Consider the following 57671-nt stretch of genomic DNA (forward strand, 5'->3'; position numbering starts at 1 on the left):
GAAAGCAATTTCAGTAGCCAGATATTGTTGTGGGGCGCTTTTGTTTATGAGCGCTCAATACTTGAAGCTAACATTGAACAAAGTTGCCTAGCTATGGCGTTGGTTTTGCATTATTTATCTTAATACACCGATTTAAATGCTGTAGAATTACGCTGCTTACAGTTCTTCCTGTCCTAATTTATGTTGCTACAACAAGGTAGCCATGTCGAAACTACTAACTTCTAAATCACTGTCTTCTAAGCTTAGGACCTCTAAGCTCAAGCCCTCTAAACGCGCTGCTACTAATAAGCACAAGGCGGGCCAGGCTTTTATCGCTAAATCAGTGCTCACACTGATTGCGGTATTCATGCTTATTCCTATCGTCATCGTTTTACTGTCATGGTTGCAGCCGCTGGCGGATATTTGGCCGCATATGCGCGAATATGTGCTGCCCGAGGTGCTAAAAAATACAGCGGTTTTATTAACCATGGTGATTGTGATTGCCGGCGGGTTGGGGACAGCATTGGCCTGGTTGACGAGTATGTATCGCTTTCCTGGGCAGCGCTTTTTCGCTTGGGCTTTGATGCTACCGTTAGCGATGCCAGCGTACGTATTGGCCTTCGTGAGTGCCGGTATCATTGATTATAGTGGCCCTTTACAGACCACGTTACGAGCCTTTGGGGTAGCGACAGGCATCCCCTCGATTCGTAATGTTTGGGGTGCGGGGATTATCCTATCCTTGGCCTTTTACCCTTACGTCTATTTGCTAACTCGGCAGGCTTTTTTGTCACAAGGTCGCCGCGCTATTGAAGCCGGTCAGATGCTCGGGCTGAGTCGGTTGCAAGTACTGTTTAGACTGTCACTACCACAAGCGCTGCCGTGGATAGTGGGCGGTTTGCTGCTAGCATGTATGGAGACCTTGGCTGACTTTGGCGCGGTCTCGGTGTTCAACGTGGACACCTTTACTACTGCTATTTATAAGGCTTGGTTTGGCTTTTTTAGTCTGGTGACTGCTGCGCAATTGGCTGCCCTTTTAATTGGCGTAGTCTTTGTGATTATGCTCTTTGAGCAATTTTGGGAGGCGCGGCGTACTAATGGGGTGACCCAAGGTGATAACCGCCGTTTTGAGACTTCTACCGGCGCACGGCTACTGATGAGTCTGTTTTGTGCGCTGATATTCTCGATTGCTTTTTTAGTGCCTTTTTTGCAGCTGCTGTACTGGACCGCACAAAATTACCAGCAAGATTTTGATGAGCGTTACATTGGTTTTGTCACCAATAGCTTGATGATTGCCTCAATGACCACAGCTTTCATCGCCGTGCTGGCCATTATCGTGGCATGGATTAAGCGCCAATATCCTGATAAGGTAACTAAGTTATTGGCAACGTTTGCAAATTTAGGCTATGTCGTCCCCGGAACTGTGTTGGCGGTAGGGGTGTTTATCCCCATCGCTTGGTTAGACAATCAGCTGATTGGTTTTGGCGTTATCGAAAAGCAAATATTTTCCGGCAGCGTCTTGGTGATGCTATTGGCGTTATCCACCCGCTTTATGACCGTGAGCTTCCAGCCGATAGACCGACAGTTGCAACGCTTAACCGTCAACCAAGAGTCGGCTGCTGAGCTCTTGTCAGACAGCAAGCTGCAACGCTGGCGACAAGTCATTCTGCCCGTATTACAGCCAGGCGTACTCACGGCCTTGTTAATGGGCTTTGTCGAAGTCATGAAAGAGATGCCGATTACGCTTATGACCCGCCGGCAAGGCTGGGATACGCTAGCGGTGCGGGTGTTTGAGATGACCAGCGAAGGCATGTGGGGCAGAGCCGCCTTACCGAGCCTGCTTATTGTCTTGGTGGGTCTGATACCGGTGTGGATTCTGCTGCGCCAAAGTGATAAAAACAGCTAACAATCTTTGAGTGGCCGTCCTGATGACTTAGTTTTATTTATTAAAAGTTGCCGGTATTAGCAGCGCCATTTATTGGCCACAAAATTTATTAACAGCCCCATCTATCTGTATAGAGTAGATACGCCTTATGTCCAGACAGCTTTCCCCAACCCCAGATTCGCAAGACTTCACTAGCTTTAAAAACAGTGAAGAGCGCGCGCCTATTAAGGCCAATACGTCAGTCCTGCACGCTGAGGAGCGTGGCGTGACGCCAGCCGCTAGTACGCCGCCTTATTTTACGGTGACAGATATGGCGGTAGGCTATAGAGAGGTGACGGTCGTCGATGGCATGAGCTTTACCTTAGAGCAGGGTGAGATTGGCTGTTTCTTGGGCTATAGCGGCTGTGGCAAGACCACGGCGCTACGAGCTATTGCTGGGTTGGAGCCGATACGCCGCGGTAGGATTGAGCTAAACAACCGCTGCTTAACGTCGCAAAGCGCGCAGAAGTCCTATACGGTGATGCCTGCCAAGCGCGGTATGGGCATGGTCTTCCAAGATTATGCATTGTTTGGTCACTTGAGCGTCGCCAAAAATATAGCTTTTGGGATTCATCGGGCGCCAAAAGCGGAACAAAAAGCGCGAGTTGCTGAAATGCTGGCCTTGGTTGGCTTGACGGAACATGCAAATAAGCGACCCAATGAGCTATCCGGTGGTCAGCAGCAGCGCGTGGCTCTAGCCCGTGCTTTAGCGCCAAAACCCAAGTTACTGCTGCTTGATGAGCCATTCTCTAACTTGGATGTGGTGTTGCGCGAGTCTTTAGCGACCAACGTGCGCGATATTTTAAAACGTACTAATACCACGGCGATATTGGTCACGCATGATCAAAACGAAGCTTTTGCTTTGGCTGATAAAATTGGCGTGATGCAGGGAGGGCGTCTGATCCAGTGGGCCGCGCCAAGTATGCTGTATCATGAGCCTGCCACCCCCTTTGTCGCTGACTTTATCGGCGAGGGCACTATGATCGATGGCATCATGCGCAGCGACCATATCGAGTCGGTGCTAGGCCCGATTTCGATGGATCCGACACTAGACCCTTATCAATGTATTGAGGATGTGTCAGCCGCGCCGCCCAAAGTGTTCCCGACAGGGGCGACCGTCAAGGTCTTGGTGCGTCCCGATGATATCGTCCACGATGATGATAGTGCTATGACCGCACTGGTCGTCGGCCGGGTATTCCGCGGCGCCAACTATCTGTATCAATTACAATTGGCCGATGGTCAGCAGGTGTTATCGTTAGTGCCCAGTCATCACGATCATGCGGTGGGTATGCATATTGGTATCCGACCTTTGCTCAAACATTTAGTGCTCTTTGAAGAGTCGCAGGTCACCCAAGCCGCTGACCACTCAGGGCGGTCGGTGGCGCATTCTGCTTAGCCAGTGACCGTTACAACCCCTTATTAGCCGTCGTCTATCAAGCTTATCAATCCTGCTGTGCTGGCGAGGCCAAATAATGCAAATAGCGGCCCATCCATTTATACGGGTCTAAGCTGGAATAGCGCAGCTCCATCTCAATGACCGCTTCGGGATGATTGTGCCCGCCACGCTTTAGTGGTGAGTAGTCATGGAAAACCCGCAGTCCTGATACTCCTAACACCTTATAATCATGAGCCTCAAGCCATGCCGTGACCTCTTCTTTAGGTACCGGATTATTAGGCGTGAGCGTCTTTTTATTGTCCGATTGGTAATTGCTATTATTCAGCAGATTAAAATTGCCCATAATAAGATTGCGATAATCAAAGCTCACCGGATTATAAAAACATAAAGACAATACCCCATCTTTCGCCAGCCACTTGTCAAAAAAGTCCATGATTTCATGCGGCTGGGCCAACCATTCCAGCAGCGCATGGCATAAAATCAAGTCATACTGGCCCGTTAATTGCTCTTCTAGCGCTTGATAGGGGCACACTAACCATTGGGTTCTCATTAGCCAATCAGGCGTCGCTAGCGTTTCTGCAGCGCTATCCGTTGCTCCTAGCGCAATAGCCTTGGCCTTGCTTAGCATATTATTAGAGATGTCGTTGATCGTCACCTCGTGGCCTTGCTGTGCCAATTCGATAGACAGTTGCGCAAGTCCTGCCCCGACATCCAAAATTCTTAATGGTCGCTCTAGCTTTGCGCTTAATCGCTGAACTTGCTCGCCCAAATCCCGGCGCAAGACCGCCAGACGAATCGCGCCCTTGAGGCCGCCATAAACTTTCTTTTCAAAGTGGTCGGCGATACCTTCAAAGCTGCGGTCCTCTAGGATTGCCATCTCTAGGTTATCCGCTGTGCTGGAGGTGCCAGTTTTAAGCGCAGAGTTGGAGATTGGGGCCGTTTTTTGGGCATTTGAATTATTGGTGGTCATAGCAGTGTCAGTCACAAATGGTTGTAGATTATGAGCCATTATAAAGCACTTAGGGTTAGGTTCTGGGTCAAAGTCGCTATCGTTTTGGTGAATACGGTTTTAATGCAAGCTTTGGCCTGATTTTCAGCCATATTTCAGCCATTATTTCTCATGGATTACTTACAGGCAGAGCTTAGGTAAAAAACATCGCAATAGTGTGCTGATTCCGTAGAGGAATCCGAGGGTTTATGCCCTTTTGAGCGCAAAACTGTGGTAAAATAACGACTTTTGAAAACCAACCAATTTCCCTAATAATTACTAAGTTTAGCATGGGTTATTTCAGCATTAGCCCCCTCATTTACGAGCGGGTTTTGCCGCTTTTTTATTGCGAATTTCTTTAAAGTTCTGTAAAAAAGTAGCGAAGTTGAGATAACCGTGGCGAGTGCGTTTGATGCCCATAAAAACAGGCGATAAAATGCCTTATTACAGCGGGTTAAAAGCTCTCGTAGCATAGATTTGGTAAGCGTTTGGAGAATGACAGTGAAGGAGTGTATATGAGCGATTCGGTCAGTCCTATTGCCATCGTCGATGAAATGAAGCAATCCTATTTGGATTATGCGATGAGTGTGATCGTCTCGCGGGCATTGCCTGACGTGCGTGATGGCCTAAAACCGGTCCATCGTCGCGTGATGTACGCGATGCATGTGCTGTCAAACGATTATAACAAGCCGTATAAAAAGTCGGCGCGTGTGGTCGGTGACGTCATTGGTAAATATCACCCGCATGGTGACAGTGCCGTATACGACGCGATTGTGCGTATGGCGCAGGACTTTAGTTTGCGCTATACCATGATTGACGGCCAAGGTAACTTTGGCTCTATCGATGATGATCCACCGGCAGCCATGCGTTATACCGAAGTGCGTATGACCAAGCTGACGCATCAGCTGTTAGGCGATTTGGATAAAGACACCGTCGATTGGGAAGACAACTACGACGGCTCTGAGCGGATGCCAAGTGTGCTACCAGCGCGTTTTCCTAACTTACTGGTTAACGGTGCGACTGGTATTGCGGTGGGTATGGCGACCAATATGGCGCCGCACAACTTAACCGAAGTGGTCAATGCTTGCCTGGCTTATGCGGAAAACGCGCAAATTTCAGGCGAAGAGTTGATGACTTATATCTCCGGTCCTGACTTTCCTACTGGCGGTATTATTTATGGCCGCGCCGGTATCCAAGACGCGTACCGTACCGGTAAAGGTCGCCTGCACATTCGTGGCCGTTATCACATCGAGCCGTTGAGCGATACTGGTCCTAACCGCGATCGTGAGCGTATTGTCTTTACCGAAGTGCCTTATCAAACCAATAAAGCCAAGCTGATTGAACGTATTGCTGAATTAGTACGTGATAAAAAAATCGAAGGGATTTCTGAGATTCGTGACGAGTCGGATAAAGATGGCATGCGTATCGCCATTGACTTGCGTCGCGGGGAAGTCGCTGAAGTTATCGTGAATAACCTATTCTTGCAGACCCCGCTTGAGTCTAGCTTTAGTATTAATATGGTCGCGCTCGATAACGGCCAGCCCAAACTATTGACCCTGCGCCAACTGATTGCAGCGTTTGTGCGTCACCGTCAAGAAGTGGTGACCCGTCGTACCATTTATGAGCTCAATAAAGCCAAAGCCCGTGGTCATTTGCTAGAGGGCTTAACCGTCGCGCTAGCCAATATCGACGATATTATCGTGACCATTAAACAATCGGCCAGTCGTGCGGAAGCTCGCGAAAAGTTATTAGCGAATACTTGGGACTCAGGTACTGTGGTGGCTATGCTAACGGCTGCCGGTCGTGGTGGCGATAGCGAAACGGCAGTACGCTCAGTCCGTCCCGAGTTTATCGAAGGCGAAGACCTGAAAAACCCGTACGGCCTGATTGATAACAATGAGAGCTATAGTCTGTCATTAGAGCAGGTCAACGCTATTCTTGAGATGCAATTACATCGTCTAACCGGTCTTGAGCAAGACAAGCTGACCGAAGAATATCAAGATTTATTGCGCGTTATCGCTTACTTAGAGAGCATCCTAGGTGACTTTGATAAGTTAATGGCGGTGATTAAAGATGAGTTAATTGAGATTCGCGATAACTTTGGTGATGAGCGCCGCACCGATATTATCGATTCACGCACTGACTTTAGCCGTGAAGACTTGATTCCTGAACAGACCGTGGTGATGACCATCTCGCGTACGGGCTATGCCAAGACCCAGCCGATTGACGATTATGTCGCGCAAAAACGCGGTGGTAAAGGCAAGTCGGCGACTGCTATGAAAGAAGACGACGTCATCGATCATCTGTTGGTGACCTCGACGCATGCGACGGTGATGTGCTTTACCGATAATGGCCGTGTCTTTAGTCTACGAGGCTTTGAAGTGCCACTAGCCAGTCGTGGGTCGCGTGGTCGTCCGTTGGTCAACCTAATCTCCTTAGACCCGGATGAAACCGTGACTACCATCTTGCCAGTGCCGCAGATGAGCAATGATGTGGCAGGTCGCTACGTGTTCTTTGCTACCGCCAATGGTACGGTCAAGCGCGTAGAGCTAGAGCAGTTCGCTAGCATTCGCTCTAATGGTTTGATTGCTATCGGGTTAGAGGAGGGCGATAAGTTGATTAGCGCCCGTATTACCAATGGTGAGCAAGACGTGATGCTGTTTGCCGCGAGCGGTAAAGCCATTCGCTTTGACGAAAACGATGCCCGTTGTATGGGTCGTACCGCCAAAGGGGTGCGCGGTATGCGCATCGGCAAAGACGATGCCATTAAATCCTTAGTGGTCATCGATGATAGTGTGGATGAGATCCTGATTGCTTGTGAAAACGGCTTTGGTAAACGTACGCTAATCGATGAATTTAATGCGCAAAAACGTGGTGGCGGCGGTGTCATCGCTATTAAGACCAGCGAGCGTAATGGTAAGTTGGTCCGAGCGACTAAGGTCGATCCAGAAGACGATATTATCTTAATTTCGGACAAAGGTACTTTAGTGCGCACACCGGTTGCGCAAGTGGCCTCAGCCGGTCGTAACACCCAGGGTGTCACGCTGATTCGTCTGTCAAAAGATGAGAAGCTGGTCGCTATGGCCCGTGTTGAGTATCAAGAAGAAGACGAAGCCTTAATCGAAGCACTAAAAGAAGACGGAGTCTTTGATAGCGAAAGTAGCGATACCAATATTGATGCGCTCGGGCGTGTGAATAGTGGTGATGATACGGATTTAGAAGCTCCTGAATTAGATGACGTGGATACTGATGTAGAGAATGACTCAGACGATAGCGAAGATTAATTTAGCAGTCTCAAGCTTATAAAGCGCATGAGTCTTTAATAGTTTTATTAATAGTTTCATTGTCTTTATCGTTAGCAAAAGCCTCTGACCTTCGTGTCTGAGGCTTTTGTTTTTTTATATTTTATAAAGTTTTAAGGTCAGTTGTTCTCGGTTTGCTAATCGGTTGGTTAAGCCGTTCGCAGTGACCGTTAGCGAAGATGACTGGCCTATATTGAGGAGAGCGTATGAAATCGATGACCACTACCATGCAAGGGACGTTAGCCGCGGTTTCGTCGAATTTTTTATTCTCTATTCTATTTTTATTCGGCTTAATCTTAGCGCCGTTATCCGGGACTCAGGTCGCCGCCTGGCGTATGGTCATGATGCTGATCAGTCTGATCGTGTTGGTCAGCTTGCTCAAACAGTGGTCGCACGTTTGGGATTATCTTAAGACCTTAAAGACGCCACGAGACTGGCTGCTCTTTATTGCGCCGACCCCCATTTTAGGCGGACAAATTTGGCTGTTTATGTGGGGGCCTGTCAATGGCCTCGGCTTGGATGTGACCTTAGGGTACTTTCTGTATCCGCTAGTGATGATTATCATCGGCCGCTTTTTTTACCATGAAGCGATGAGTAAGCTGCAGTGGTTAGCGACTGGTTTCGCCGCCTTAGGTATTTTATTTGATGTGCTGCAACACGGCAGTATTTCGTGGGCGACGCTATTTGTGTGTTTGGGGTATCCGCCCTACTATCTGATGCGGCGTAAGCTGGGGGTGCCGCCTATTACCGGCCTGCTGTCTGATCTGACGTTATTGCTGCCGGTGGTCATCTTTGTACTGGTGCAATCCGATGGGGTAGCCTTATTAGCGGGAACCACGAAACTCTGGTATCTGTTGCCGCTGCTGGGCATTATCAGTACCGGAGCGATGGCATTAACGATGACGGCCAGTCGCCAATTGCCCGTCTCTCTCTTTGGCACGCTAAGTTATCTTGAGCCTATATTTTTATTCATATTTTCGCTGACGATATTGTCTGCCAGTGCCGAAGAGGGGGGCTCGCCATTCATGTACGCTATGCTCTTTGTGGCGTTAGTATTAATGATTATGGATGGCACTAAAGGCTACCTAGCCCGTAAACGGAGCGACAGCTTGCAAGGCTACAATGAGCCACAAATTGCCAGCTTTCCACCCCGTCGCCGGATTAAGAGTAAGCGTATTAAAGGTGTGCTCGCGGCGCATCGCTTTCGTAAGATTAGACGCTATCAACAAAAGATCGATAAGATGGAGCGTAAGTTGCAAAAGTTGGCGGCTACTGACGATAGGTAGCAGTCATATAGATAGTAGGGATGTTATAGACAGTTTAAGTATGGTTTATAGTCCTTTAGCAAAGGTCAAGGGCTTAGCCACTACTTTTGATTAAGCTGACTGGTACGTCTGTGCACTTTTACAGATTCGCCCTACATTCGCTTTGTGAATCAGTCCACAATCATACCAAAGTGACATAGGAAACATCAGGCAACTGCGCTATGATAAATCGCAAATAGTAGCCGCAACTGTCTGTTATCCTAATTAAAGTATCAAAGTTCAAAGTATCATTAGGGCATGGTGAATAAGTGACGCTACTCATTTGCTGCTAACTACAGCACGGCCTTATTATGGGTCATTGTTAGCCTATTGGGTGACGCCTTCTAAGCCAGCTATATTTGCTTGTGCGTCCTGATTTTATGGTTAAGGGTTTTATGATTAAAGATTACCCAAAACTTTGTCTGAATATTTTTCTGATTGATTGAAATACCCCGTTTAAGGAAATATTATGTTACACCTGCATCATCTTGAAAATTCACGTTCTTTTCGTATAGTTTGGTTGTTAGAAGAGCTGAGCCTGCCGTATCAACTGACCCGCTATGAGCGTACTAAAGCCTATTTAGCCCCCACTCAATTAAAGCAAATTCACCCTTCAGGCAAAGTGCCTATCTTAGTGGATGATGGCAAAGCACTGGTCGAATCTGCTTTTATTATTGAGTACGTGCTGAGACATTATGATACCGAGCATACTTTAAAGCCTTTAGACGACGATGAAGCGGCTTGGGAAAACTACACGTTTTGGATGCACTTTTCTGAAGCTTCCGCTATGCCGCCATTGGTAATGCGTTTGGTGTTTGCAAAGGTGGTTGAGCGCTCACCCATGCTCATTAAACCCGTATCAAAGATGATTCGCAAGCAAGTCGAAGGCAGTATGATTCGTGGCAACATCAATACGGCATTGGGTTTGATGGAGCAGCATCTCCAAGATAACCATTGGTTTGCGGGTGAGAGCTTTAGCGCTGCCGATATTCAGATGCATTTTGTGGTCGCCGCGGCCAATGCTCGCCCAAGTTTAGATTCTGTTCAATATGTGCATTTATTGAATTGGTTAAAGCGCTGTGAAGCCCGTCCTGCCTTTCAACAAGCGGTCGCTAAAGGTGGCAAGCTAGACTTCTAGTAGCTATCTTTTTTGGACACCCAAGGGCGCGTTGATTGAATTACAACGCGCTTTATTCGTTTATAAGGAATGTAGTATGAGTCAGCGCCCAGAGTCTAAAGAGAAAAATGTCGCTACTAGCCTAGATAAAAATAATTTGCTGCACAGCCGCTTGCAGGCCGATGCACCTGTAGAGGATACTGCTGGGAATGCGCAGCCGGTCTCAATCAAGTCTTGGCTACAAAAACTCTTGGTCATAGCCTTATGTGCCATAAGCTTTTACGCTGGCTGGCAAGCCAACCAATCGAGTATAGTGCGGCAGTGTCTGGAGAGTGGCGGTACTATGGATGCCGACGCCCCTGTGCTTAGCTGCCGCTGGCCTTAGAAATGATAGCTTGCAGCCTATAGCGGCCTAGTGCCATAGCACCATAAATCACCGGTAGTATAATAGCGCTAGTTACTGCGAATATAGTCTGTTATCAGGAATGCTGTCTTATGTATCAACTCACCTTTTTAGGGACTTCTGCGGGTATTCCGACCAAGCAGCGTAACGTGACGGCGTTGGCAGTAGAATGTGTCAATCCTTACCTAGCCGGCGATAAGGTAAAAAGTAAAAAGTCGCGGCCTTGGCTGTTGATTGACTGTGGCGAAGGCACGCAGCATCAGCTATTGCGGACAAAGCTGTCGGGTCATAATCTAGCGGCGATTTGTATTACTCACGTTCACGGCGATCATTGTTATGGGTTACCGGGTCTGCTAGCCAGTTTGGCCATGTCAGGACGCACTCAACCGTTGATGATTATCGCCCCCAAAGCGATCGGTGTTTTACTGGATACTTTAGCGGTCACTACCGAGCTACACTTTACTTATCCTATTGAATTTATAGCGATAGAAGAAGTGCTCGCGGTCACTGAGAAAGCTTCGGATGCGGCTGTAAATAGCGCTCAGCATAATAATAACCATGCTGATAAAGCTCACCCTATCACTCTGAACTTCTCTGCCACCCAGCAACTTACCATCGAGATCATCCCGTTATCCCATCGGGTAGCTTCGCATGCCTTTGTATTGACCCAACGCTTAGCGACCAACAAACTCAATACCGCTAAACTGCGGGCAGATAATATCGCCGCGGGTAAGACGTGGGGGATATTGCAACGGGGTCTAGACGTGACCTTAGAGAATGGAGAGGTGTTAAAATCGGCAGAGTATGTCGAGCAGGATGTTGAGGTGACTAAGATTATCGTTGCGGGTGATAACGATACGCCCAGTCTGTTAGCAGAGGCAGCTAGCGATGCGGTATTGGTCGTACATGAAGGCACGTATACCGAGTCGGTATTAGCGAAAATCCAAGCTAAGTTGACGAATAATGACTCGAGTAGCGGTATAAACCCTATGCACAGTACGGCTGCCCAAGTAGCAAAGTTTGCAGAAAATACGGGCGTGCCCAACTTAATCTTGACGCATTTTAGCGCCCGTTATCAGGGTTATGATGATGCGTCCTCAGATACCCCTAATATGGCAGATATTCGGGTAGAAGCCGAGCAGCATTATCATGGTAACTTGTGGTTAGCGAAGGATTTTGCTCAGTTTACGGTGGCGGATACTGTGAAACGAGTAGAGTAGTAGCGTGGGTTAGCGGTAGCATAACCCACGGAAAACCATCCATAAAAAATCACAAATAAATTTCAAGAATGTTAAATCACTGGTGCGCCGAGCACACCCTACGAGCAATTTTACAGATAACCAAAGGCTTCTGTAGGCTGCGGCGTTAGCCCAGCATAGTCGTAAGGTAACCCACGGAAAACTATCAATAAAAATCAAAGAACCTTTCCACTCAATCCTTACAAACCAAATCAATCTTATTGCCATGAGCGCCATCTTTATACTTTTTGATACTCTCCGGATCAATCAAATACTCCACCACCTTATTATCCACACAACGACTTAAATCTGATAGCGCTAAGGTATGGCCATCGCCATTGCGGGTGAGTAGCGCGGCGTTTAAATATTTCTGCATCGCCACAGCATTGGCATAAGGGGTAGCAGGGTCATTGGTCTGAGCCACTAACAGTAGGGTGGGGGCTTGCACGTTCAAGACGGGCGCATGCATGACATCGCTACCGACCATTGGCCAATAATAGCAGGCATCGAGTAACTCCTGACGTGTGGGCTCACGGTGATTGTCCCACGTTGATTGCGCCTCTACCAGCTTTGCATCGGCTAGATAGCGCTGCTTTTGCGCAGGTGTCGGCGCCCGATCGGCACAGTCTATCGCGGTAAAGGTGGCATAGTCGACGTTGCCTTTGTCCTCATCTATCATCAGTTGTAGTAATGAGAAATCACGTGCTGCTAGTAAGTGCAAAGCTTCATTTAAAATAGGCCAACGGTCTGGCCACACCATAAAGCCGTATAGCGTCCAAGAGATATGGGTGGGGGTGATGCGCTGACCGTCCAAATCTCGCACATCATGGCTATCAAAATAACTATAGATTTTCGCTATTTTCGCTTCTGCCTCAGCGCGCGTCGTAGTATCGGCAAAAAAACAATCCGGCTCAAGGCGGCACTGGTCAACGAAACGCTCAAACGTTTGCTGTACTGAAGCCTCTTGGTTCAGTTGCATACGCATATCGTCTTCGTTAAGATTGACCACACCGTCTAACACCCCCGCCCGTAATCTATCAGGGAATTTCTCGGCATAAAGCGCCGCAATCTTGGTTCCGTATGAGTAACCAATCAGGTTGATTTTGGGTTCGCCGAGCGCTTGGCGAATAGCTTCGATATCCCCCACGGCATAATCTGCGCCGAGCTGCACCAATAGGTCATTGGGTGTGTGCTGCCAACAGCCTTTGGCAAAGGCTTCGCTGTCCTCAGGATATAACACACGGTTGTCCGGATCACAGATGACATTTGGCGTGGTGGGATAAACGCCACGTGGAGCAAAGCCAATGATATCAAAGTGTTTAGACAGTTTCTTATAAGCTTTAGAGTCTACGGCTGACACGTCCAATCCTGACTGTCCAGGACCACCGGCGATACTAATTAAGGAGCCTAATTTATTACCGGTAGCGGGCAGGCGTGACAAAGCCAGTTTCACGACAGTGGGTGGCTTTTTTGCAGGTACTGCATTTGTATTGGCGGTATTTGTATTAACGGCGTTTGTAGTATCAGTATCAGTATCAGTATCAGTATCAGTATCAGTATCAGTATCAGTATCAGTATCAGTATCAGGAGCAGCACCACTCTCGTTTGCTGATAGCGGCATAGCGGCTAGCGTCACTTCGATGGTGGCACACTGTAAGGTATCAATATTCTCTGCATAGTCGGCAAACCAAGTGTCATAGGCCGGCAAAGTGCAGGACTGCCAGTCGATAGTGCTCTGGCTATTGGCCGTATTAATGAGACTAAGCGACTTTGGGAAAGGCGCACCGCTAGCACAAATAAAGACAATAATAGCTAAAGGTATAAGTAGGGCAACCTTGGCAGGCTTAGTAATTTTGGAGGGCATTATGCACCGACACCTAAATGGGTCATAGGCGGCGCAAAGTCGCTTGGGGTCAACTTGAGCCGCCTAGAGAGGGGATGAAAACTGTGATGAATAAAAAAGAGAGAGTGATTAAAGCGTCAGCTAACTAGTTTTGCAACCAGCCTTTTATACGAACATTACTGCCCCGTACTAGCATCTGCCAACAGCTGCTGACCGACCCAGTGACGACTAAACTGATAAGCGACTCGGCCCGAGCGGCCACCACGGCTTGAGGCCCATTGCAAGGCATGGAACTGCGCTTGCTCATCCCACGGCATGGCTTGTTCTGTCAAATAATGCTGCACGATATCGAGGTAAGTCGCTTGATTCATAGGGTAGAATGATAGCCATAAGCCAAAGCGATCCGATAGCGATACCGTCTCATCAATGGTCTCATAAGGATTTACCTCATCGGTCTGACCGTTATAAATACTGACGTTGTCTTTCATCAGTTGCGGCAATAGGTGGCGACGGTTACTGGTAGCATAAACCAGCAGTTTATCTTGCTCAGAATCGAGCGCCCCATCCAGGACACTTTTTAGGCTGCGATAGCTTTCATCTTGCCCGTTAAAGGCGAGGTCATCACAATAAATCACGTAGCGGCAAGTATTATCAGCTGGCAGCTGGCGAATGGCGGTACGAATCTGGTCCAGCACATGCAAGTCATCACGAGCAATCTCGATTACCCGCAGACCCTTATCATGCAGCTCATGCAAAAGAGCGCGTACTAACGATGATTTACCTGCACCGCGCGTTCCGGTCATTAATACGTGGTTGGCCGGATAGCCGGCAAGGAACTGCTGGGTATTTTGCAGTAATTTTTCCTTTTGCGTATCAATACCTAATAGGTCGGCTAATGATAAATGCAGATGCACCTCGATAGGCTCAAGTCGCCCTTGACGACCGCCCACCCAACGATAGGCCAACTGCTCAGGGTCTAAAGTAATAGGCATAGGCACGTGTTGGCGCAGGTACTGGGTTAACAGCGTGGTTAACTCATTAGGAAGTGATAGGGTGTGGGTTGCATCAGTAGAATTAGTCATAGCAGCGAGAGAGCCTTGGTCATGCGAGGGTAATAAATACGAAGTCAAAATAGTGCCAGTTATCGAGAGGGGTTGCAAGGTAGGTATTTCATATATCGTAAGATATAGTCTATCTGTGCCACCATTCTCGGCTATTGTGCTTATTGTTAAGGGTATGAGCTACAGTATAATCCTAAGGGGTGCCGTCATCACTATAAAATATTGAAAGAGGCCATAATTTGATGCGAAAAAACGCTGAGCACGCCATCGGTAAAGCAGCCATAACCCAGCTTGTCGGGCAGGTGCATGCATTAGCTGAGCAGTATCACTGTCATAGTGGCCGAGTACAGCGGTTAAGTTATGACATCAATAGCGATATAGCCGCCAGTGTCATAGTTGCCGATTCTAATAAATGCTCAATGCAGTTACAGCGGCTGCAAGGGCTGAGCCTAGCGCAGCATCGACCCTTTGGGGAAGTGGTTTTGAAGTGGGAGCTGTGTTTAGCTAAGCAAACAGACAGTAATCCGGAAAATCATGAGTCACAAATTGTTGATTCGTCTTCGCTAATCCATGAAGGCAAACTCTTACAACAGTTAGCGGGTAGGGGATGCAGCCCAGCGCTATTACAAACTATCGAAGAGGAAGTCGTTTTTTTAGAGCACAACTGGCATCTGACCATATTGGTACTGCCTTATTATCCGCTCGGTAGTCTTAAAAATTATATTAAGAATAATGAGCTTACTCAGCCACAAAAAATTGCAGTATTACTAGCAGTCGCCCAAGCCGTCTTAGCGCTACATCAAGCTGGCTGGAGTCATGGTGACATTAAACCTAGCAACTTATTAATCAAAGCTGATCAATTAATAATGGCTGAGCCACCCGACTTACAACTGCTGTTAAACGACTTTGCTTTAGCTGAGCCTATACCGACTTTATCACCAACCTTTCCTAGCACCTCAACTACCTTAACCTATCCAAAAGGTACGCCGGCTTATCTGGCACCGGAGTGTTGGCAGGGGCAAGGGTTATCTGTGCAAAGTGATATCTATGCCTTTGGCGTTATGATGTTTGAAGTATTAACAGGGGAGAAGCCGTATCAGATTGAGCGAGGCACCTCTGACTCGCAAGAGAAGCTATTGCATCAATGGGCCGTCGCACACTGTCAACAGCCTATACCAAGGTTGCCTACTGAGTGGCAGGAGTATCAACCGATACTAGATAGCATGTTAGCGAAGAGAAAAGCCCAGCGCTTGACAGAAATAGTAGAATTTATTCGATTAATGGAATAGGCCTTTTTATATCAAAGTGTTAAGCTATGATTTTGTTAGATTTATCGGTCATAGTGAGGAAGTGAAATGAAATACTGGTCAGGGTTTTGCATAGCAATTTTGATGATGGCGCCAGTCGCCCAAGCCAACGCACAGAATACCCCTTGCTCAGGAAAGATGGGCGGGGTCTCGCATTGCGAGAATGGTAAGTTTGTTTGTAAAAATGGCAAAATTAGCCAGTCAAAGAAGACCTGTGGTTAATTAGGGTAGGCGGCTAGTCGCTACGGCCTTAGTTAATAATGTTTTAGTGACTAATATTTTGCCAAATAAGAAGCCACCGAAATAGGTGGCTTTTTTACAGGTCATATTTTTTAGCTCAATGATTTTAGTGATATTATCACTGATAAATCTATTCAGCGGTAACTATTTAATTTCCAAAGTATAATTAACGATTTCAGCGCGGCTAGAATTTGCCATAATCTGGTCATACCTCATAAGAAAGCTAACACTTTTAGGAACGTAATGAGCAATAGCAATAGCAATAACAATAACAGCAGCAATAACCATACCCTCGCCTTTATAACCGTCGTTTTGCTCCTATTAGGGGCAGTAGGTTATACCATCTACAATAAATCTACGGCTGAGCAGTCAGTTGCGATGCCTGAGATGGCGCCTACTAATAGTTTGATGACCACCAATGAATCCGCTGAAGAGGCTTATAGACAGGAAGAGGGTGATAATAATGCAGGTACGGTCCAGAACACCGCAGCTATTACTGGAAAAGTAGTGAACGTGAACACTAATGCAGAAAAAAAGACCTTTATCAAAGTAAAAAGTTTCACGGATCAACGCGACTATACGTTGCTGACTAGCTTAAATCCTGAACTGGTAGACATCAGACTTGGCGATATCATTAGTTTTTCAGACAGTCTTAAGAAGAGTAGCAACAACGCCTATTATTTTATCAATAAGGTCAGCGACTATAATATCGTTGAAAAAAGTAGTGGGGGCGACACCAATGTTGGCGAGGTTGCTATTGCTGATATTCAGTCTGATATGGAAGGCCGTGACATCGTATTAAACGGCGTTATTTCAGACTTAACGACCAGTAAGAAAGGCCATACTTTCTTTAAAATAACAGACGCAGGACAGAGTATAGACGGGGTCTTATTTAATTCTGAAACTAATGAATTGGCAGATCGTCTCGCCTTATTAAACCAATATAATGACACCTCTAAAAAGGTGACCTTAGCAGGTAAGGTAAGTGTCTATAAAGGTAAGCTGCAAATCATCGTGGCCAAAGTCTATAACTAAAATATTGCTGAGTTAACAATGCCTTTTTCCTTACTGTTGCTGATTTATCTGTTATTTGCTTTTATCACTCATGATAAATTTGAGCTACTGCCCTTGCTAATATGCGCGCTCGTGGGGCTGATATGTGGCTACTTTGACTACAACCGTTATCTCGTTGACAAAAATATTGTGCCGATAGTTTGCCTACTGACGGTGATTTTATTCAGTAGCCTTTACATTGTAGATTTTGATTTTAATGTGCTACTGGTTGTTGTGGCTTTCGCCGCTTTAAGCATTGGCGCTGTGACCAGTATTCTGTTTCATTCGACATCGAAGCTTGAGAAAAGAGGCGCTGAGCTGCAGGCCATGATGGATCAAAATATTCAGACCATATGGGAGCTCAATAATAAGAATAGCCAGTTATCCAGCCAAAATACGCAGCTTGAAATTAATCTAGATCATGTTGCCAATCAGAAAAAGACCACAGAGGATGAGTTATTGTCCTTAGTGGCAAGCACCACATTAATGACGGCTAATCTCAAAGAAATTAGCCAATCTCGCCAAGATTTGGAGGGAGAGAAAGCACGCCTCATCCTTAAAGAGCAAACATTAAATGAAAAGATAGCCCAGCAAAAATCAGCCAATCATACCAGCAATACCAATGCGATTGCTGAGGGGCTAAAAAATGAGCTACAGAGCACTCGTAAGGCGTTACTAGACAATGAGCAAGAAAAGACTATTAATGCCGAAAAGCTGCAACGAGCACAGCACTCTTTAAATGTGCAGACGGCGGAGAAGGGTAAACTAGAAGGGAAGATTCAGGATATATTAACAGAACAAAAAGCCTTGATAGCCAGTACAGCAGCGTTAAAAAAAGAAAAAGACACGATTCAGAATAGCTTGCAGACTGTGCAAAACGAGATTAATTTTCATAAAGCGACTAATCAAAAGAATGAGCAAACGATAGCCAGTTTATCTTCGGAAAATAGAAGGTTGCGGATCAATGAGGACTTTTTAAACAAATGGTTAGAGACTGAGATTCTATTGATTAAGCATGCTTATCCTTCTAATGCTAGGACTCCATTAGCCTTAATCAATCATTATAATGCCATTGGCAAAATAGACCGCGCTTTACGAGACGATTTGCACGACTTAAGAATGAAAAGAAACGAGAAAAGCCATCAGCTGAATACGAAGATTTATGAGCAGGATGTTAGGAAGGCCGAAGACTGTTACAGCAGATTATTAATGTGTCTGAGCTGATGGAAGGCTGACTGCTAATGCTATAGTGTAGATAGCATAAGTGTGAATGTCATGGCTCAAAGCAACTTGCAAAATAAGAAGCCACCAAAATAGGTGGCTTTTTTAATGTGTAAATTTAACGGGGTACAAGTCTAATAGTGGCTAACAGCCAACCTTAAATCGCAGACAATAAAAAACCCGCTAATAAGCGGGTTCTTTGAATTCGGTTGAGAGTTACTTATTTGGTAATCTAAGTTAAAGAATATTAACTCAAGATGGTGGGGCTGGAGAGACTCGAACTCTCACACCTTGCGGCGCCAGAACCTAAATCTGGTGCGTCTACCAATTCCGCCACAGCCCCGATTCTTGATTTCTCTAACTGAGTTAGTGCGTCTCAGTGGTTGGCTATTATATAGAGTTTAAAACTCTTGGCAAGTCTTTTTTTAAAGTTTTTCTAATTTTTTTTAAATTAAAGCAATTTCTTGGCGCTAGCAGGGTCACTACTATGCTCTAACCACTCAAATAGGGTCTCTTCGATGCTGTCTAAACTTCTTATCCGTGCCCATTGCTCGGTAGTATCCCAGCCTTCTTGTGCTCGCTGTTGTCGTTGGCGCTGTGAGTATTGTTTGTAGTGTTGCACTGCCGCAATCAGCAGGGCGATATCTTGTGAATCAAAGTCTGCCATAGGGTCTCTCCCAACTTTAGCCACTGGCTAAAACGATAAAGAGCTAATCTCTACCGCTTTACTGTTTTTAGCTCAATGAGTTTGTTGAGCTTAATGAAGCTAATCGTAGCATAAATGACTAGCCAACACGCTAGCCTGCAGACATTTAGCGGCTAGTCTATATTTAACTGCTTGAGCTTACGCGTCAAAGTATTGCGGCCCCAGCCTAGTAGCATCGCCGCATCGCCTTTACGGCCTTTAGTATGGGCTAGAGCTACTTTTAACAGTATGCGCTCAAACTCAGGGGCGGCCGCTTGCAGGATTTCAGTTTCGCCATTAGCTAAGGCGTGGTGTGCCCATTGCTCAAGCGCTTGCTGCCAAGTCGGCTCGCCTATAGTGCTACCGAAAGTATAGGTAGAGGCTATAGCATGAGTATTATTTGAATGGGCTCCCTGACTGTTGGCATAAGCCGTATCAGTAGACTGCGAAGTTAAGTAAGGGTTTTTGTTATCAGCGTTATTAAGGCTATTAGAGCTATGAGCACTAGGTTGAGTACTCTCCGCGATATAACCGCCTTGCTCGTAGTTATCCGCGCGATGCTGATCTGCTAGCGGGTTAACAGAGTGACCAGAGCCTTGTTGTGAGCTGTGATTAAGCTTGGCAACGAACTCAAGCAATTCAGGTGGCAGGTCTTCTGCTAGTACCGTATCGCCGGTAGCCATAACGGTCAGCCAGCGGCAGACGTTTTCTATTTGGCGCACATTTCCTGACCAATCAAAGGCTTGCATGATAGCTAAGGCCTCAGGAGCAATATATTTTTGCTCCGTATCCATCTCCTGTGCCGCTCTGTACATAAAGTGGTTGACCAAATCGGGAATATCTTCGCGGCGTTGGCGTAGGGGCGGTAATGGCAAACGAATCACGTTAAGGCGATAGAATAAATCTTCACGAAATTTGCCCAATTTCACCAAATTTTCTAAGTTTTGATGGGTCGCTGCGATAATACGCACGTCTACCTTGATAGGTTTTTGTCCACCAACGCGGTAAAACTCGCCATTGGCCAGTACACGCAGCAATCGCGTTTGCGTACTAAAAGGCATATCGCCAATTTCATCTAAAAATAGCGTACCGCCGTTAGCCTGCTCAAACCGACCTTGGCGCATGGCAGCAGCACCGGTGAAAGCCCCTTTTTCATGGCCAAACAGCTCGGACTCGATCAAATCGTGCGGGATTGCCGCCATATTTAGCGCGATAAAAGGGTTGTTGCGGCGTGGGGAGTGTTGGTGCAAAGCATTGGCGACCAGTTCTTTCCCGGTTCCTGATTCGCCCGTGATCAATACGGTAATAGGAGAATGTGACAAGCGACCGATAGCGCGAAAGACCGTTTGCATGGCCACAGATTGCCCGATGATACCATTGGGGTTGCCGCTAGTAGCGCCATTGGTCATAGGGGTAGCTTGACTAGGAGCACGACTGATAGAGCTGCTGTGACTGTTGGTCGTCTTAGTAGGTGCTTTGGCGCGTGGTCTAGCCGCCACCGAGGTAATGGCCGTGCTAGAGGGATGTGAAGACGGAGTATTGCTGCGTACTGAGGAGCCGATAGCATTAGGGGAGACCGTGACCTTATTGGTGGTAATAGCTTTCTCCGCCGTATCGTTAGGCAGGCTTGCTGTTATTTTAGACTGGTCATTTGGCTTATTTCCGCCGACATTGCCTATAGAAGCGCTAGACAGAGTAGGAGTGCCTGTAATGGCCGCACCATTAACGCCAGTCCTAGGTTTAATGGCCTTTTTCACCACCGCTACGGCATCATCTAAATCAAAAGGCTTGGGAAGGTAATCAAAAGCACCCGTTTGATAGCTGTCTACCGCAGATTGTAAGTCGGAATGGGCAGTCATAATAATGATGGGCAACTCAGGGAAGTTTTTATGCACCCAATCACTAAAAGATAAACCATCCATTAGCGGCATACGAATATCCGTCAAAATGACGTCGGGCAACTCTGAGCGGTCACCACTATGAAGCACATCATTCAGTCGCGTCCAAGCTGCTTTCGCTTGGGTAAAGGAGACTACCGTCATCTGCGCATCACTAAAAGTATCGGCTAGGATGAGGCGCAACGCTGGGTCGTCGTCAATCAGCCATAGCGTACTTTGGGCTGCGCTAGTGTCTGGGGCTGTGTCTACAGCTTGATTAAACTCTGGGCGGGACATAGGCGCTCCTTGGTATCAGGCGAGCTGACGGATATTAAAATTTAAAAAATATAAAAAGTAAGTAATAATTTTATAATGTTAATTTAGCTGTTTTTATTGTCTGCGCGCTACTGACTAAACGGTAGATACACCGTAAAAGTAGTATGACCAGCGCTAGAGACCACATCAATCGACCCTTTATGGCGACTAATCATATCTTGCACTAACGCCAATCCTAAGCCGGTACCGTTGGCGCGACCGGTTACTAACGGTAAGAAAATTTGTCCCACCATAGTAGGGTCGATGCCGCCACCATTATCATGAATATCAATTTTTAACACCTGCTTATGTTGCACACTGCCGATGGTATGTTGGAAGGCGACCCGAGTTTGTAGCATGATTTTAGGCACATAGTCGGCGGGCTGCTCTTGCTCGAGCATGGCTTCACAAGCATTATTAATCAGGTTTAAAAACACTTGAATGAGTTGATCTTTATCCGCAGTCAGCTCCGGCAGTGATAAATCGTAATCGCGCTCGATGATAATAGCGGGGTGCTGACTGTGGGTTAGGGTCAGTACATGCTCTAAGGGCTCATGAATATTGACACTCTGCCAGTTCGCCAACCGGTTAGAGCCGAGCATTTGCCCGATAAGATGGGTTAGGCGATCGGTCTCAGAGATGATAATACCGGCATAAGTACTGATTTTGGTGTCAATACTGCTATCAATAATCGACAGCTTATCTAATTGTTTGCTCAGCAGCTGAGCGGCTCCGCGAATACCAGCCAGTGGATTTTTCACTTCGTGAGCTACGGCGCGTAGCATTTGCCGAGCGATGGCATGCTGCTCTTGTTGGCGTTGTTCTTGGCTGATGCGACTTTGGCGGTTTTTTTCCCACAGTTCAATCAAAAAGTAATCTTGCCCCTCATGGTCGACAGGGGTCACGCTATAGTCGACTAACACGCTGTGCGAGAGGCCAAAAATATGCTGATCATGATCCATAAAAGGTTGCTGATAGACCAAAGCATGGCGAAACTGTGCCGTTAATGGATCAGTCGGCTGCTGATGGGAGAGCAAGGGTTGTGAGCTTGCCGTTGATGTTGATAAAGTAGTAAGGCCATTAGTAGTGTTAAGCGCCTGGAGGTTATCGTTGCTCGCTGGACTAGTAACTGCCGAGTTATGGGTCGGCAGCGGATGCTTGCTATAAGGGCGTAATAGCTCAAACACACTGCGACCGCGCAGGCGAGCTTGACTGGCTGAAAATAACTGCTCGGCTTGGGTATTGGACCACTCAATATGACCACTAGCATCTGTCCATAAAATAGCCGTAAATAAATGCTTATTTATTAAGGCAAAATTGACCTCATCGTTTTGAGAGGCTGCGTTAGTGGTGGGCTTATTAATAGGTGGCGGCTTTGGTGAACGAGACACCATAAGAGGACGGACTCCTAATGAAAAATGAAATGAGCTCAATGCGCTCAGTAAAATGCTTTAATTAAGCTTAATGGTCTTAGCTGGTGCAAGTTCAGTACCAAGTTATCAGTACTAGGTCAGGCGTAATATAGGAACGGTTATGGGGCATTATTCAGGATTAATAGCGGTAAAAAAGCCACTAATAGCGGGGAAAATACTAACATAGCCCAAATTTGCACTACTATAGTGCTTAATATATAACATTATGGTGCATGCACTATAGAGTTGTTATTATTAATGAGTTTAGTTTTTTAGATAAACGGTAGGATAGGGGGCTATTAGTCAATCTATTAGTCGGCTGGCTACTGTCAGTAAGTCTTTTCTGTTAGGCATCCCTAACCATCCTTAATTACCTCTAATTATCCCTAATCACTGTTGCCACTAGATGCTGATCAATAAAACGCACGCTGTTATAACACAGTCAGGCAAAGACACCTTGGCTCATGCTGATTTTATTCATTGTAATTTCATTAACTTGGCCCTATAGCTATTTATACTGGTAACCCTAGAGTAGGGTGACGCTACAAGGGGATTACTGGTGATTTGGACAAAAAAAACGTACAATGCGCTCAGCCAATTTATAGCCAACTTATCGTAAAAGGTCCGCCATGCCCTCATCTTCTGTAAAGCCGCAACCCGTCACTGCACTGCCAACGGATGCCAGCGCCGATACTACTCCATCTGCCCATGCTGCTGCGGCTCATACAGTCGAGTCAGCCGTCTCCCTATTCAATCCTGCAGCTCGTCCAGCTCAAGCCGCCAGTACTATGCCGAAGGCCAGCCAACACAATATCTATAGCGGTCTCAACAGTGCTAGTGCCAACAGCGCTAATAAAAACAGTGCTGATGAGCCAGCGGCACCTTACCATCATAAAGCCAATCATAACCAAAACCGTAGCATTGGCCAAAGTGCTGCCAGCGCTCAAGAAGGTGCTTTAGACAATACGAAGACGCTAGCGCCAAAAGTAGGCTTTGTCTCTCTAGGTTGCCCTAAAGCTTTGGTCGATAGTGAGCGCATTATTACCGCCCTGACTAAAGAAGGGTATCGGGTCGCCGGCGACTATGACGGTGCCGATTTAGTCGTCGTGAATACTTGCGGCTTTATTGAGTCCGCAGTGCAAGAGTCGTTGGATGCTATCGGGGAAGCTTTAGACAAAAACGGTAAGGTTATCGTGACCGGCTGTTTGGGTAAAGATGCTGAAAAGATTCGCAACATGCATCCTGCTGTCCTTTCGGTAACGGGTGCTCATGCTTACGATGAAGTCATCAGAGCTGTCTCACACCATATGCCCATGCCGGCAAAAGACAAGCTTATTTATGATCCAAAAATCGACCTTATTAATGAAGCGGGTATTAAACTCACACCCGGTCACTATGCCTATCTAAAAATTTCTGAAGGCTGTAACCATCGCTGTACTTTCTGCATCATCCCAAGCTTACGCGGTGATTTGGTCTCGCGTCCTATCGACGAAGTGATGAATGAAGCGATGGCACTGAAACGGGCCGGCGTGAAAGAATTACTGGTGATTTCACAAGATACCTCAGCCTATGGTCTAGACCTTAAGTACAAAACTAGCTTTTGGAATGGGATGCCCATCAAGTCGAAGTTCTATGACATGTGCCAAGCTTTAAACCAACTTGGTATCTGGGTGCGCTTACATTACGTGTACCCGTATCCGCACGTGGATAAAGTGGTTGAGTTAATGGGACAAAATAAATTATTGCCGTACTTGGACATTCCATTACAGCATGCCAGTCCTAGCGTGCTTAAAGCCATGAAACGCCCTGCGCATAGTGAGAATACCTTAGCGCGTATTCATAAATGGCGTGAGACTTGCCCTGAGATTGTCATTCGCTCGACTTTCGTAGTGGGCTTTCCGGGTGAGACCGAGGCAGACTTTGAGTATTTATTAGAATGGCTCAAAGAAGCGCAATTGGACCGAGTAGGCTGCTTTACTTATTCGGAAGTGGAAGGCGCGGTGGCCAATGATTTGCCAAACCCTGTCCCTGAAGCGGTTAAACAGCAACGTTATGACCGCTTTATGGCGTTACAGCAAGAGATTTCGGCACAAAAACTGCAAAATAGAGTCGGCACGACTATGCAAGTCTTAGTCGATGAGATTGATATAGAAGAAGGCATTGCCATCTGCCGCAGTTACGCTGATGCGCCTGAAATCGACGGCCACGTCTATGTTGATGAGATTGACGCGCGTGTCCAACCAGGTCAGTTCTTAACCGTAACGATTGATGAAGCGAGCGAATACGATTTATTTGCTACTTTTGCTGGCTAAACTTGAAGGTCAACCAAGCCCGCACACTATTTTGCCAAGTAGCGAATGGGCCGTTGACGTTTCCCTGTGCATTTACACGTTAGATTTTGCTACAATTAGCGCAATTTAATCCTTATTTATTTTTTATTTCTTTCGCTAGTCGGTAGCTTATTGTCTATCTACTCATTCTAAAGGTATTCGTATGTCTAATAAAAATCCCCGCTATGCACGAATTTTGCTAAAACTGTCTGGCGAAGCGCTGGCGGGCGGCAAAGATATGGGCATTGATACAGCAGTATTGGATAAGATGAGCCTGTCCATCGCGCATCTATGTGGTCTGGGCGTGCAAGTGGGTATCGTCGTCGGTGGCGGTAACTTATATCGCGGCAGCCAACTGCAAAAAGAAGGCTTGGTCGGCCGGGTGACTGGCGATCAAATGGGCATGTTAGCCACAGTTATGAACGGCTTGGCCATGCGCGATGCTTTAGAGCGCCGCAACGTCAAAACCCGCTTGATGTCAGCCTTGCCAATTGGGGAAGTGACAGAGAGTTATAGCAGCCGGAATGCGATTCGCTACCTGAATAATGGCGAAGTGTGCATTTTCGTAGCGGGCACAGGCAACCCATTCTTTACGACCGATACCGCAGCTTGTTTGCGTGGTATCGAAATCGAAGCGGGCATTATTCTCAAAGCGACCAAAGTCGACGGTGTCTATGATAAAGACCCGAGCTTACATGAAGATGCCAACAAATATGACAGCTTAACCTTTGATGAAGTGTTAGAACAAAAGCTGGGCGTTATGGACTTAACCGCTATCGCCCTATGCCGTGAGCACGATGTGCCGCTACAAGTCTTCGATATGAACAAGCCAAACGCTTTATTGAATGTGTTAATGGGTGAAAATGAAGGCACACGTGTCTTTCATTAATTCCCGTTTCTAGGTCAACCCTGTTATTCTTAACAGTATCCTGATTAACCGTGTATTTATCACGTATATTTATTATAAGCAGCATTGAGGAAGCAATCCCATGATTAATGAAATTAAACAAGACGGCGATGCCCGTATGCAAAAGACCATTGAAGCGTTAGAAAACGCTTTTAGCCGAGTGCGTACTGGCCGAGCTCATCCCGGTATGTTAGCGAGCGTGATGGTCAGTTACTATGGTGCAGACACGCCGCTAAACCAAGTGGCTAGCGTCAACGTTGAGGACTCACGCACTTTGTTGGTGCAGCCGTTTGAGCGCACGATGGTGCAAGCTGTAGATAAGGCCATCCGTGAAGCAGATTTGGGCTTAAACCCAATGACGGCTGACGTGATTCGCGTACCGATGCCAGCACTAACGGAAGAGACACGCCGTGATATGCAAAAGCTTGCGCGTTCTGAAGCTGAAAATAGCCGCGTGTCAATCCGCAACGTTCGTCGTGATATGATGAATGATGTGAAAGACTTGGCTAAAGAAAAAGAAATCTCAGAAGATGACGAGCGCCGCGCTAGCGATGATATTCAAAAAATGACCGATAAATATATCAGTCTGATTGATAGCAAGCTTGAGAAAAAAGAAACGGAACTAATGGCCGTATAGGTCTATGGCTAAGTTTGGCAATGACAGCCTTAGTGAGTGATTGAAGAACTGGACTCCGGCAATGCTCATTTGTTGGAGTGCCAGTTTTTTATTAAGTGGCAGTTTTTATTAAGTACTAGTTTTTTATTGAGCACTGTATTGGGGAAGTTGCAAGCACTGGCTATTCTCTTGCCACAGTGGTGTTGCTAAAGCTATCCTCTAAGAGATAAAAACGGGGCGTCGTTTAAGCTTACATTTAGCAAAGATACGACAAAGTATTTTTATCAATACTGGGGCTTAACTGTAAATTAATCCTAGTTTTATCAATATTATAATGGCTCTAAAATGCTTAAAGAATTAGATGTAGAAGTTAAGCCGCAGCATATTGCTATCATTATGGATGGTAATAATCGTTATGGTAAGACGTTGGGTATGGCGAAAGGCCAGGGCCATGTGGCAGGCAAGAGTGCGTTAGATCCAATCGTAGAGTACTGTCGCAGTGTCGGTGTGCAGGTCGTTACCGTATTTGCTTTTTCTAGTGAAAATTGGCAGCGTCCGCCAGCAGAAGTAGCGTTATTGATGCGCTTGCTCGAGGCAACGATTCATGAGCAGTTGCCAAGGATGAAAAAATACGATATTCGCTTGCGTTTCATTGGCGACCGCAGTCAGCTCGATGCTAATTTACAAGCTTTAATGGCGGATGCCGAAGCAAAAACCGCCAATCATACGGCGATGACCTTGGTTATTGCGATTAGTTATGGTGGCCAGTGGGATATTGCGCAAGCGGCTAAAGCTTTGGCGCAGCAAGTCGCTGAGGGTAAAATAGCCGTTGATGATGTCAATGAGACCACACTCGCTAGCCATTTAGAGCTTGCGGATGTACCGGCAGTAGATATGCTGATCCGTACCGGTGGTGAATACCGCTTTTCCAACTTTTTATTGTGGCAAAGTGCCTATGCCGAGCTGTTTTTTACAGACACGCTTTGGCCAGAATTTAAACCTGAAGAATTGGCAGAGATGCTAACGGCCTTTAGTCGGCGCCAACGCCGCTTTGGCAAAACTAGCGAGCAAATTGAAGCGGATCCCGCTATCAGTAAAAGTTCAGAGACAGCGAGTACGCCGCTTAACTAGCCAGACAGAGTCACCGTCGACACTGTTAAGACGGACACTCTACTGGGCTTAAGCGCAACCGCTCCCTATATGTAATATTTTGATAAAGGTAACGCGAATGTGGCAACGAATCAAAACCGCCATTATCCTCATAATAATAGTAGGGGTGGCCTTATTTGCTAGTGAGTCGCCCATTTTATTCGTGCCTTTATTGGCCGTAGGGGTCACGATTGCGGCACACGAGTGGACTAAGCTGATGCCAAGATGGCGGCATCCGCCGTTGTTCGTCGCAATAGTCTTAGTCATTACTTTAGTCACCTTATTGTTTGAGGTAACTTGGGTAGCGTGGTGGGCCGCTTCGGTCGCTATTTGGTTAATGGCCTTATCGTGGGTCACTCAGTTTCCTGTTAAGACCAACTGGTATGGTAAAAAATTAGGCTTGATGGGATTAGTCATTTTGACTGGGGCCATCACGGCCATGTTCTACCTCTGGCAACTCTCGCCATGGTGGTTGATGTATGTGTTTGTTTTAGTCTGGTGTGCAGACAGTGGTGCTTATTTTGTCGGGCGCAAGCTGGGCAAGCGTAAGATGGCACCGAATGTCTCTCCCAATAAAAGTATGGAAGGGCTGTATGGCGGTTTAGCCACGGGCTTGATAGTGGTATTAGGGATTAGTCTCTTTAAGCTGCATTTGACAGGGGTGACCTTAGTGGCCTTTATGGCGCTATCTGGCATCACGATTCTGTCCTCAGTATTAGGTGATCTCTTTGAGTCCATGCTCAAACGCCGTGCTGATGTCAAAGACTCGGGCACTATTTTACCGGGGCACGGTGGTATATTAGATCGTATTGACTCTCTGCTTGCGGCCACGCCCATATTTGCTTTAGGGTTTTGGATATTGCAGCAAACGGGTCTATTTGTCTTAGTTTAAAAACGCTGAGTTATGCTATTAAGTTAGCCTATTTTAGCTTAGCGGCCTTTTAACCTAGCGCTCTTTTATAGTATTAATATTTATCTCATCAAATCTCGTACTAACAGGCAAGAATAATATGACGCAGCGCATTGCAGTATTAGGAGCGACCGGCTCGATTGGCGACAGCACGCTAGCGCTGTTAAAGGCGCACGCTGCGGATTATGAAGTCTATGCTTTATCTGGGCACAGTCGTTTAGATAAATTATTTGACCTATGTCAGAGTTTTCAGCCAAAACGAGTCGCCGTGCCTAGCGCTGAAGTTGATAGTTTTGCGCAGCGTTTGCAAGCCGCCAAGCTCGACATTGATGTGGTGGGTGGCGAAGCCGGTATCGTAGACATCGCGCAAGATTCGCAAGTAGATACGGTAGTGGCGGCTATCGTTGGTGCCGCAGGTTTGCCTTCTACGCTAGCTGCTGCCAAAGCAGGCAAACGTATTCTGTTGGCCAATAAAGAAGCTTTGGTGATGGCAGGCCCGCTAATGATGCAGGCCGTCAAAGACCATCAAGCCACCTTGCTGCCGATTGACTCTGAGCACAACGCTATTTTTCAGTGCTTGCCGCCCGTTATTCAGCAAGACAATACGCAAATTCATCAGCGTGAGCACGGGGTACGTAAACTGTGGCTAACGGCTTCAGGCGGGCCTTTTTTACATCAATCGTATGCGGATATGCAAAAGGCGAGTGTCGCTGCTGCAGTGAACCACCCTAATTGGACTATGGGACAAAAAATCTCTATTGATTCTGCAACCATGATGAATAAGGGGCTGGAGCTGATTGAAGCGGCGCATTTATTCGATTTGCCAGAGTCCAAGATTGAAGTGGTCATGCACCCACAAAGTATCATTCACTCCATGGTGGAGTATAGCGATGGTAGTGTGCTTGCTCAGTTGGGCAGTCCTGATATGAAGACCCCTATCGCTCATGCCTTAGCTTATCCCAAGCGTATAGAAAGCGCGGTGCAGCCGTTAGATTTATTTGACTTGGCGGCCTTGGAGTTTATGCGCCCTGATTTAGATAAGTTTGTTTGTTTGCGCTTGGCCCGTGAGGCTATGCAATCTGGCATGCTAGCGACTATTGCACTGAATGCAGCAAATGAGATAGCAGTGGCGGCGTTCATAGACGAGCAAGTTAAATTAACGGACATTGCCTTGATTAATGAGCGGACTTTGGACAATATGGCGCAGCAATCCTTGCAAACGCCTGGCCATATTGATGAGGTTATCGCTATTGATAAAATCGCCCGTAAGGTAGCTGCTGCGCAAATCCAAACCCTGTTAGCTTAAGTTGAGAGCATCGTTATTGTTGTAACCCTAATGCTGAATAGCGCTGCTAAAAGTAGTGCGATTACAGAAAAGAATTAGTATGCTAAAAGGTTATACCCACATAAACGGCATCATAACAGGTTGAGGTAATTATGGGATTTTCACTTACGGTACTAGCGGCTATCGCAGTATTAGGTCCGTTAATTGCCCTACATGAGTGGGGACATTACATCGTTGCACGCTTATGTGGCGTGAAAGTGTTGACCTATTCGATTGGTTTTGGTCCCAAAATTGCGGGCTGGACCAGTAAACGTAGTGGCATCGATTACCGTTTGTCTCTGCTACCTTTAGGCGGCTACGTCAAGATGCTCGATGAGCGCGAAGGCGAGGTGGCGGACGCTGAAAAGCACTTAGCTTTTAATACGCAGCATCCGCTAAAGAAAATCGCCATTGTAGCGGCGGGCCCTATTATGAACTTCTTGATTGCCATCGGGTTGTTCTGGGTCTTGTTTTTGACACCATCTGAGCAGTTGGCGACGCGGATTGGCTCGGTATTGCCGAACACGCCAGCGGCAGCAGTAGCCATGTCAGCAGGCGATAAAATCGTTGCAGTAGATGGGCAAGCGGTGCAGACTTGGGAAGAGATTAACTATCGCTTAGCCAATCGCATGGGCGAAGCGGGGACTATCGCGGTCAGCGTACAGCCTTATAGCGACAGCGTTAATAAAAGTGATAACGTTAATAATCAAGCAGCCGCTGCCACTGCGCAAACTTATAACTTACCCGTCAGCGACTTTATGCAAGGCGCAGATAAAGGTAAGGATGCTATTAGCAGCTTAGGAGCGATCCCTTGGCAACCTGAGATTGCCCCCATCATTGGTGACTTAACGCCAGATGGAGCCGCCAGCCGCCAAGGCATGTTCATTGGCGACCGTATTACCGCTATTAATGGCCAAGCTATTAATGACTGGGTGAGTGCGACGCGGATTATTAAAGACAGCCCTGAACAGTTGCTTAAGATCTCAGTCCTACGGGATGGGCAGCCAGTAACTTTAGAGATTATGCCGCAAGGCAAAAAAGATACCATGGGCAACCAGTATGGGCAGATTGGCGCTATGGTAGTCGCGCCGGAGATTACTGTGCCTGACGCGTATAAGACCACAGTTGAGTATTCACCGGCTATGGCGTTAGTGAAGTCGTTCCAAAAGACCGAGCAACTGGCGGTGATGACGGTCGCTTCGATGGGTAAAATGATTACTGGCAAGATTGGTATTGATAATCTATCAGGGCCTATCACCATTGCCAAAGTTGCTAAGCAAAGTTTTGATATTAGCTGGGAGATGGTATTATCCACCGCCGCTTTAATTAGCTTAAGTTTAGCTGTGTTGAACTTATTGCCGATTCCGGTATTAGATGGTGGGCATATCTTGTATTATGCTATCGAACTGATTCGCGGAAAACCGGTCTCAGAACAGATGCAAATTGTGGGTATGAATATCGGCTTGATATTAATGGCTGGTTTTATGATATTAGCGATTGGTAACGATATTAGCCGGCTGTTTTAGCATTTGGTTCAGTCTTCAGTTTGGCATTGGGTCTGGCACTCTAATTTAGCAGAATTATGAATAGTGACCCCAGTTTTTCAGTACAATAGGTTTTTTTAGTAGCCTAAGTTTTTAATAGCCTAGTTTTCAATAGCACTGTTTTTCAGTGCGGCAAGTTTTTAATAGCAAAGGGCTTAACAGGTATCAGCATAAGTTATGCTTTATACCTCATGCGGCCGACTTAGTACCACACTAGACAACGCTTATTTTTTATTATAACTTTAGCAAGTTTTTCATATACGGACAGTATTTATGCGTACGCCTTTATTAGTGAATGTGGTAGCAACACCGTTAATCGTAGCGATGCTGAGCGTTTCAGCCCAAGCTGCCGATATCAGCGTGACTGATATCAGTTTCACCGGTCTACAGCGTTTGACCCCTGACAGCTTATACCCTGTGCTGCCCGTTACGGTAGGCGATACTTTGACGCAGCCAGTATTGGCCGCCAGTATCAAATCTCTATATGCCACCGAAAACTTTGCCGATATCCAAGCGCGCACGGAAGGTGGCCAGCTGATATTTGATGTGGTTGAGCGTCCTATCATTGCTGAAGTCAATTTTGAAGGCAATAAACTGATCCCGAAAGAGGGCCTACAAGAAGGTCTGAAAAATGCCGGTCTGGCTGTGGGCGATGTGCTCAAGCAAGCCACATTACAAGGCGTGGCCAATGAGATTCAGCAGCAATATATCTCGCAGGGTTACTACAACAGCGATATCGAAGTCGAACAGACGCTGCTTGAGGGCAACCGCGCCAAGTTAGACATTCGCTTTATTGAAGGCAAAGCGGCGAAAGTAGTCGATATCAATGTTATCGGTAATAAGTACTTTAGCGATGAAGATATCAGAGATGTTTTCGCAGTGAAAGAAAGCTCGTGGAACCCGCTGTCTAAGTCAGACCGCTATGCGCAAGAGAAGCTAGCGGCCAGTTTAGAAAACCTTAAGGCCTTATATCAAAACGCCGGTTTTGTAAAATTCGCTGTCGATAATGCGGTATTGAATATCAGCGAAGATAAGAAAAGTGTCTTTATCGAAGTGAGCTTAACGGAAGGCGAGCAATATAAATTCGGTGAAGTGAATTTCTTAGGCAAACCAAATTATGAAAACGCCGAATTAGCGCCATTGGTTACCTTCAAGCAAAATGATCAATACTCGCAAGAAGTATTGGACAAAACTACGGCTGCCATCAAGACCTACTACGGCAATGATGGCTATTATTTAGCCCAAATCCGTCCGGTACCGCGTATCGATGAAGTCAATAAAGTCGTCAATGTGGATTATTATATTGATCCATCGCGTCCTATATATGTGCGCCGTATCAACTTCAGTGGCAACACGCGCACCCAAGACGTGGTACTGCGTCGCGAGATGCGTCAGTTAGAAGGCGCGTTGGCGACCAGTGATAAAATCCAATTATCGCGCACTCGTTTACTACGTACTGGTTTCTTTAAAAACGTTAGCGTTGATGTGAAACCAGTCCCTGGCCAGCTTGATCAAGTAGACGTCAACTACACGGTAGTCGAGCAGCCTTCTGGTAGCTCAACGATCGCCGCGGGTTACTCGCAAAGTGGTGGTGTGACTTTCCAAGTCGATTTGACCCAGAATAACTTTATGGGTACGGGTAACCGGGTTAAAGCGGCTTTATCACGCTCTGAGACCCGTGACTCGTATAGCTTAGGATATACCGACCCGTACTTTACTGAAAACGGTGTCTCGCAAGGCGTGAGCGCTTATTACCGCAACACCAAATATGACGATCGCAACGTTAGTAAGTACGTGACCGACTCTTATGGTGGCACGCTCAACTATAGCTATCCAGTCGATGAGACCAAGCGCGTTAGTGCCGGTTTAAATATTGATAATACCAAAGTGCGTGGCGGTCGTTTCTTAGGCGTGTCCAACGTACAGCAACTTATCGATGATGGTGGTACGGTCGAGCAGTTCACTGGCGATGATGCCGGTCGTACGAGCTTCAAAAACGACTATACCACTTATAACTTATTGTTAGGTTGGGACTATAGTACGCTAGACCGTCCGGTTTTCCCAACGGAAGGTATGAGCCATGCGGTCGATGCCACCATCGGTTTTGGTGATCAAAACTATCAAAAAGTCGTCTATCGCGGCAACGCTTACTATCCTTTATATAAAGACTTAGTAGCGCGCGGTTATGCGAAATTGGGCTACGGTAACGACCTGCCATTCTACGAGAATTTCTATGCTGGTGGTTATGGGTCAGTCCGTGGTTATGAAGCCTCGAGCTTAGGGCCTAAATCGCAAAGTTATATTGATGCTATCAACGATGATTTACGTTATAAAGACGAAGAGATTGGCGGTAATGCCTTGGTTAACTTCGGGGCTGAGCTAATTTTACCCATGCCATTTAAAGGTGATTGGGCGGATCAAGTGCGCCCTGTGCTATTCGCAGAAGGGGGTCAAGTCTTTGATACAACCAATAGAGAAGACAGAACCTTTGTTACGGAAGCGGGCGTAGATACTAAAGTACCTTTATTAACCCAAGATAAAGAAATGCGTTATAGCGTGGGTGCCGGTATTACTTGGTATACGCCAATTGGTCCTATCTCAATCAGTTATGCCCAACCTATCGGGGATAAAGAAGGCGATGAGACTGAAAAAGTCCAGTTCCAGATTGGTAGCACGTTCTAGAGTCGTGGTAGCATCTTTTATAGATGGGCTATAACCCTCTTAGCTTGCCGTATCCTTGCGAGGCTATGGCAAGCTAGCCAAATAAGTACCAATAATTAAGTACTAATAAATCAGTATCAATAATTAAGTACTAAAAACTAAGTGCTAATAAATAAGCATCAAGCGGTATCCAACCTAGGAAGTCCAAAAGCATGGTCACGATTGCTCAGCTGATAGACCGGATAGAGACCCGCCAAGCCGTGCTAAATAAAGCGGAGTTTAGCGCTGAGCAATTACAGACTAGGTTGGTTGGGGTCAATCCGTTAGATAAAGCAGGTCCTGACCAACTTAGTTTTTTGGCAAATCCTCGCTATAGCGCAGCCTTAACCACGACCCAAGCAGGGGTCGTCTTAATAGATAAAGCCAACAGCGACAACGTACCCGAGACCACGTTAGGGGTAGTCGTTGCTGCGCCTTATTTAGCCTATGCCAGTTGCAGTCAGTTGTTTGAGCCAGACTTTGGGAAGGAGTTAGTGGCTCAATCCGCTGCTAATTCAGAGCCTGCCGAGGTCGGTATTCATCCGCAAGCCTCTATTCATCCCACCGCCGTTATTGGCACAGATGTCTATATCGCTGCTGGGGTGGTTGTCGGCCCTTTTTGCGTTATCGAGTCAGGCTGCCGCATAGGTGTGGGTACTAAGCTAATAGCACAAATTCACCTAGGCAGTAAGGTCATGCTAGGGCAGGAGTGTGTGCTGTTTCCGCAGGTTATCATCGGTCACGAGTGTCATCTGGGAGATCGGGTACGCGTGCATGCGCAGGCCAGTATCGGGATGGCAGGGTTTGGCTTTGCGCCTACAGCAGACCCCGCTACCTCAGGCTGGGAGCATATTGCGCAATTGGGTCGAGTCATTATTGGCAATGATGTGCGTATTGGTAGCCAGACTTGTATCGATCGCGGTGCCGTTGAGGATACGGTGATTGGGGATAACGTCATTATCGATAATCTAGTACAGATTGGACATAATGTGACTATCGGTGCAGGTACGGCAATCGCGGCCAATACGGGCATTGCTGGCAGTACTAGCATAGGTAAACGCTGTATCATTGGTGGAGCGGTGGGTATTATTGGTCACCTTACAATCACAGATGATGTGACTTTGACCGCCATGACTATGGTGACGAAGTCGCTGCTGCAGCCGGGCTCGTATTCTTCAGGTACCGTGGCTATGCCTACGCCTAAGTGGCGCCGTGCAGCGGTACGTTTTCGCCAAATCGATTAGCTTAAGTAAAACCTTAGTTTGTAGTCCGTTTTATACTTTATAATAGTGGTTTTATAGCTGGTTATCATGACCTCGTGGTATTTTCATGAGTGCCAATATCGCTAGTATTTTTAATTCAGCTATCGTGGTGAATGGAGCTACAGCCAATCAAGCGTTCTTTTAAGACCAACGGCTGTTGTTAAGCCCCTGCTATTTATAATCTAACTGACACTACCATTATGTTCCAATAATGAAACCAAAAACGGCCCATTGATAGGGCCTGTAATCAAGGAAGAATAGAGATGTCCTCTCAGCTCGAACCCACCCCAACGGTTGGTGAAAAGTCGCTACCTACCATGCCTATGAACTACGATGCTATCAAGAATTATTTGCCGCACCGTTATCCTTTTATGCTGGTGGATCGCGTCACGGCTTGTGAGCCTTTTAAGTGTATTGAAGGGCTGAAAAACATTACCATTAATGAACCTTACTTTAATGGCCATTTCCCTGATGAGCCGATTATGCCAGGGGTACTGATGGTCGAAGCTATGGCACAGATATCCGGTATCCTGGGCTTTATTAGTGAAGGTATGACAGCGGAAGATGGTTATCTTTATCTATTCGCTGGGGTCGATAAAGTGCGCTTTAAGCGTCAAGTGATCCCTGGCGATCAGCTGATTTTGCGCGCCAATCTATTGATGCAAAAGCGTGGTATCTATAAGTTTGATTGTACCGTACATGTGGGCGACACCTTAGCCGCCAGTGCGCAAGTCATGATTGCCCGCCAAGAAAAAGCCTTATTAAAGCTATAACTTTAGAGTCTGTTGAGCAGTCAAATATTAGGGCGACTGCTTGATTTACTTCGAATAAGTAATTGTGATCGACGGCAATTACGGTCTATAACTTTTGGTTAGCTGCAGTGCTCGTGTTCATCGCGAGCTTTGCTATGACCTTTGATAACGTGAGCTACTGTTTTCGTTAGCGATTGTAAAACAATAGCATCGCCATAGCGTGTTATTATGCCTATTACTATGGGTAAAATTAATATTATTCATCAAGCTATGCAGCGCTTGCGCACGAGAACCTGCCATATTCAGCAGGCCAATATATTATGGCGTCAGCGGCTTAGCCGTATTTGTGATACTTAAATTTTGTAGTATTTCCCCTATTTTTTAGATAATTAGCCAAAGGCATATTTTATGAGTCAAATCCATCCTACCGCCATCATAGCGCCTGATGCGACCATTCATGAGACGGCTGTGATTGGTCCTTATTGTATTATCGGGGAGGCAGTAACGATTGGGGCTCATACGACTTTACATCGTCATGTGGTCGTGACGAGAAACACCCGTATAGGTGAGCATAACCAAATTTATCAGTTTGCTAGTATCGGCGAAGATTGCCAAGACCTAAAATATGCAGGCGAGACCACGTGGTTAGAAATTGGCGACCATAATGTGATTCGTGAGGCGTGTAGTTTTCATCGCGGGACCATCCAAGATAAAGCTTTGACTAAGATAGGCAGCCACAATCTCTTTATGGTGAATACGCATGTTGCTCACGACTGTGTGGTAGGCGATCACAATGTCATTGCTAATAATGTTGGTGTGGCCGGTCACGTACACATTGGCAGTCATACCATCATCGGTGGCAACTCAGGGATTCATCAGTTTTGCTGTATCGATGACTACAGTCTTATCGGTGGCGCTAGCTTAATCTTAAAAGATGTCGCAGCCTTTACTATGGTATCCGGCAACCCAGCTAGTGCCCATGGGTTAAATATTGAGGGTATGCGCCGTAAAGGTTGGAGTAAAGAAACCATTAATGTCTTGCGCCAAGCTTACCGGACTATCTTTAGAATCGGCCTCACCACTAAGCAAGCCTTAGTCATCCTCGAAGAGGAAATGTTGCCGAAAGAGCCCAAAGTGGCGTTATTAATTAACTCGCTAAAAAATAGCAAACGTGGGGTAGTCCGTTAAATCCTAATGACTGCCTTTAACCAGCTAATAGGGTTAAGAGGTGACGACAAAGCCTCAATGTTAGAGGTTTTAAAATTCAACTTTATTAATTATTTATAGCAGATTTAAGTCCTATTAACGTGAAATTTGTTTACTGTTATTCCTAATTAAACTTATTTTGCTATTAAGCCATAACGATACGTTATGGCTTTTTTTAATTGTGCTTACTTGACTTTTGCTATCAGTTAGCTGACACTTAGCGGTTATAAGAGGTAAACAAATCTTACAGGATGTTACGTAGAATGAGATCAGCGTAGCCGTACTAAGAATAAGGATAACGCAGTTATGAGTACACAAAAACAGGATCATGCCCAGTGGAGCTCTAGTTTTGGCTTCGTACTAGCGGCAGTTGGTTCAGCAGTTGGCCTTGGTAATATTTGGAAATTTCCGTACATGGTCGGTGAGAGTGGTGGGTCAGCTTTCGTTATCGCCTATCTATTCTGTATTGCGTTGGTTGGTTTTCCCGTCCTGGTTGCCGAATGGCTAATCGGTCGTCGCGGCCAGAAAAACCCAGTAAACACCTTTACTGATGTCGCCGCTAGCGAAGGTAAATCACGCACTTGGGGTATCGTTGGTGCCACAGGTATTCTTGGTGGTTTCTTAATACTATCGTTCTACAGTGTCATCGGTGGTTGGGCGCTAAACTACATTACCAAAATTGGTAGTGGTAGTTTTATTGGTCAAAACAGCGACTCAGTAGGCGCGACTTTTGATGCTATGTTAGCTTCTGCTGGCACCTTGACCATTTGGCATACTGTCTTTATGGCACTAACGGCGCTAATCGTTGGTATTGGTGTGACCCGTGGTATCGAAATGGCGGCTAAGATTTTAATGCCGTTACTTGGTCTTATCTTATTCATCATCGTAGGCTACAACGTCGTTAATGGTGGCTTCGGTGAAGCAGTAGCTTATCTATTCACGCCAGACCTTAGCAAATTGACCGGCTCAGTGATGTTGGCGGCTCTAGGTCATGCGTTCTTTACCTTATCTATTGGTATGGGCATCATGATTGCTTACGGCTCATATCTTGGTCGTGAAGTGAATTTGCTGAAGACCGCTCGTACGGTCGTTATCTTAGATACCGTTATTGCTCTAGCCGCTGGTTTGGCTATTTTCCCAATTATCTTTAGCCATGGTCTTGATCCTTCTTCAGGTCCTGGTCTTATCTTCGTCAGTCTACCCATTGCTTTTGGTAGCATGACTGCAGGTACTATCATTGGTACTTTATTCTTCTTACTCATTACTTTTGCTGCTTTGACCTCGTCAATCTCGTTACTAGAGCCTACAGTAGAATTTTTAGAAGAGCGTACGTCGATGAGTCGTACCATGTCGACTATTTCGGCCAGTATTGTGATTTGGTTATTGGGTATCGCTGCACTATTATCGTTCAACCTATGGGCGGATTTCACCATCATGGGCAACGGTATCTTTGATGCGCTAGATAAGGTCACTAGTAAGTTCCTATTACCACTAACAGGTCTTGCCGGTATTATCTTCTTTGGTTGGAAAATGGACCAAACCGCTATTCAGCGTGAATTGAATCTATCTGGTGGTACTTGGCAAGTTTGGCAAATCGTAGTTAAATTTATAGCTCCAATTGCTATTATTGCCGTTTTTATTGCGACTTTGATGGGTTAATAGCTCCTCAAGAAGTTGAATAAAGTGACACAAAAAAAGCATCCGATAGGATGCTTTTTTTATGGGAGAAATTTAGTAGGGATTACATAAGTTACGGAATAGTCCATCCTACCTAGTGCAGTATTTTGCTAAGGCAAGTCATACTCTAAAGTAACGTTAACTCCGGGACGGCTTGCCCGCGCTTGCTATAAAACTCAGTGACAAACTCATCAAAACGGTCTTGCTCGATAGCCTCACGAATACCCGCCATCAAACGTTGATAATAGCGTAGGTTATGAATCGTGCCCAATTGTGCGCCCAACATCTCTTTACATTTGTGCAAATGGTAGATATATGCGCGGCTAAAGTTCTGGCAAGCGTAGCAATCGCACTCAGGGTCTAGCGGCTGCTCATCGGTACGGTATTGGCTGTTGCGAATACGCACCACCCCTTGGTTTTCTGTATCACCGGTCACGAAGTAATGACCATTGCGCGCATTACGCGTGGGCATCACACAGTCAAACATATCGACCCCACGGCGAACCGCTTCAACGATATCTTCCGGCTTGCCCACACCCATAAGATAGCGCGGCTTATCCGCAGGCATATCATCAGGTAGGTAGTTCAAGACTTCGATCATTTCTTCTTTAGGCTCACCAACAGACAGACCACCGATGGCATAACCGTCGAAATCAATCTTTAGCAACCCTTCTAACGACTGCTGGCGCAAATCGCTATACATACTGCCTTGGATGATACCAAAAAGAGCATTCTTGCTCTCTAATCTTTGATGCTCATCGATACAGCGCTGCCCCCAACGTAATGATAACTCAAGCGAAGTTTTGGCTTCATCATGAGTGGCTGGGTAGGGCGTACATTCATCAAACTGCATGACGATATCAGAGTTCAAGCTATACTGAATCTGCATCGACTTTTCCGGAGACAAAAATACTTTAGCGCCATCGATAGGCGACTTAAAGTTGACGCCTTCTTCAGTAATTTTGCGCATAGCCCCTAAGCTGAATACCTGAAAGCCACCCGAGTCGGTCAAGATAGGCTTGTCCCAATTCATAAACTGATGCAGACCACCGAAGCGATCAATGACTTCAGTGCCCGGACGCAACCAAAGATGGAATGTGTTACCGAGAATAATATCGGCGCCAATGTCTTTAATATCGCGTGGCAACATCCCTTTGACAGTGCCATAAGTACCCACAGGCATAAAAGCCGGTGTTTGCACATCGCCATGATTTAAATGAACGGTACCGCGGCGCGCGCGAGTTTGCCCAGTGGCAGTTTTATGAAGCGTAAATTGCATAAAAGTATCTTAAACTGAAAATAAAATCAGGCTAATTATACCATTGTCGCCGGTAGTTAGGGAGAGCAAAGGCTGAGCGGTTTATTGTGCCTGCTATACCTTGTCTTATTTTATTTTGCAGCGTGTCTATTAACCTATATAGACAATAAGCCACGCAAAAACCGTTGTAGCAGCTGGGATAACCTCTTAAAGTAGCTAGAGTCTTATTTAATTTATTATTAATTGAGTTTTTCTTATTTAACTCCCCTTTATCCCCTTGCTTTAGAGAGTTCCGCTGATGCGCTTACTGCCTACCCTAAAAACAAGACGCCCTAAGTATGCGCTTACCCTATTGCTGACAGGCTCTCTACTATTAACTTCAGGAGCTGCTATGGCCACCCCCGAACCGAGCTATACCCTATTAGAGCAATTAGACGACTTCGAATTGCGTAACTATGCCCCCAAGATTATTGCGCAAACCACAGTGAGCGGTGATTACGAGGCTGCTAGCCGTAAGGGCTTTAAAATACTGGCGAACTATATCTTTGGTAATAACAGTGTTTCTAGTACGGAAGACGCCAAAAATAGCGCCAAGATTAGTATGACCGCGCCTGTCATTATGAAGCCTAGCGACGGGGTAGGTGATGATAGAAGCGACGATAAGGCTAATGATACAAGTGCAAAAATTAGTATGACTGCACCGGTTAGCATGCAAAAAAGTGAGGGCAACTGGCAGGTCTCTTTTGTGATGCCAGAGAACTACACTATGGCGACTATTCCTAAGCCGAACAATACTGCGATTACCCTTATAGAAATCCCCGAAGTGCGCTATGCGGTCATTAAGTTTTCGGGCTTAGCGGGTGAGAAAAAGGTAGCGGAAAAGACCGCTGAGCTGCAGCAGTGGATGCTGACTAAAAAATTAACCCCAATCGCTACTCCTGAACTGGCCCGCTATAATCCACCGTGGACGTTACCATTTTTGCGCCGCAATGAAGTTATGATTGCTTATTAACTTAGTGGGTTAAGGATGCCAAAAGGATGCAAGTAGATTGCTGGCAAGTACTAGAGATAGCGCCTACGGATGATGAACGGGCGATTAAACGCGCATATGCTACTCAGCTAAAACATAATAAACCGGACAAGCATCCTGAAGGCTTTCGAAAATTGCGGGAGGCCTATGAGCAAGCTTTGGCGGTGCGGCTATATTATTCTGATTTTATAGATACCGATGATAATGACTGGAAAGATGATACTGAGTCTAATGCTGAGCTTAGTGGTAACAATGAAGTCGAAGACATTGTTAATCTTGCAAACACTACTGATGTTGAAAACATTATTGACGTAGAAAAAGAAGACGCTATTGCCAGCAATATTGAAGTGACCAGTAATGACAGCGCAGCGTTAAAGGATGAGGTCGACGATAATATAAATGAAGCTATAAATGCTTATGGGGATGACCATAGCGAAGAGGGCTCTGATACCAGTAGCTATGTTAATGATGACTATCCTAACAATGACGGTGCTAACAATGACTGTGCTAACGGTCATGACCTAGCTAGCGAAAATAACGCAAGTACCCAAAGTAACGACGATGACAATAATTATGATGACAATGTAGATGATATTGACCAACCAGTAGTTTCTCGCTACGAGCTTATCGTGCCGCAAGATACCAATATACAGAAACCTTTAAACTGGCAGCAGCAATGGCAACAGCAAGTTGATAATGCTGAAAAGAATAATGCAGATTCACAACTCTTAATCTTATTACAAACCCAGTTCCAAGCTATTCAGCAGCTGCCGTTAGACGAGCAATATGATTTTGAAGAAAGCTTACTGGTCTGGTTGAGCGAGCAGCCACTGTATTATCCGGACAGTTATGTCGCTAGTAAGGCCTACTTTGACTGGGAGCAGCGCTTATTAAGTTGGGATGATGAAGGCTATCCTTGGTACCAACTGCGCCCGTTAGACAGTGGCTATCAGCAAGTGCTAAATTTTGCTAGCCATACAGGTTTTAGACAGTATTTATCTGAGCATTATCCACTGGTTGCGCAGTATTTATACCCTAGCGATTTATTGCCAGTTAATGCGCAGGGTCAAGCCTTAGACCTATCACCAAAGCTCGCTATGAGCCGCTGGCAGTTCTTCCGCAAATTTTTTGTACCAGCCCCTGCCTTAGCATTATTCAACCAACTGGAAGCCTTGCAAGAAGAATTAGCCATAGTCGATCAAGGGTTTATCCACAGCTATGGTGGGGCAGATAGCGATATAACTCGGTTAATGGCAAAGCTCACCCAAGCTGCTCTTATATCCAATCCGCCATTCAATGCGGATAGCCCCATGCAGTACCGCAATCCCGCCCACTATTGGCAAAATTATGCCCCCTTGTTGACGCTGCGCCAATGGGTGATGGGGCGGTTCGTCCGTAAGGAAGATTTCTTTAAAGTAGCAGCAGTGGGGGCGCTGTTTGTTGCAGTGCTGTGGGGTATTGATAAAGGCATCTTTCATTCGCCGCTACCGTGGGTGACCTATTTATATGAAATGGTAGGAGTGGCATCAGTACTGGTCATGGCGCTATCAGTCTGGCAGCTATTACTGATGCTTTATGCGCGCCCTTATCGCTTTATCAATGAAGACCGCTATCATGTGGGTAATTTGACTTGGCTGCTAGGTAGTGCTGCCATGTGGTTGTTATTCACTGCGCTATGGATGGAGTCTGCATCTAGAACGCAGGTCGGCATACCGCATGAGCTGAGCTATTATGTGGCTAATTTAGCGGGATTTAGCTTTTTGTTGGCACTCAATACACGCCATGACAATTTGTTAGTCATTCAAGTTATCTGGTATTGGGCGCTCGCTATGCTGTCCTTTACTGTGATTTATCCTCTGCTCATGTTAATCAGCGCGAATGGCGACACAGTAGCCCGCGAAATAAATACGGCTGAGCCAGTCAGTTGGATATTTGCACTAATACCCATGTTATTGGTCAATTTAGCTAGACTAGAGCCTTTTAGTTGGGTGGAGCCGATAGCTAATTGGTTCACTGGGGCGCTATTAATCCTATTAATCCCGCTATTTTTTATGATTGTGATGTTGTTTAATAGCGATCTCTTACCCAAGCTTGATTTGGGATGGATGGGGGCAGCGCTCACGCTATTTTGGACCGCAATGGCTTATATTTTACTCAAGTCTATTAGAATTCTGAATCAAGACTAGGGCATTCCCTGACAGCCAATTAAGGATATTTGAGTCAATGAAGGCAACGTGTTGGCAAATTTTGGCGATAGCGCCGACCAGTGATGCTAAAGTTATTAAGCAAGCCTACGCGGCTTTGTTAGCGGAGAATAAACCCGATAAAAACCCAGCAGGGTTTCTAGTATTGCGGGAAGCTTATGAGCAAGCTTTGGTGGAGCGAGTGTTTTATGCAGAGGACTTAAAAGATCCAGAAGGCGCAGAGGGGTTCGTTGATACCCTAGAGGCAGATGAGTTTTTTGCGGCTGATGATGCTAGTCTTAATAGTAGTTTTGATAGTGGTCTAAATGAGGCTATCGGTCATACTTCTGATATTTCAAAGACTGATACGCCAGTTGCGTTAGCGTCTAATACAGAACCGTTTAACGCCGTCTATGAGCCTTTAAACCAATTAGAGGTCTGGCAACATGCTTGGCAGCAGAGTGTGGCTTTGCCCGATGCTGACCAGAGTTTATATCAGACCTTACAACAGCAGTTTGCTCAGCGGCATCAACTGTCGTTAGATGAAGCGTTCGCATTTGAAGAGAGCTTGTTGGCTTGGCATTTCGAACATGCCACCAACTATCCGCTAAGTTTTGAATATTGTGTGCAGACTTTAAACTGGCGACAGCAGGCAAGCCAAATTCAAACGGGCGCCACATTCTCTGATAATTGGTATGACTTGTACTGGTTAATAGACGATTACGAGTCGCATAATCGGGCAGTGTTTTTACAACGACGCAACCAAAATATAGAGACTGCAAGCATCTTAGCCGGTTGGGAGAATAATTGGCGCATCAGTTTAATTAATGACAGCCTGTTGCAGCGTCTGGAAGACGATTTTGATTATAGTCAGGGTTTTGACAGCCACGCCCAAGCGTATCTTTCGCAAACGCTACTGCTTTGGTTCTATAAGCAAGCAGAGTTGCATGTGGACGCTTTCGAATTTGCTTATCAAGTTTTCTATTGGAAATATAGGCTAAAAGCACCGGATTGTTATCAATTTCCTTGGTGTTATTTGCCTCGCCTGCTAGAGCGTTATGAGCCGCAAATAGCTCTGAAGAATTCGCTGAAAATTACGGATATAGCCAGCTTTCAACGCTATGTACAGCAGCGTTATCCGCACCTCTTTAACCGCTGGTTTTTGGACCCCCACAGTCCTAAGCCGACGATAGTCATTACTAACCCTACAACTACTGACGTAATAGCCCTTGCTACTTTGCAGCCTGCGAAACCTAGCCGGCGGCAATTATGGACGTGGCGCTGGCAGTTTATTTGGGCGTTTAAGTTTGCTTATAATTTGTACCCTATTACGGAGCAACTGCAGGCTATTGACGCCATACTTGCTAAGTATGCAGCGGAGCAGACGGATATAGCCCATATTAATAGCAATGATGAAGCTCTAAATACTGCCAAGCCGTCAGAGGCTATGCGCAGTGATGTTGATCGCTATTGGCATGGCTCTGTAAAGCTGCAGCAATTATATGACTGGTCGTCAAAAGGCTTTATCCGACCTTCCTTAGGGTTATTTGTTGGCATAATTGTCGTAGCATTGGTACTGGTCATTAGCATCTCTGCGATATTTAAAGACACGCTAGGGCTGTGGCAAACTATTGCGCTAGATACTTTAGTATTAACCCTCATTCTTGGTTTTGCCCTGATATTTTGGCAATGGCAACTGACATTGTTTGCGGATATCCCAAGGTTTTTTGAGCGCAAGCAAAAGCTAGCTCGTTATGCAGCATGGGTGGGGGGACTGTGGCTTCTGGTTGTGCTACTGCCAGAAAGTATGCTTATCGGGTCTCAGGCTAATAGCATAACTGGGGTCATCGATGATTTACAGCCTATCCCGAGCCTAAGTCAAATAGCTTTATTCGTACTAAAGCATGTATTAGGTCTAGGTATGGCCACCTTGTTAGCTTATAAGACCGTAGATATCTATAGTGTTTTAGGGACATGGCATATCAGGTTAATGATCACGGTCATGGTGCTGCTCACCTTGATGGGTTGGTTATTGCCTAGTCATGAAGTATTAGCTTTTATTCCATCGGCTTGGCTGTGGGGAGTATTGGCTATACCCTTATCACTTAAGGTTAGCGCCAAGCAGCATCTAGAGCGCAGTGGCTTGAATATGTTAGCTGAAATCATGATATTTTTTATTGCCCTAGGGGCGTTATATATGATGGTTTATAGCTTCTATGTCATTGTGACGCTATTTTTGCCACAGATGATGGTGAGTGCAGGGGTGTTAATACTGCTGCTAGTCCTTTGGGGCTGGAATCTTTTCCAGTCTTGGGCATTTTGCAATGGCAATGCGGACCAGTTATTTAATTTAAAAGCTAGAATAACTCGTTAGATGAGGTAATTAGTACTCGTAAATTATGGGCATAAAAAAACCACTACCGAATAGATAGTGGTTTTTTCTTTAATAAGACAGCTAGAGTCTTAGATCCATTAAACAGTCTGAGAATTAACCTAGCTTATTTAGCATCTTGCTCACGGATAATGGTTAGCATACGACGTAACGGCTCAGCAGCACCCCAAAGTAACTGGTCGCCTACAGTAAACGCGCCTAAATATTCGCCACCCATATTCAACTTTCGGAGACGACCTAGTGCGACTTTTAAAGTACCAGTCACAGCTACAGGCGTTAAGCGATTCATAGCGGCTTCTTTATTATCTTCAACCAAGTCTAACCACTCATTGCCACTGTTGCGTAGCGCGTCTTCGATTTCCTCAAGAGGAATATCCTTGGTCAGCTTGATAGTCAAGCCTTGAGCATGACAGCGCATAGCGCCGATACGCACACATAAACCATCGATAGGCACAGTAGTATCGCCTGAATTGCCTAGGATTTTATTGGTCTCAACACCGCCTTTCCATTCTTCACGCGACTGCATATTGTCTAGCTGCGAGTCGATGTAAGGGATTAAGCTACCCGCTAATGGCACCCCGAAATGCTGCTGTGGGAAATCGCTGCTGCGTTGCGTCTCTGCGATTTTTCTATCGATATCTAGGATAGCGCTGGCAGGATCGGCCAATTCGTCTTTGACCGCATCACGCAACACGCCCATACCTTCGATAAGTTCGCGCATGTTTTTGGCACCAGAGCCACTGGCAGCCTGATACGTCATGGCAGAAACCCACTCAATCCAACCGCGGTTAAACAACTCGCCGATAGCCATTAGCATAAGCGAAACGGTGCAGTTGCCGCCGATAAAGTCTTTTTTACCGTTGGCTAGTGCTGCATCGATGACCTTGCGGTTGACCGGGTCAAGGACGATAATGCTGTCGTCTTCCATACGTAGCGTGCTAGCGGCATCGACCCAATAGCCTGTCCAACCACTATCGCGTAGCGGCTGATGGACTGCAGAAGTATAGTCGCCACCTTGGCAGGTAATCACTACGTCACATTCAGCAAGGGCGGCAATATCATTCGCATCTTTGAGTTTGCTACTGGTCTCAGTGTAGGTCACGCCCTCAATCTTGGGCGCGTCGCCACCGGCGTTACTGGTCGAAAAAAACACAGGCGTAATGCCTGCGAAATCATTCTCTTCAACCATACGCTGTATTAATACCGAGCCGACCATACCGCGCCAGCCTACCAAGCCAACTGTCAAATTACTCATGAAATTGCCCTCTTAAGGTAAATATTGATTTGTCCGTCCAACCGTTAACAATGCCGTGAATAGGGTGAAAATGCAAGGTATTTTGGCGAAAATGCGTAGTTTTTTAACGATAAGCAGGGGGTTGGCATGTTTAGGTATAACTAGACGGCTTATAACCTCCAACTGACCTGATAACACAAAAATTTCAGGAATATAGCGGCAAACTTATAAAGTTAGGAAAGGTCGTGACGACTGCCCCTTGATTTGTGATAATGAACGCCATAAGCACTCAAGTGCACATTAAAAATAGGTCTACGAGCGCTATGGATTATTTGATTTTATATTATGCCGTGCAGGTATTGGCAGGGTTTATCGCTTTTGTGACGATTTGGGGCATGATACCGCTCGATAACTGGTGGGTGCGCGGCGTTGAGTTTCCTCGATTACAGATTATTGCGCTCGGTACTTTAGCGTGGGTAGGTCTATTAGCGTTTTGGGTGAAATGGGAGGTGCTGCAATGGGCTTTATTCGTTGTGCTCGGTCTGGCCTTGGCCTTTCAATTGCGTATGGTCTTGCCTTATACCCGCATCTGGAAAAAAGAAGTCCGCCATGCCAAGCCAAAACCTAAGAGCCATCAGCTTAAATTAATGGTTTCCAACGTCTTGACGCCCAATGACAATACTCAAGCCTTGGTGGATTTGGTCAAAAAGCGTGAGCCGGATATTTTGATTACGCTTGAGTCCGATATGAAGTGGCAAAAAGCGCTAGAGGCCGTAGAAGACGACTATCCCTATAGCGTCAAAGTACCGCTAGATAATCTTTATGGAATGCATTTATATTCTAAGCTCGAGCTGATCGACCCTGAAGTCAAGTATCTGATGATTGACGATATTCCTTCTATTCATACGCAGATACGGCTAAAGACTGGCCAAGTGGTTTGGTTGTATTGCTTGCACCCGATGCCGCCGAGTCCGACCGAAGCGGATAAATCGACCACGCGCGATGCTGAGCTGTTAATGGTGGGTCGCCATATTAAAGAGCAGGGTCAGACGGCTATTTTGGCCGGTGATCTCAACGACGTCGCTTGGTCAAAAACCACACGCCGTTTCCAACGTATATCAGGCTTACTAGACCCGCGTATTGGCCGTCATTTTATTAATACCTTCCATGTAAAATATCCTTTCCTACGTTGGGCGCTCGATCATATCTTCCATAGCGAATGCTTTACTTTGGTCAATATTGAGCGTATGCCTTCGATTGGCTCCGATCATTTCCCCGTTATGACTATTTTGCAATATGCGCCTGAGCACAGTGCTGAGCAAAAAGAGAATGCCCCGACCGCCGCTAAAGAGGACCTAAAAGAGACTGAGCATAAGATTCAGCAAGGTAAGGAAGAGGGGTGTAAAGTTTCTGAGGAGCATCGTGAAGAAGCTGCGGAGTGTGGTTGTAAGGAATAAAGAGTAAGGGGCAGGGTTGGTAATATTAAATATTAGTGAGCCCCTATTAGATTGTAGAATAAAAAAAACCTCAAGAAATACGCCGATTTCTTGAGGCCATAAAGCAGTAAAAAGACCACTTTTAAAACGATAAGCTAGCTTTCGAGTCTAGCTTTTTTTAATTTTTCAAAAAAGTAGCGACGATTAATAACGTGCATCTTTTGGTTTTTTGCCGGTAGGCCAGTCGTTAACCTTGCCTGCAAAGTCAGGACGCGGTTTATGGGTAAAGAACTCAGCGACATCGATAGCATCTTGATCAGATAGTACGCCACCATGACCCCACAAGCCTTTAGTTTGAATCCCCATAGGCATGTTATATTTCACAAAGGCCGCAGCTTTATAAGTTCGTGCCATACCGGCACCAATGTTAAACGACTCATCGCCCCATAGTGGTGGGAAAACCACATCGCCACGCTTGTCTTTAATCCCTTCGCCATTATCGCCATGGCAGCTAGCGCACTGAACCTGATAGATTTTCTCGCCACGGACTGGATCAGGTACTAGGCTCTCATCGACTGAGCCTGCGTTTTTGATATCTACTTTCTGATCTTTTGGCGTGTTTTGCGATAGCCACTGCATATAAGCCAACATCGCCTTCATCTCTGGGCCTTCACGGTCGATCGGCTTACCGTTCATAGAGCGATTGAAACAGCCATTAATACGCGCTGCCAAATCAATCTCTTTACCAGCCCGTGGCATGACGCGTGGATAAAAGTTATAGCTGTTGATGTACGGATCGCCCAAAGGGATTTTACCCTGGGCAATATGACAGCTGTTACAGTTCATCGTCGCGCCCACGTGCTCAGGCAATAGACGTTTGGTCTCATTTAGCAAACGCTTACCGTAAAAGATTTCCTCGGCATTGGGCTCATCTAAAATAGCGGTATCCTGTGGCAAAACGTACTTGCCGATATCTTCGTTGGCATCGTCAGCGGTAATTAGATTGTATTCAGCCGCCGCGCGCTCTGTAGGCTCAGGCTGTGAGCAGGCCGCAAGCCCGGCTAGCATAGCTGTAGATAGGCCGAGGACTAGCGCATTACGCAGATAGCGGCTGTGGGTAAGAGGGCTATTATTTAAAGGTAAATTATTCATTGCCCGCTCCTTTTTTGCTGTCCGCTACCGTTAGATCTGGTGGTAAGTCAGTAGCAGTGGTGGGTTTTTTCTTCAAGAAGGCGCGCATTTTTACCACATCGGTAGTGTCAATCATTGGCGCTTGGTTGGTCCAGCTGTTACGCACATAGTTCACCACTTCAGCAATATCTGAATCGCTTAGATGACTGAACTCAGGCATAGTGAATGCCATACGGTCGTGCGGCGTTTCTGGCATACGGCCGCCACTCAAAGTAATCTGTAGGACAGAATCTGCATTGCGCGCATAGACCGCACTGTTATCATCAAGGGCAGGAAAGATACGCGGTACACCGCCACCATCTGCTCTGTGACACACTTGGCAGTATTCAGCGTATAAAATAGCGCCGCGAGTATCGTACACACCGTCCAATAATTTTTGGGTGGTCTCATCTTTCTTAACGGGCAATTTCACTTCTTTATTCGGCGCTGGCGTGAGCGTCTTCAGATAAGCTGACATCGCATTGAGGTCGGTATCCGTCATATACTGCGTACTGTGCTCAACGACTTCTGCCATGGCCCCAAATGCTGCAGTCTTATCGGTACGACCGGTCTTAAAGAAATCAACCAGTTCCGCTGTATTCCATGTGCCTAAGCCACGATGCTCACCACGCAAACTCTTCGCGCGCCAACCATCAATCACAGCACCGCTGAGGTACTCATCAGAGTCCGCGTTGGTTAAGGCTATTTCTTGGAAGCCGATACCGCGCTCCGTATGACAAGAGCCACAATGTCCAGGGCCTTCAACGAGATACTGACCACGAGCCACTAAAGAGTCTTGTGATTCAGGGGTAAATTCACGCTTGGGCGCAAATAGGACCTGCCAATAAGATAACGGCCAGCGCCAGTTAAAGACTGGAGGTAACTCGCTCGCTAGATTGGGTTGGTTGACTGGCTTCACCTCTGACATAAAGTACGCATACATCGCGGCGATATCGTCGTCCGGCATAATTTGGTATGACGGATACGGCATGGCAGGGTATAGCGCACTGTTGTCTTTACGCACGCCATGTTTGACGGCATTGCTAAAGTCAGCAAGGGTATAGTTACCAATACCCGTCTCTTTATCCGGGGTAATGTTGGTCGAATAAATAGCACCAAGTGGGGTCAGCATAGGCAAACCACCCGCATAATCAGCACCTTCTAAAGTAGTGTGACAAGCAACACAGTCAGCCGTACGAGCCACGTATTCGCCTTGTTTAATCAAAGCTGGGTCGGCAATATCAATCTGCATAACCGTACTATCAGTACGCATATGCGGTAGCAAAATGCCAATAACGAATGCTAATATCAAGCCGATGACGCCCGCCATCAAAATATACAACAGCCATTTTTTCATAGGCCTGACCTCCTAAATTAAAGTCTTAAAGCGCAAATATTCAAATAAAATCTGTCTTTATAAATTTTAAGAAAATTAAATAATTACAATATGTTACTAATAGTATAAGAAAGATAGCCAGCAGTTGATATTGTGGAAAACCACATCTATCATAGGGGTATAATAGTTATCCGTAGTGAAATGATGAGAATTTATGAAGCGCCGAGCGAGCATTCGATTAGTGCGCTATTTACCTGCGATCCCCCGATAGATCCCACAGAGGTCAGTATTCACATCGTCTCGCCGCCTAATCCTGAGCAAAAGCCGGCTTGGTGCTTGCCACAGATAAACGATATTGAAATACAGATGTGGCCGAAGCTGAAGTTATGGCTGGCGCATGTAGACTTGACCAAACCCTCTGTCCTGATTTGTGATATCTCTCAGACCACCCTCGAGCTGCATGCGTTAATTGATGTCTTGCACGCTAAGGATAGCCCGATAGTTTTAATTGTATTAGGTGGAGCAGAGGATGCGGCGGCGGCAGTGGCGCTGCTAAAACGAGGGGCAATTGACTATCTCAGCGTCCCTTTTAATGACCAACAGCTGCAAGTCACTGTGCAGCGCGCGCGTAACTTGACGTTAGATAGGGCCAAATTGCGCCATATGCGCCGGTTATATGAGCAATTAACGGACAAAGAAAAGTGTATCGCGCACGAGCTAATGCAAGGCAATATTAATAAGGTCATTGCAGATAACTTAGATGTGTCGGTGCGAACGGTGGAGGTGCACCGTGCCCATGTCATGACCAAGATGCAGGCTTCACATATTAGCGAGCTGATTCAGAAGCTGTTATTGGTGACGCTTTGGAAGGGATATGCTCCTCGTTAGAGGGCGGGCTGTTTTCACTTACTTAAAATTAAAAGCGCCTATTCGAATTGTAGGTTACTGAGATAATATGGCTTGCAAGGATATTTTTCCTTTTTAATAGTCTTTGCTATTACAAATATTAGTTAATTTCTGATTGTTAGGTATGGCCTGCCACCCCTCCCTAAGACTAAAATTATAGACCTCATAACTATTGTCACTAGATAAGCAACAGGCAAAATCTTATACTAAGTCATTAGTATCTATATAATCGGATAGGGACGCTTTTGTAGGTTTTTTTATATTAGTGTCTAAGCTATAGGTTGTCATAGTAGCTAAAGTAGTTAAAACTAATAAAATACTTTGAGGCTAAGTGATTTAAACCTCTTATTGTTTATAGTATTGATTGCCGACAACTTGCCAAATGTTACCGAAGACCGCGTAACTATACCAATTCATATTATCCTAATTAGATAGGTCGCCACCATAGCCGGAAGGCACTTAATTTCTGTATGTTTAGCATATGACGCCAGTCAAGCCACTATATCAAGGAACTTATTAAAATTTATGATAATGGGTTATTTCTCGGCGATGCTATAAGTGTCAGCATCTAGCTGCTCAATATAGTGTTCGTAACTGGGACTGTTGTATAATTTCAGACAAGAAATGAAAATATTATCACCTTCATAGCCTTTAAACGCACTTTGAACGTAATTCTCGTCAATGAAAGAAGCCACTTTATTGTAAGTGGCAAAGCTATGTGAGCCCGTTTGCAGGTAGGCGCTACTAGCTCTTGCATAATCTAAATAAGGTTGACCATTTTTGTCAGTAGTATTTTCCTTCATACAGTAAGCTAAACCATAATTTTTTAATTTTAGTCTAGCCTCTAACAAAGCTTGGCTTTCACTGGCCTGACAGCCTTGAGTGGCTAGAAAACAAAGTGAAATAACGATTGTAGTAGTCTTCCTAATCATCTTAGGTCCTGAAATATACTATATAAAATGAATACCAGTAGTTCTGGTCTTAAGAGAAAATCAGGCTATAGATTTGCTTCTAATTACTAATATGTATTTTGACTGAGGATATTAGTCTATGCTAAAACCATTAGTATATCTAAAACTACCATCAGTTTTTATTTACTGATAGCTTCTTCGTCAAAAAATTTATCATAGAAATAAGTCTTTATATTTTTTCTATATTCTTTAAGGCGTTCAATATCTTTTTTGATTTAGGTTCTATTTTATTGAATTCAGATTTTTTATAAAAGTAACTATAGTGAGTTATTTCTTTATTGGGATTTGATTGGTAAGAAGGCTCTTTTTTTACTACTGTTATATACGGTCTATTTTCATGATCTAGTAATACACTAAACTCTATATTAGTCATACTATCTCCCAGTACTAGTGTGTTGGTTGTTCTAATAAGTGCATACTTACCCTCATATTTAGCATAGATATTGTAATCACTGTATTGAGATATATTTCCAAAGTAATTGTCCTGTATTTCCGAATTCTTAAATATTAGATATACAAGGTTTGTAAACCCTATATTCTTATTTGGTGTGTATTCAACTAATTCATATCCATCTAGATTTATGTATATCTCAATATGGTCTTTAATTCTTTCATCTATGTTTATAGAAATAGCCACAGGAATTTTAGAGTCGTAATAACTTTTTATTAATATAACTGCACCTAGCATAGTTAATACTCCAAACAACAGTACGGTTATTTTGTTATTTTGAAAAATATTCATAATTTCATTATATTTATAAATCTATTTTTAATAATTAATTGGCATGATTCTGATTTTTATGAGACATTGTCTAAATATTTCTTACTTCTTTAGCATCTGGAAAGAGGTGAATTAAAAACGCTACTAGGCATGGAGCTGGCTGGTCCATCGTACCAAGAATGTGAAAATATACTTATCTCTTTAACTTCAACTTTTCCTTCTCCTCCTCTCTTAGAGATAGAGCTTTGAACAGTTGTAATCACTTCAGCTATGTCTTGTATAGGAACGTTAAAAATAAAATGAATATTTTTGTTATACCATGTCGAATTCTCTATATTAGACTATATAGGTAATACTGAAAGTTCTATATATTTTTAACTAATTGTTAATTTCTCTAACATATCAAAGCGACATTCCTTAATGGGATGACTGACCTCTTTAATACCCCATATTTCGTATATGACATTATTATTAATAATGTATGAATGATAATTATATCCATTGTCTAACATTATATTTTTATTAATATTTTCTAGATAACTAGAATATAATTCATTAAATATATCTTTTGATTTTTTGTAATCTCCTGTCACTAAATCAATAGTATCTGTTATTTGACTTTGTTCGGTTTCAGTTAATTTATGTCCATATTTGTTTCTATCAAAAGTATTATTGAAGGAATATATAATGCTGTATATTTGATTTTTTCCCAGTATCCGAATATTCCCTTGAGTATTTTCAAATGTAAAAGTATCTGTATAATACTCATTATCTACAAACTTATCTTTTAACGAACCCCACAAATTTGAGTTTCTTAATGCCTTAACAAAGTCTTCCCTAGCAATGATATTAGTTGGAGATTTTCGCTTTATTCCTGTATCCGGTATGACGGGAACGACCATTTCATATGGCTCTGGAGAGTCTAACGAACAATCTATATTTTTACTCCCCTCATCATTACTTGAATAAGTGAGATCATATTCACCACAGCCTATAAGAGATAATGTGAATATAGTTATTAGTAACCTTTGGATTTTTACCATGATTGCTATTTCCTAGTTTAATAGCTTATAGTCAGTTTTTCTAACCTGTCCAAACGAAACACCTTAATAGGATGATCTAGCTCTTTTATAAAACGAATTTTATATATAATATTATTATCAATGATGTACTAATGATAATTTAGATTATCTTCTAAAAGCTTATTATCTTTGATTTTTTGCAAATATTTTATTTTCAACATACTAATTTACCTTATGTTTATTTGCACATAAACTAACTGATACTTCTATCTTGACGCAAGATATCCCATTGCCATTTAAATAAAGCCCACATATGCCCACTGTAAGAATTTCGTCCTGCACTACTTCTACCACTAGTATCTAGGAAGTACGAATAATCCATTAAATTATCTGTGTAACCTTGATAAAAAATATGTTTAGTAAAGCTGTTACTAGCAAAGGTATGAGGCAAGCTAAAACTATGTCCTAATTCATGAGCGAAAGTATCGAGGTTGGTATTACCTTGATCAAATAATACTACCGCATTACCCCAAACCATTGAAAAGCAGTCTTCCGTAAAACTACAAGCTATATTTTCAAATAAATTTCTCTCGCGGGCCATTGCACTACCTAAGGTAATATATCTACCATCTGTTACTTGATAGTCAGTAAAAATGACAAATGTAATTTTATTGTTACGACCGTTGATTCCTCCATCAGGAACATATCTTTCACTGAAGTGTTCGTACAGCTTTACTATGTCTTCTTTTAAGTCACTACCTCCGCTTCTTGGCACTTTGCCCCCAGGAGGATATTTATTTAGAAAGATTCTGATTTTGTTATTGTTTATATGTCTTGCAACATATTTTTTTCTTTCGTCTATAATATTTAAATATCCTTCACCATTAATTTCACCTCTAACTAAAGCTTGATTAAAAGATCTTTTTTTAAGATAATCCTGATAAGCTGGGGGAGTTGCTACTTTTTGCTGACCTGCCTTAGTACAAAAATGAATGACCTTAATGTTAGCAAGGGGTATATCGCTATTAGGATATATCATTAACACCCCTACGTTACGGCTTGACCCTCCCTTTTTTGCTATCACTTTGACATAGCCTGTATTTCGATTGACGCCAGTAGCCCTTATGTTTATTTTCAACGACTTATCAGCATAATATTTTAAAGTTTTCGTGGATCCTAGTTTCTTGATTTTAACCCCATTTAAAATTAAATCATCAATTGATAGCTTTTTAGGAGTCACTATAATGTTAGGGCTGGCTTCAAATATAATTTCTGTACCGTCTTTAGTTAAAGTCTGATTATCATCTACAGACTCTTGATCCACTTGCAAGTATAAATTCACTCCATTGTAATTTATATTACTTGATGCTAATGGATGAGGACGACTAACTCCTTTCGTACTTGGAAAAATACCTAACCAAGAGGGAATATATGTTGTACTATCATAAGGTCTAATTTCTCTTACTTCAGGTAAAATAGACCCCTTAGGGTTTAGGTGAGTATATTCAGCTTTTAACTCATCAATGTGACCTTTATACAGTTTCTTTTTTACGTTACCTAATTCAGCTATTCTCTCTATATCGTAAACATATTCATCTCTTAGCCAATCAAAGCCATAAGAGCCATCATATCCTCCCCCAGTAGGTCGGCGAAAGTACACCAAAAATTTCCTCATAGGACGACTTATATTAATATTCTCAGATGGATTACCAGTGCGCGTAGTTGCAGAAGATGTTTGACTCATTGTTCTTTCCCTTTTTCTTCATTATGTTGCCAATATAATTCTAGATGAATATCAATTTTATCTTCTTGATCAGAATGAAAACGCTCAGTCCAACCCTTCTCATCCGTGACACCACTATAAGTCTCTTGTTTGGTTTTATTAACGGCAGTATATGGCGTGTTGGCATAGGGAATATCATCATCATCTGAGAATTGATAAGCCAAACTATAAACTCCATTCATTAACGTCTTCTTATTAGGGATTACGTTCGGCAACCCCCCAAGCCCCAACCCATCAAAACCCCCACCAGCCTTACTATGCTTCCCGGCCTTCTCGGTAAATTGCTTCGCCTCAATCGTAATATCACCACCCTCAAGGGTAATACGAGCACCGCCTGCATTCAGCGTTATCTTATTTTTAGCGACTACCTCAACCTCTTTGGTCGACGAGGCGATATTCACGTCTTGCTTAGCGGTGGCTTTAAGCTTGCCGGTATGCGCTGACAGCACGATATTCTCTTTCGCATTGGTCATACTCACGCTGCCATCAGCGATGACATTTAGCGCTTCACTACTGACTTGGGTGTGGGTATCACCACTCGACACCGTCATATTCTGCTGAGTGGTACTGAGCATCTCACCCATACTACGATGCACGATCATAGTCTCGCTGACGTAGCTGCTATCAGCGCCGCTATCAATGAGCGTATAAGGTCTTGAATGATGCGTAGATTGTTCCTGCTCTTTAGCAATGGCCTCTAGCTGGTATTTAATGTCACTATGGCCGTCAACTTGTCGTCCCAAGCCAGTCGACAGTTGCACCAATCGCTCGTTTAGATGCTGACCACCCAGGCTGGTTTGAGTGAGAGTAGGGGTATGCTGCTGATAATCGTGCTCACCCGATTGCTCATGGGTTTGCAGCTGAGTCGAAAGTACCATTGCTTCACCCGACTTAATGGCTACTTGCGCTGAGGTGTTTGCGTTAATGCCTTCTCGCTTAGGACCATTTTCGCTAGCAGGATAGACCACGCCCATCTTTAATGTCGCCCTAACCGCGCTTTCCACATTCAACTGCGAATAAGCTTGCTCGTCGCGGTGGTCGGTCACCCATTCGGACAGTACGCCATCATCCGAATGACGATAGCCACTCTCAATCGCTTGCTCTTCTTCACTAACGAACAGACTGGGTCGAGTAGCGGAGAGTAGACTGCCTGAATTAATTAAGTGCTCGCCATCCCCAATAGATTGCAC

General features: G+C 45.1%; 44 protein-coding genes and 1 tRNA gene (1 of these 45 running past the window's edge). 28 read left to right on the top strand and 17 right to left on the bottom strand.

Features of this window, described 5'->3' with window-relative positions; translation table 11 throughout:
- Positions 1-186: 186 nt before the first annotated feature.
- Entirely contained in the window at positions 187-348 is a 162-nt protein-coding gene (locus ACZ2XM_RS01260; RefSeq protein ID WP_490587972.1) for a hypothetical protein, read from the bottom strand.
- On the opposite strand from ACZ2XM_RS01260, the gene ACZ2XM_RS01265 reads away from it, so the two are divergent.
- Entirely contained in the window at positions 347-1882 is a 1536-nt protein-coding gene (locus tag ACZ2XM_RS01265; protein WP_490587971.1) for an ABC transporter permease, read from the top strand. The two genes, ACZ2XM_RS01260 and ACZ2XM_RS01265, sit on opposite strands and share 2 nt — an antisense overlap.
- 127 nt (positions 1883-2009) lie before the next feature.
- The gene (locus ACZ2XM_RS01270) at positions 2010-3296 is read left to right on the top strand and encodes an ABC transporter ATP-binding protein (RefSeq protein ID WP_490587970.1); all 1287 of its coding nucleotides are present in this window, start codon (positions 2010-2012) and stop codon (positions 3294-3296) included.
- 46 nt (positions 3297-3342) lie between these two features.
- Here the strand turns inward: ACZ2XM_RS01270 and ACZ2XM_RS01275 are convergent, their stop codons facing one another.
- A complete protein-coding gene (locus tag ACZ2XM_RS01275; RefSeq protein ID WP_490588194.1) occupies positions 3343-4173 on the bottom strand; it encodes a methyltransferase domain-containing protein in 831 nt (276 codons plus the stop codon).
- Positions 4174-4799: 626 nt separating this feature from the next.
- Between ACZ2XM_RS01275 and gyrA the strand changes: the two genes are divergently transcribed.
- The 5 genes from gyrA (at position 4800) to ACZ2XM_RS01300 (ending at position 11630) form a co-directional block, all read left to right on the top strand.
- On the top strand, positions 4800-7568 hold the full coding sequence (gene gyrA, locus ACZ2XM_RS01280; protein ID WP_490587969.1) for a DNA gyrase subunit A: 2769 nt from the start codon (positions 4800-4802) through the stop codon (positions 7566-7568).
- Positions 7569-7792: 224 nt separating this feature from the next.
- Complete coding sequence (gene rarD / locus ACZ2XM_RS01285) at positions 7793-8872, top strand: EamA family transporter RarD (protein WP_490587968.1); 1080 nt, start codon at positions 7793-7795, stop codon at positions 8870-8872.
- Positions 8873-9359: 487 nt separating this feature from the next.
- The gene (locus ACZ2XM_RS01290; protein ID WP_490587967.1) at positions 9360-10028 is read left to right on the top strand and encodes a glutathione S-transferase; all 669 of its coding nucleotides are present in this window, start codon (positions 9360-9362) and stop codon (positions 10026-10028) included.
- A 76-nt stretch (positions 10029-10104) separates the two neighbouring features.
- Entirely contained in the window at positions 10105-10392 is a 288-nt protein-coding gene (locus tag ACZ2XM_RS01295; protein WP_490587966.1) for a hypothetical protein, read from the top strand.
- A gap of 110 nt (positions 10393-10502) precedes the next feature.
- A complete protein-coding gene (locus ACZ2XM_RS01300) occupies positions 10503-11630 on the top strand; it encodes a ribonuclease Z (RefSeq protein ID WP_490587965.1) in 1128 nt (375 codons plus the stop codon).
- Between the two features lie 211 nt (positions 11631-11841).
- On the opposite strand, the gene ACZ2XM_RS01305 is transcribed toward ACZ2XM_RS01300, so the two are convergent.
- On the bottom strand, positions 11842-13512 hold the full coding sequence (locus ACZ2XM_RS01305) for an alpha/beta hydrolase (protein ID WP_490587964.1): 1671 nt from the start codon (positions 13510-13512) through the stop codon (positions 11842-11844).
- A gap of 155 nt (positions 13513-13667) precedes the next feature.
- Positions 13668-14573, bottom strand: a complete 906-nt coding sequence (locus ACZ2XM_RS01310; protein WP_490587963.1) for an ATP-binding protein — start codon at positions 14571-14573, stop codon at positions 13668-13670.
- Between the two features lie 221 nt (positions 14574-14794).
- Between ACZ2XM_RS01310 and ACZ2XM_RS01315 the strand changes: the two genes are divergently transcribed.
- From ACZ2XM_RS01315 to ACZ2XM_RS01330, 4 genes are all read left to right on the top strand, one after another.
- A complete protein-coding gene (locus ACZ2XM_RS01315; protein WP_490587962.1) occupies positions 14795-15841 on the top strand; it encodes a protein kinase domain-containing protein in 1047 nt (348 codons plus the stop codon).
- 66 nt (positions 15842-15907) lie between these two features.
- A complete protein-coding gene (locus ACZ2XM_RS01320) occupies positions 15908-16081 on the top strand; it encodes a YdcA family protein (protein ID WP_490587961.1) in 174 nt (57 codons plus the stop codon).
- Positions 16082-16342: 261 nt separating this feature from the next.
- On the top strand, positions 16343-17134 hold the full coding sequence (locus ACZ2XM_RS01325) for an exodeoxyribonuclease VII large subunit (protein ID WP_490587960.1): 792 nt from the start codon (positions 16343-16345) through the stop codon (positions 17132-17134).
- Between the two features lie 18 nt (positions 17135-17152).
- Positions 17153-18376, top strand: coding sequence for a hypothetical protein (locus ACZ2XM_RS01330; RefSeq protein WP_490587959.1), 1224 nt, complete (start codon positions 17153-17155; stop codon positions 18374-18376).
- 255 nt (positions 18377-18631) lie between these two features.
- On the opposite strand, the gene ACZ2XM_RS01335 is transcribed toward ACZ2XM_RS01330, so the two are convergent.
- The 4 genes from ACZ2XM_RS01335 to glnL form a co-directional block, all read right to left on the bottom strand.
- Positions 18632-18716 (bottom strand) — tRNA-Leu (locus ACZ2XM_RS01335).
- Between the two features lie 108 nt (positions 18717-18824).
- Positions 18825-19040 carry a hypothetical protein gene (locus ACZ2XM_RS01340; protein ID WP_490587958.1) on the bottom strand — a complete coding sequence of 72 codons (216 nt, stop codon included), beginning with the start codon at positions 19038-19040 and terminating at the stop codon, positions 18825-18827.
- Between the two features lie 152 nt (positions 19041-19192).
- Entirely contained in the window at positions 19193-21232 is a 2040-nt protein-coding gene (locus tag ACZ2XM_RS01345; RefSeq protein ID WP_490587957.1) for a sigma 54-interacting transcriptional regulator, read from the bottom strand.
- Between the two features lie 107 nt (positions 21233-21339).
- The gene (glnL, locus tag ACZ2XM_RS01350; RefSeq protein WP_490587956.1) at positions 21340-22644 is read right to left on the bottom strand and encodes a nitrogen regulation protein NR(II); all 1305 of its coding nucleotides are present in this window, start codon (positions 22642-22644) and stop codon (positions 21340-21342) included.
- 647 nt (positions 22645-23291) lie between these two features.
- Here glnL and rimO point away from each other — a divergent pair.
- From rimO to ACZ2XM_RS01410, 12 genes are all read left to right on the top strand, one after another.
- Entirely contained in the window at positions 23292-24974 is a 1683-nt protein-coding gene (rimO, locus tag ACZ2XM_RS01355) for a 30S ribosomal protein S12 methylthiotransferase RimO (protein ID WP_490587955.1), read from the top strand.
- Between the two features lie 181 nt (positions 24975-25155).
- Positions 25156-25881 (top strand): UMP kinase, encoded by a 726-nt coding sequence (gene pyrH, locus ACZ2XM_RS01360; protein ID WP_490587954.1) that lies wholly within the window; start codon positions 25156-25158, stop codon positions 25879-25881.
- Between the two features lie 100 nt (positions 25882-25981).
- The gene (gene frr / locus ACZ2XM_RS01365) at positions 25982-26536 is read left to right on the top strand and encodes a ribosome recycling factor (RefSeq protein ID WP_490587953.1); all 555 of its coding nucleotides are present in this window, start codon (positions 25982-25984) and stop codon (positions 26534-26536) included.
- 324 nt (positions 26537-26860) lie between these two features.
- A complete protein-coding gene (uppS, locus tag ACZ2XM_RS01370; protein ID WP_490587952.1) occupies positions 26861-27646 on the top strand; it encodes a polyprenyl diphosphate synthase in 786 nt (261 codons plus the stop codon).
- A gap of 97 nt (positions 27647-27743) precedes the next feature.
- Complete coding sequence (locus ACZ2XM_RS01375) at positions 27744-28556, top strand: phosphatidate cytidylyltransferase (RefSeq protein ID WP_490587951.1); 813 nt, start codon at positions 27744-27746, stop codon at positions 28554-28556.
- Positions 28557-28674: 118 nt separating this feature from the next.
- Positions 28675-29880, top strand: coding sequence for a 1-deoxy-D-xylulose-5-phosphate reductoisomerase (gene ispC / locus ACZ2XM_RS01380; RefSeq protein ID WP_490587950.1), 1206 nt, complete (start codon positions 28675-28677; stop codon positions 29878-29880).
- Between the two features lie 131 nt (positions 29881-30011).
- A complete protein-coding gene (rseP, locus tag ACZ2XM_RS01385) occupies positions 30012-31424 on the top strand; it encodes an RIP metalloprotease RseP (RefSeq protein WP_490587949.1) in 1413 nt (470 codons plus the stop codon).
- A 291-nt stretch (positions 31425-31715) separates the two neighbouring features.
- Positions 31716-34124: an outer membrane protein assembly factor BamA gene (gene bamA / locus ACZ2XM_RS01390; protein ID WP_490587948.1), complete on the top strand. Its 2409-nt coding sequence runs from the start codon at positions 31716-31718 to the stop codon at positions 34122-34124.
- A 191-nt stretch (positions 34125-34315) separates the two neighbouring features.
- Entirely contained in the window at positions 34316-35386 is a 1071-nt protein-coding gene (gene lpxD, locus ACZ2XM_RS01395; RefSeq protein WP_490587947.1) for a UDP-3-O-(3-hydroxymyristoyl)glucosamine N-acyltransferase, read from the top strand.
- A gap of 281 nt (positions 35387-35667) precedes the next feature.
- Positions 35668-36177: a 3-hydroxyacyl-ACP dehydratase FabZ gene (gene fabZ, locus ACZ2XM_RS01400; RefSeq protein ID WP_490587946.1), complete on the top strand. Its 510-nt coding sequence runs from the start codon at positions 35668-35670 to the stop codon at positions 36175-36177.
- 387 nt (positions 36178-36564) lie between these two features.
- Positions 36565-37344 (top strand): acyl-ACP--UDP-N-acetylglucosamine O-acyltransferase, encoded by a 780-nt coding sequence (gene lpxA, locus ACZ2XM_RS01405; RefSeq protein ID WP_490587945.1) that lies wholly within the window; start codon positions 36565-36567, stop codon positions 37342-37344.
- A 324-nt stretch (positions 37345-37668) separates the two neighbouring features.
- Positions 37669-39021, top strand: coding sequence for a sodium-dependent transporter (locus tag ACZ2XM_RS01410; RefSeq protein WP_490587944.1), 1353 nt, complete (start codon positions 37669-37671; stop codon positions 39019-39021).
- A gap of 145 nt (positions 39022-39166) precedes the next feature.
- Here ACZ2XM_RS01410 and tgt read toward each other — a convergent pair whose 3' ends face one another.
- Positions 39167-40318 carry a tRNA guanosine(34) transglycosylase Tgt gene (gene tgt, locus ACZ2XM_RS01415; protein WP_490587943.1) on the bottom strand — a complete coding sequence of 384 codons (1152 nt, stop codon included), beginning with the start codon at positions 40316-40318 and terminating at the stop codon, positions 39167-39169.
- A 370-nt stretch (positions 40319-40688) separates the two neighbouring features.
- Here tgt and ACZ2XM_RS01420 point away from each other — a divergent pair, with 370 nt between their 5' ends.
- From ACZ2XM_RS01420 to ACZ2XM_RS01430, 3 genes are read left to right on the top strand one after another with little or no spacing between them, the layout of a single operon-like run.
- On the top strand, positions 40689-41309 hold the full coding sequence (locus ACZ2XM_RS01420) for an SOUL family heme-binding protein (RefSeq protein ID WP_490587942.1): 621 nt from the start codon (positions 40689-40691) through the stop codon (positions 41307-41309).
- A 26-nt stretch (positions 41310-41335) separates the two neighbouring features.
- The gene (locus ACZ2XM_RS01425) at positions 41336-43513 is read left to right on the top strand and encodes a hypothetical protein (protein WP_490587941.1); all 2178 of its coding nucleotides are present in this window, start codon (positions 41336-41338) and stop codon (positions 43511-43513) included.
- A 37-nt stretch (positions 43514-43550) separates the two neighbouring features.
- The gene (locus ACZ2XM_RS01430; RefSeq protein ID WP_490587940.1) at positions 43551-45884 is read left to right on the top strand and encodes a J domain-containing protein; all 2334 of its coding nucleotides are present in this window, start codon (positions 43551-43553) and stop codon (positions 45882-45884) included.
- Between the two features lie 124 nt (positions 45885-46008).
- On the opposite strand, the gene asd is transcribed toward ACZ2XM_RS01430, so the two are convergent.
- A complete protein-coding gene (gene asd / locus ACZ2XM_RS01435; RefSeq protein ID WP_490587939.1) occupies positions 46009-47157 on the bottom strand; it encodes an aspartate-semialdehyde dehydrogenase in 1149 nt (382 codons plus the stop codon).
- A 302-nt stretch (positions 47158-47459) separates the two neighbouring features.
- Here asd and ACZ2XM_RS01440 point away from each other — a divergent pair, with 302 nt between their 5' ends.
- Positions 47460-48593 (top strand): endonuclease/exonuclease/phosphatase family protein, encoded by a 1134-nt coding sequence (locus tag ACZ2XM_RS01440; RefSeq protein WP_490587938.1) that lies wholly within the window; start codon positions 47460-47462, stop codon positions 48591-48593.
- Positions 48594-48776: 183 nt separating this feature from the next.
- Here the strand turns inward: ACZ2XM_RS01440 and ACZ2XM_RS01445 are convergent, their stop codons facing one another.
- Together ACZ2XM_RS01445 and ACZ2XM_RS01450 are read right to left on the bottom strand one after the other, a co-directional pair.
- A complete protein-coding gene (locus ACZ2XM_RS01445) occupies positions 48777-49724 on the bottom strand; it encodes a c-type cytochrome (protein WP_490587937.1) in 948 nt (315 codons plus the stop codon).
- The gene (locus ACZ2XM_RS01450) at positions 49717-51099 is read right to left on the bottom strand and encodes a cytochrome c (RefSeq protein ID WP_490587936.1); all 1383 of its coding nucleotides are present in this window, start codon (positions 51097-51099) and stop codon (positions 49717-49719) included. The genes ACZ2XM_RS01445 and ACZ2XM_RS01450 overlap by 8 nt, the downstream gene beginning before the upstream one ends.
- Before the next feature lie 180 nt (positions 51100-51279).
- On the opposite strand from ACZ2XM_RS01450, the gene ACZ2XM_RS01455 reads away from it, so the two are divergent.
- The gene (locus ACZ2XM_RS01455) at positions 51280-51966 is read left to right on the top strand and encodes a response regulator transcription factor (RefSeq protein WP_490587935.1); all 687 of its coding nucleotides are present in this window, start codon (positions 51280-51282) and stop codon (positions 51964-51966) included.
- 554 nt (positions 51967-52520) lie between these two features.
- On the opposite strand, the gene ACZ2XM_RS01460 is transcribed toward ACZ2XM_RS01455, so the two are convergent.
- The 5 genes from ACZ2XM_RS01460 to ACZ2XM_RS01480 all read right to left on the bottom strand — a co-directional run.
- Positions 52521-52916 carry a T6SS amidase immunity protein Tai4 family protein gene (locus tag ACZ2XM_RS01460; RefSeq protein ID WP_490587934.1) on the bottom strand — a complete coding sequence of 132 codons (396 nt, stop codon included), beginning with the start codon at positions 52914-52916 and terminating at the stop codon, positions 52521-52523.
- Positions 52917-53124: 208 nt separating this feature from the next.
- Entirely contained in the window at positions 53125-53643 is a 519-nt protein-coding gene (locus ACZ2XM_RS01465) for a hypothetical protein (RefSeq protein WP_490598316.1), read from the bottom strand.
- A 407-nt stretch (positions 53644-54050) separates the two neighbouring features.
- Positions 54051-54719 carry a hypothetical protein gene (locus tag ACZ2XM_RS01470; RefSeq protein WP_490587932.1) on the bottom strand — a complete coding sequence of 223 codons (669 nt, stop codon included), beginning with the start codon at positions 54717-54719 and terminating at the stop codon, positions 54051-54053.
- Between the two features lie 232 nt (positions 54720-54951).
- Positions 54952-56442 carry a zinc-dependent metalloprotease family protein gene (locus ACZ2XM_RS01475; protein ID WP_490587931.1) on the bottom strand — a complete coding sequence of 497 codons (1491 nt, stop codon included), beginning with the start codon at positions 56440-56442 and terminating at the stop codon, positions 54952-54954.
- A protein-coding gene (locus tag ACZ2XM_RS01480) for a DUF2345 domain-containing protein (RefSeq protein WP_490587930.1) crosses the window boundary here: on the bottom strand, positions 56439-57671 show its final stretch. 1452 nt of this gene lie beyond the right edge of the window; 1233 of the gene's 2685 nt are visible here — the last part of the coding sequence; the start codon falls outside the window, past its right edge; it ends in the stop codon at positions 56439-56441. The genes ACZ2XM_RS01475 and ACZ2XM_RS01480 overlap by 4 nt, the downstream gene beginning before the upstream one ends.

It is taken from the genome of Psychrobacter sp. CoH-33_TS_01 (assembly GCF_058189395.1).

What these genes read in the sequence shown, in the direction of transcription:
- ACZ2XM_RS01470 (WP_490587932.1), bottom strand. Translation starts at nt 54,719, where the DNA reads ATGGTAAAAATCCAAAGGTTACTAATAACTATATTCACATTATCTCTT.
- asd (WP_490587939.1), bottom strand. Translation starts at nt 47,157, where the DNA reads ATGAGTAATTTGACAGTTGGCTTGGTAGGCTGGCGCGGTATGGTCGGC.
- ACZ2XM_RS01300 (WP_490587965.1), top strand. Translation starts at nt 10,503, where the DNA reads ATGTATCAACTCACCTTTTTAGGGACTTCTGCGGGTATTCCGACCAAG.
- ACZ2XM_RS01305 (WP_490587964.1), bottom strand. Translation starts at nt 13,512, where the DNA reads ATGCCCTCCAAAATTACTAAGCCTGCCAAGGTTGCCCTACTTATACCT.
- uppS (WP_490587952.1), top strand. Translation starts at nt 26,861, where the DNA reads ATGCTTAAAGAATTAGATGTAGAAGTTAAGCCGCAGCATATTGCTATC.
- ACZ2XM_RS01440 (WP_490587938.1), top strand. Translation starts at nt 47,460, where the DNA reads ATGGATTATTTGATTTTATATTATGCCGTGCAGGTATTGGCAGGGTTT.
- ACZ2XM_RS01290 (WP_490587967.1), top strand. Translation starts at nt 9,360, where the DNA reads ATGTTACACCTGCATCATCTTGAAAATTCACGTTCTTTTCGTATAGTT.
- ACZ2XM_RS01375 (WP_490587951.1), top strand. Translation starts at nt 27,744, where the DNA reads ATGTGGCAACGAATCAAAACCGCCATTATCCTCATAATAATAGTAGGG.
- ACZ2XM_RS01330 (WP_490587959.1), top strand. Translation starts at nt 17,153, where the DNA reads ATGCCTTTTTCCTTACTGTTGCTGATTTATCTGTTATTTGCTTTTATC.
- lpxD (WP_490587947.1), top strand. Translation starts at nt 34,316, where the DNA reads ATGGTCACGATTGCTCAGCTGATAGACCGGATAGAGACCCGCCAAGCC.
- gyrA (WP_490587969.1), top strand. Translation starts at nt 4,800, where the DNA reads ATGAGCGATTCGGTCAGTCCTATTGCCATCGTCGATGAAATGAAGCAA.
- ACZ2XM_RS01410 (WP_490587944.1), top strand. Translation starts at nt 37,669, where the DNA reads ATGAGTACACAAAAACAGGATCATGCCCAGTGGAGCTCTAGTTTTGGC.
- rseP (WP_490587949.1), top strand. Translation starts at nt 30,012, where the DNA reads ATGGGATTTTCACTTACGGTACTAGCGGCTATCGCAGTATTAGGTCCG.
- pyrH (WP_490587954.1), top strand. Translation starts at nt 25,156, where the DNA reads ATGTCTAATAAAAATCCCCGCTATGCACGAATTTTGCTAAAACTGTCT.
- ACZ2XM_RS01425 (WP_490587941.1), top strand. Translation starts at nt 41,336, where the DNA reads ATGCAAGTAGATTGCTGGCAAGTACTAGAGATAGCGCCTACGGATGAT.
- tgt (WP_490587943.1), bottom strand. Translation starts at nt 40,318, where the DNA reads ATGCAATTTACGCTTCATAAAACTGCCACTGGGCAAACTCGCGCGCGC.
- ACZ2XM_RS01475 (WP_490587931.1), bottom strand. Translation starts at nt 56,442, where the DNA reads ATGAGTCAAACATCTTCTGCAACTACGCGCACTGGTAATCCATCTGAG.
- ACZ2XM_RS01320 (WP_490587961.1), top strand. Translation starts at nt 15,908, where the DNA reads ATGAAATACTGGTCAGGGTTTTGCATAGCAATTTTGATGATGGCGCCA.
- ispC (WP_490587950.1), top strand. Translation starts at nt 28,675, where the DNA reads ATGACGCAGCGCATTGCAGTATTAGGAGCGACCGGCTCGATTGGCGAC.
- ACZ2XM_RS01340 (WP_490587958.1), bottom strand. Translation starts at nt 19,040, where the DNA reads ATGGCAGACTTTGATTCACAAGATATCGCCCTGCTGATTGCGGCAGTG.
- rarD (WP_490587968.1), top strand. Translation starts at nt 7,793, where the DNA reads ATGAAATCGATGACCACTACCATGCAAGGGACGTTAGCCGCGGTTTCG.
- ACZ2XM_RS01295 (WP_490587966.1), top strand. Translation starts at nt 10,105, where the DNA reads ATGAGTCAGCGCCCAGAGTCTAAAGAGAAAAATGTCGCTACTAGCCTA.
- ACZ2XM_RS01450 (WP_490587936.1), bottom strand. Translation starts at nt 51,099, where the DNA reads ATGAAAAAATGGCTGTTGTATATTTTGATGGCGGGCGTCATCGGCTTG.
- glnL (WP_490587956.1), bottom strand. Translation starts at nt 22,644, where the DNA reads ATGGTGTCTCGTTCACCAAAGCCGCCACCTATTAATAAGCCCACCACT.
- rimO (WP_490587955.1), top strand. Translation starts at nt 23,292, where the DNA reads ATGCCCTCATCTTCTGTAAAGCCGCAACCCGTCACTGCACTGCCAACG.
- ACZ2XM_RS01325 (WP_490587960.1), top strand. Translation starts at nt 16,343, where the DNA reads ATGAGCAATAGCAATAGCAATAACAATAACAGCAGCAATAACCATACC.
- ACZ2XM_RS01420 (WP_490587942.1), top strand. Translation starts at nt 40,689, where the DNA reads ATGGCCACCCCCGAACCGAGCTATACCCTATTAGAGCAATTAGACGAC.
- ACZ2XM_RS01310 (WP_490587963.1), bottom strand. Translation starts at nt 14,573, where the DNA reads ATGACTAATTCTACTGATGCAACCCACACCCTATCACTTCCTAATGAG.
- ACZ2XM_RS01445 (WP_490587937.1), bottom strand. Translation starts at nt 49,724, where the DNA reads ATGAATAATTTACCTTTAAATAATAGCCCTCTTACCCACAGCCGCTAT.
- lpxA (WP_490587945.1), top strand. Translation starts at nt 36,565, where the DNA reads ATGAGTCAAATCCATCCTACCGCCATCATAGCGCCTGATGCGACCATT.
- ACZ2XM_RS01455 (WP_490587935.1), top strand. Translation starts at nt 51,280, where the DNA reads ATGATGAGAATTTATGAAGCGCCGAGCGAGCATTCGATTAGTGCGCTA.
- ACZ2XM_RS01315 (WP_490587962.1), top strand. Translation starts at nt 14,795, where the DNA reads ATGCGAAAAAACGCTGAGCACGCCATCGGTAAAGCAGCCATAACCCAG.
- ACZ2XM_RS01465 (WP_490598316.1), bottom strand. Translation starts at nt 53,643, where the DNA reads ATGCTAGGTGCAGTTATATTAATAAAAAGTTATTACGACTCTAAAATT.
- ACZ2XM_RS01430 (WP_490587940.1), top strand. Translation starts at nt 43,551, where the DNA reads ATGAAGGCAACGTGTTGGCAAATTTTGGCGATAGCGCCGACCAGTGAT.
- frr (WP_490587953.1), top strand. Translation starts at nt 25,982, where the DNA reads ATGATTAATGAAATTAAACAAGACGGCGATGCCCGTATGCAAAAGACC.
- ACZ2XM_RS01275 (WP_490588194.1), bottom strand. Translation starts at nt 4,173, where the DNA reads ATGGCAATCCTAGAGGACCGCAGCTTTGAAGGTATCGCCGACCACTTT.
- ACZ2XM_RS01345 (WP_490587957.1), bottom strand. Translation starts at nt 21,232, where the DNA reads ATGTCCCGCCCAGAGTTTAATCAAGCTGTAGACACAGCCCCAGACACT.
- fabZ (WP_490587946.1), top strand. Translation starts at nt 35,668, where the DNA reads ATGTCCTCTCAGCTCGAACCCACCCCAACGGTTGGTGAAAAGTCGCTA.
- bamA (WP_490587948.1), top strand. Translation starts at nt 31,716, where the DNA reads ATGCGTACGCCTTTATTAGTGAATGTGGTAGCAACACCGTTAATCGTA.
- ACZ2XM_RS01460 (WP_490587934.1), bottom strand. Translation starts at nt 52,916, where the DNA reads ATGATTAGGAAGACTACTACAATCGTTATTTCACTTTGTTTTCTAGCC.
- ACZ2XM_RS01265 (WP_490587971.1), top strand. Translation starts at nt 347, where the DNA reads ATGCTTATTCCTATCGTCATCGTTTTACTGTCATGGTTGCAGCCGCTG.
- ACZ2XM_RS01270 (WP_490587970.1), top strand. Translation starts at nt 2,010, where the DNA reads ATGTCCAGACAGCTTTCCCCAACCCCAGATTCGCAAGACTTCACTAGC.
- ACZ2XM_RS01260 (WP_490587972.1), bottom strand. Translation starts at nt 348, where the DNA reads ATGAATACCGCAATCAGTGTGAGCACTGATTTAGCGATAAAAGCCTGG.